This window comes from Zwartia sp. (genome assembly GCF_049655405.1).
GTDB lineage: Bacteria > Pseudomonadota > Gammaproteobacteria > Burkholderiales > Burkholderiaceae_B > Zwartia.
In genome coordinates, this window is the sequence record NZ_JBASJR010000016.1 from 57,672 (window position 1) to 114,405 (window position 56,734).

Annotated in this window: 55 protein-coding genes and 1 pseudogene (1 of these 56 running past the window's edge); 29 read left to right on the top strand and 27 right to left on the bottom strand. The window is 50.5% G+C overall.

The window, feature by feature from the left end; all coding sequences use genetic code 11:
- Positions 1-157: 157 nt before the first annotated feature.
- The 3 genes from WBJ47_RS14545 to WBJ47_RS14555 are packed head-to-tail and all read left to right on the top strand — an operon-like array spanning position 158 to position 3,161.
- Positions 158-424, top strand: a complete 267-nt coding sequence (locus WBJ47_RS14545; protein WP_422246184.1) for a DUF1488 family protein — start codon at positions 158-160, stop codon at positions 422-424.
- 19 nt (positions 425-443) lie between these two features.
- Entirely contained in the window at positions 444-1,238 is a 795-nt protein-coding gene (locus tag WBJ47_RS14550) for a substrate-binding periplasmic protein (protein ID WP_422246182.1), read from the top strand.
- A 3-nt stretch (positions 1,239-1,241) separates the two neighbouring features.
- On the top strand, positions 1,242-3,161 hold the full coding sequence (locus tag WBJ47_RS14555) for a diguanylate cyclase (RefSeq protein ID WP_422246181.1): 1,920 nt from the start codon (positions 1,242-1,244) through the stop codon (positions 3,159-3,161).
- A gap of 35 nt (positions 3,162-3,196) precedes the next feature.
- Here the strand turns inward: WBJ47_RS14555 and WBJ47_RS14560 are convergent, their stop codons facing one another.
- The 3 genes from WBJ47_RS14560 to WBJ47_RS14570 are packed head-to-tail and all read right to left on the bottom strand — an operon-like array spanning position 3,197 to position 7,099.
- Entirely contained in the window at positions 3,197-5,869 is a 2,673-nt protein-coding gene (locus WBJ47_RS14560) for a putative bifunctional diguanylate cyclase/phosphodiesterase (protein WP_422246179.1), read from the bottom strand.
- A 1-nt stretch (position 5,870) separates the two neighbouring features.
- Positions 5,871-6,728, bottom strand: coding sequence for an ABC transporter substrate-binding protein (locus WBJ47_RS14565; protein WP_424585399.1), 858 nt, complete (start codon positions 6,726-6,728; stop codon positions 5,871-5,873).
- Positions 6,710-7,099 (bottom strand): hypothetical protein, encoded by a 390-nt coding sequence (locus WBJ47_RS14570; RefSeq protein ID WP_422246177.1) that lies wholly within the window; start codon positions 7,097-7,099, stop codon positions 6,710-6,712. Before WBJ47_RS14570 ends, WBJ47_RS14565 begins: the two co-directional genes overlap by 19 nt.
- 119 nt (positions 7,100-7,218) lie before the next feature.
- Here WBJ47_RS14570 and WBJ47_RS14575 point away from each other — a divergent pair, with 119 nt between their 5' ends.
- Together WBJ47_RS14575 and WBJ47_RS14580 are read left to right on the top strand one after the other, a co-directional pair.
- A complete protein-coding gene (locus WBJ47_RS14575) occupies positions 7,219-8,502 on the top strand; it encodes a malonyl-CoA decarboxylase domain-containing protein (RefSeq protein WP_422246175.1) in 1,284 nt (427 codons plus the stop codon).
- A gap of 102 nt (positions 8,503-8,604) precedes the next feature.
- Positions 8,605-9,585 carry a tripartite tricarboxylate transporter substrate binding protein gene (locus WBJ47_RS14580; protein WP_422246173.1) on the top strand — a complete coding sequence of 327 codons (981 nt, stop codon included), beginning with the start codon at positions 8,605-8,607 and terminating at the stop codon, positions 9,583-9,585.
- Between the two features lie 79 nt (positions 9,586-9,664).
- On the opposite strand, the gene phnX is transcribed toward WBJ47_RS14580, so the two are convergent.
- The 8 genes and pseudogenes from phnX to WBJ47_RS14620 all read right to left on the bottom strand — a co-directional run bounded on the left by phnX (position 9,665) and on the right by WBJ47_RS14620 (position 17,396).
- On the bottom strand, positions 9,665-10,498 hold the full coding sequence (gene phnX / locus WBJ47_RS14585; RefSeq protein ID WP_422246171.1) for a phosphonoacetaldehyde hydrolase: 834 nt from the start codon (positions 10,496-10,498) through the stop codon (positions 9,665-9,667).
- 1 nt (position 10,499) lies between these two features.
- Positions 10,500-11,630 (bottom strand): TIGR03364 family FAD-dependent oxidoreductase, encoded by a 1,131-nt coding sequence (locus tag WBJ47_RS14590; RefSeq protein WP_424585387.1) that lies wholly within the window; start codon positions 11,628-11,630, stop codon positions 10,500-10,502.
- The gene (locus tag WBJ47_RS14595) at positions 11,617-12,699 is read right to left on the bottom strand and encodes an iron-containing alcohol dehydrogenase (RefSeq protein WP_424585388.1); all 1,083 of its coding nucleotides are present in this window, start codon (positions 12,697-12,699) and stop codon (positions 11,617-11,619) included. Before WBJ47_RS14595 ends, WBJ47_RS14590 begins: the two co-directional genes overlap by 14 nt.
- Positions 12,696-13,511, bottom strand: coding sequence for a phosphonate ABC transporter, permease protein PhnE (phnE, locus tag WBJ47_RS14600; protein ID WP_422243404.1), 816 nt, complete (start codon positions 13,509-13,511; stop codon positions 12,696-12,698). The genes WBJ47_RS14595 and phnE overlap by 4 nt, the downstream gene beginning before the upstream one ends.
- Entirely contained in the window at positions 13,508-14,455 is a 948-nt protein-coding gene (gene phnD / locus WBJ47_RS14605; RefSeq protein ID WP_422243403.1) for a phosphonate ABC transporter substrate-binding protein, read from the bottom strand. Before phnD ends, phnE begins: the two co-directional genes overlap by 4 nt.
- Positions 14,456-14,467: 12 nt before the next feature.
- Positions 14,468-15,325, bottom strand: a complete 858-nt coding sequence (locus WBJ47_RS14610) for a phosphonate ABC transporter ATP-binding protein (RefSeq protein ID WP_422243402.1) — start codon at positions 15,323-15,325, stop codon at positions 14,468-14,470.
- Positions 15,322-16,104, bottom strand: a pseudogene (locus WBJ47_RS14615) (UDP-2,3-diacylglucosamine diphosphatase); the annotation flags it as partial. The pseudogene WBJ47_RS14615 and the gene WBJ47_RS14610, both read right to left, overlap by 4 nt.
- 59 nt (positions 16,105-16,163) lie before the next feature.
- Positions 16,164-17,396 carry a glycosyltransferase family 4 protein gene (locus WBJ47_RS14620; RefSeq protein ID WP_422243401.1) on the bottom strand — a complete coding sequence of 411 codons (1,233 nt, stop codon included), beginning with the start codon at positions 17,394-17,396 and terminating at the stop codon, positions 16,164-16,166.
- 194 nt (positions 17,397-17,590) lie between these two features.
- Between WBJ47_RS14620 and WBJ47_RS14625 the strand changes: the two genes are divergently transcribed.
- Positions 17,591-18,199, top strand: a complete 609-nt coding sequence (locus WBJ47_RS14625) for a hypothetical protein (RefSeq protein ID WP_422243400.1) — start codon at positions 17,591-17,593, stop codon at positions 18,197-18,199.
- A 6-nt stretch (positions 18,200-18,205) separates the two neighbouring features.
- On the opposite strand, the gene WBJ47_RS14630 is transcribed toward WBJ47_RS14625, so the two are convergent.
- On the bottom strand, positions 18,206-19,876 hold the full coding sequence (locus WBJ47_RS14630) for an aminotransferase class III-fold pyridoxal phosphate-dependent enzyme (RefSeq protein WP_422243399.1): 1,671 nt from the start codon (positions 19,874-19,876) through the stop codon (positions 18,206-18,208).
- Positions 19,877-19,927: 51 nt separating this feature from the next.
- Here WBJ47_RS14630 and asd point away from each other — a divergent pair, with 51 nt between their 5' ends.
- Entirely contained in the window at positions 19,928-20,800 is an 873-nt protein-coding gene (asd, locus tag WBJ47_RS14635; protein ID WP_422243398.1) for an archaetidylserine decarboxylase, read from the top strand.
- Here the strand turns inward: asd and WBJ47_RS14640 are convergent.
- On the bottom strand, positions 20,763-21,599 hold the full coding sequence (locus WBJ47_RS14640) for a GNAT family N-acetyltransferase (protein ID WP_422243397.1): 837 nt from the start codon (positions 21,597-21,599) through the stop codon (positions 20,763-20,765). The genes asd and WBJ47_RS14640 overlap by 38 nt on opposite strands.
- A 169-nt stretch (positions 21,600-21,768) precedes the next feature.
- Between WBJ47_RS14640 and WBJ47_RS14645 the strand changes: the two genes are divergently transcribed.
- From WBJ47_RS14645 to phoR, 4 genes are all read left to right on the top strand, one after another.
- Positions 21,769-24,012: a PhoX family protein gene (locus WBJ47_RS14645; protein WP_422243396.1), complete on the top strand. Its 2,244-nt coding sequence runs from the start codon at positions 21,769-21,771 to the stop codon at positions 24,010-24,012.
- A gap of 108 nt (positions 24,013-24,120) precedes the next feature.
- A complete protein-coding gene (gene phoU, locus WBJ47_RS14650; protein WP_422243395.1) occupies positions 24,121-24,828 on the top strand; it encodes a phosphate signaling complex protein PhoU in 708 nt (235 codons plus the stop codon).
- Positions 24,829-24,835: 7 nt separating this feature from the next.
- Positions 24,836-25,573: a phosphate regulon transcriptional regulator PhoB gene (phoB, locus tag WBJ47_RS14655; protein WP_422243394.1), complete on the top strand. Its 738-nt coding sequence runs from the start codon at positions 24,836-24,838 to the stop codon at positions 25,571-25,573.
- Positions 25,574-25,600: 27 nt separating this feature from the next.
- Entirely contained in the window at positions 25,601-26,896 is a 1,296-nt protein-coding gene (phoR, locus tag WBJ47_RS14660) for a phosphate regulon sensor histidine kinase PhoR (protein WP_424585389.1), read from the top strand.
- A gap of 2 nt (positions 26,897-26,898) precedes the next feature.
- Here the strand turns inward: phoR and WBJ47_RS14665 are convergent, their stop codons facing one another.
- Positions 26,899-27,213, bottom strand: coding sequence for a hypothetical protein (locus WBJ47_RS14665; RefSeq protein ID WP_422244613.1), 315 nt, complete (start codon positions 27,211-27,213; stop codon positions 26,899-26,901).
- A gap of 97 nt (positions 27,214-27,310) precedes the next feature.
- Between WBJ47_RS14665 and WBJ47_RS14670 the strand changes: the two genes are divergently transcribed.
- Positions 27,311-28,756 carry a sensor histidine kinase gene (locus WBJ47_RS14670; protein WP_422244612.1) on the top strand — a complete coding sequence of 482 codons (1,446 nt, stop codon included), beginning with the start codon at positions 27,311-27,313 and terminating at the stop codon, positions 28,754-28,756.
- Here the strand turns inward: WBJ47_RS14670 and WBJ47_RS14675 are convergent.
- Positions 28,753-29,124, bottom strand: coding sequence for a winged helix-turn-helix domain-containing protein (locus WBJ47_RS14675; protein ID WP_422244610.1), 372 nt, complete (start codon positions 29,122-29,124; stop codon positions 28,753-28,755). The two genes, WBJ47_RS14670 and WBJ47_RS14675, sit on opposite strands and share 4 nt — an antisense overlap.
- Positions 29,125-29,131: 7 nt before the next feature.
- Complete coding sequence (locus WBJ47_RS14680) at positions 29,132-30,469, bottom strand: ferric reductase-like transmembrane domain-containing protein (RefSeq protein WP_422244609.1); 1,338 nt, start codon at positions 30,467-30,469, stop codon at positions 29,132-29,134.
- Positions 30,470-30,538: 69 nt separating this feature from the next.
- Between WBJ47_RS14680 and WBJ47_RS14685 the strand changes: the two genes are divergently transcribed.
- The 3 genes from WBJ47_RS14685 to WBJ47_RS14695 are packed head-to-tail and all read left to right on the top strand — an operon-like array spanning position 30,539 to position 33,694.
- Positions 30,539-31,519, top strand: a complete 981-nt coding sequence (locus WBJ47_RS14685) for a Bug family tripartite tricarboxylate transporter substrate binding protein (protein WP_422244608.1) — start codon at positions 30,539-30,541, stop codon at positions 31,517-31,519.
- Positions 31,520-31,555: 36 nt separating this feature from the next.
- Positions 31,556-32,443 carry an HpcH/HpaI aldolase/citrate lyase family protein gene (locus WBJ47_RS14690; RefSeq protein ID WP_422244607.1) on the top strand — a complete coding sequence of 296 codons (888 nt, stop codon included), beginning with the start codon at positions 31,556-31,558 and terminating at the stop codon, positions 32,441-32,443.
- Positions 32,444-33,694 (top strand): CaiB/BaiF CoA transferase family protein, encoded by a 1,251-nt coding sequence (locus tag WBJ47_RS14695; protein ID WP_422244605.1) that lies wholly within the window; start codon positions 32,444-32,446, stop codon positions 33,692-33,694.
- Here WBJ47_RS14695 and WBJ47_RS14700 read toward each other — a convergent pair.
- Entirely contained in the window at positions 33,691-34,959 is a 1,269-nt protein-coding gene (locus WBJ47_RS14700) for an MFS transporter (protein ID WP_422244603.1), read from the bottom strand. The two genes, WBJ47_RS14695 and WBJ47_RS14700, sit on opposite strands and share 4 nt — an antisense overlap.
- 25 nt (positions 34,960-34,984) lie before the next feature.
- On the opposite strand from WBJ47_RS14700, the gene WBJ47_RS14705 reads away from it, so the two are divergent.
- Complete coding sequence (locus WBJ47_RS14705; protein ID WP_422244601.1) at positions 34,985-36,253, top strand: Zn-dependent hydrolase; 1,269 nt, start codon at positions 34,985-34,987, stop codon at positions 36,251-36,253.
- Here the strand turns inward: WBJ47_RS14705 and WBJ47_RS14710 are convergent.
- The gene (locus WBJ47_RS14710; RefSeq protein ID WP_422244599.1) at positions 36,250-37,272 is read right to left on the bottom strand and encodes a succinylglutamate desuccinylase; all 1,023 of its coding nucleotides are present in this window, start codon (positions 37,270-37,272) and stop codon (positions 36,250-36,252) included. The two genes, WBJ47_RS14705 and WBJ47_RS14710, sit on opposite strands and share 4 nt — an antisense overlap.
- Before the next feature lie 134 nt (positions 37,273-37,406).
- On the opposite strand from WBJ47_RS14710, the gene WBJ47_RS14715 reads away from it, so the two are divergent.
- Positions 37,407-38,537, top strand: a complete 1,131-nt coding sequence (locus WBJ47_RS14715; protein ID WP_422244597.1) for a linear amide C-N hydrolase — start codon at positions 37,407-37,409, stop codon at positions 38,535-38,537.
- A 72-nt stretch (positions 38,538-38,609) separates the two neighbouring features.
- Here the strand turns inward: WBJ47_RS14715 and WBJ47_RS14720 are convergent, their stop codons facing one another.
- Together WBJ47_RS14720 and WBJ47_RS14725 are read right to left on the bottom strand one after the other, a co-directional pair.
- Positions 38,610-39,575: a Bug family tripartite tricarboxylate transporter substrate binding protein gene (locus tag WBJ47_RS14720; protein ID WP_422244595.1), complete on the bottom strand. Its 966-nt coding sequence runs from the start codon at positions 39,573-39,575 to the stop codon at positions 38,610-38,612.
- A 93-nt stretch (positions 39,576-39,668) separates the two neighbouring features.
- Positions 39,669-40,676, bottom strand: coding sequence for a quinone oxidoreductase family protein (locus tag WBJ47_RS14725; protein ID WP_422244593.1), 1,008 nt, complete (start codon positions 40,674-40,676; stop codon positions 39,669-39,671).
- A 229-nt stretch (positions 40,677-40,905) separates the two neighbouring features.
- Between WBJ47_RS14725 and WBJ47_RS14730 the strand changes: the two genes are divergently transcribed.
- The 8 genes from WBJ47_RS14730 (at position 40,906) to WBJ47_RS14765 (ending at position 48,963) form a co-directional block, all read left to right on the top strand.
- Positions 40,906-41,877: a TRAP transporter substrate-binding protein gene (locus tag WBJ47_RS14730; protein WP_422244591.1), complete on the top strand. Its 972-nt coding sequence runs from the start codon at positions 40,906-40,908 to the stop codon at positions 41,875-41,877.
- 3 nt (positions 41,878-41,880) lie between these two features.
- Positions 41,881-42,390: a TRAP transporter small permease gene (locus WBJ47_RS14735; RefSeq protein ID WP_422244589.1), complete on the top strand. Its 510-nt coding sequence runs from the start codon at positions 41,881-41,883 to the stop codon at positions 42,388-42,390.
- Positions 42,383-43,684, top strand: a complete 1,302-nt coding sequence (locus WBJ47_RS14740; RefSeq protein ID WP_422244588.1) for a TRAP transporter large permease — start codon at positions 42,383-42,385, stop codon at positions 43,682-43,684. Before WBJ47_RS14735 ends, WBJ47_RS14740 begins: the two co-directional genes overlap by 8 nt.
- An 81-nt stretch (positions 43,685-43,765) precedes the next feature.
- Positions 43,766-45,643: a DUF294 nucleotidyltransferase-like domain-containing protein gene (locus tag WBJ47_RS14745; RefSeq protein WP_422244586.1), complete on the top strand. Its 1,878-nt coding sequence runs from the start codon at positions 43,766-43,768 to the stop codon at positions 45,641-45,643.
- The gene (locus tag WBJ47_RS14750) at positions 45,633-46,292 is read left to right on the top strand and encodes a 3'-5' exonuclease (protein ID WP_422244584.1); all 660 of its coding nucleotides are present in this window, start codon (positions 45,633-45,635) and stop codon (positions 46,290-46,292) included. Before WBJ47_RS14745 ends, WBJ47_RS14750 begins: the two co-directional genes overlap by 11 nt.
- Positions 46,293-46,301: 9 nt before the next feature.
- A complete protein-coding gene (locus tag WBJ47_RS14755) occupies positions 46,302-46,661 on the top strand; it encodes a c-type cytochrome (RefSeq protein WP_422244582.1) in 360 nt (119 codons plus the stop codon).
- Positions 46,658-47,965: an NAD(P)/FAD-dependent oxidoreductase gene (locus tag WBJ47_RS14760; RefSeq protein ID WP_422244580.1), complete on the top strand. Its 1,308-nt coding sequence runs from the start codon at positions 46,658-46,660 to the stop codon at positions 47,963-47,965. The genes WBJ47_RS14755 and WBJ47_RS14760 overlap by 4 nt, the downstream gene beginning before the upstream one ends.
- Positions 47,962-48,963: a YeeE/YedE family protein gene (locus tag WBJ47_RS14765; RefSeq protein ID WP_422244578.1), complete on the top strand. Its 1,002-nt coding sequence runs from the start codon at positions 47,962-47,964 to the stop codon at positions 48,961-48,963. The genes WBJ47_RS14760 and WBJ47_RS14765 overlap by 4 nt, the downstream gene beginning before the upstream one ends.
- A gap of 43 nt (positions 48,964-49,006) precedes the next feature.
- Here the strand turns inward: WBJ47_RS14765 and WBJ47_RS14770 are convergent, their stop codons facing one another.
- From WBJ47_RS14770 to WBJ47_RS14790, 5 genes are read right to left on the bottom strand one after another with little or no spacing between them, the layout of a single operon-like run.
- Positions 49,007-50,209, bottom strand: a complete 1,203-nt coding sequence (locus WBJ47_RS14770) for an MFS transporter (RefSeq protein WP_422244576.1) — start codon at positions 50,207-50,209, stop codon at positions 49,007-49,009.
- A gap of 8 nt (positions 50,210-50,217) precedes the next feature.
- Entirely contained in the window at positions 50,218-51,948 is a 1,731-nt protein-coding gene (locus WBJ47_RS14775; protein ID WP_424585390.1) for a SulP family inorganic anion transporter, read from the bottom strand.
- Between the two features lie 10 nt (positions 51,949-51,958).
- Positions 51,959-52,387 (bottom strand): DUF6691 family protein, encoded by a 429-nt coding sequence (locus WBJ47_RS14780; RefSeq protein ID WP_424585391.1) that lies wholly within the window; start codon positions 52,385-52,387, stop codon positions 51,959-51,961.
- A gap of 13 nt (positions 52,388-52,400) precedes the next feature.
- A complete protein-coding gene (locus WBJ47_RS14785) occupies positions 52,401-52,838 on the bottom strand; it encodes a YeeE/YedE family protein (RefSeq protein ID WP_424585392.1) in 438 nt (145 codons plus the stop codon).
- A complete protein-coding gene (locus WBJ47_RS14790) occupies positions 52,835-53,170 on the bottom strand; it encodes an ArsR/SmtB family transcription factor (protein WP_422243925.1) in 336 nt (111 codons plus the stop codon). The genes WBJ47_RS14785 and WBJ47_RS14790 overlap by 4 nt, the downstream gene beginning before the upstream one ends.
- Before the next feature lie 110 nt (positions 53,171-53,280).
- Between WBJ47_RS14790 and WBJ47_RS14795 the strand changes: the two genes are divergently transcribed.
- Together WBJ47_RS14795 and WBJ47_RS14800 are read left to right on the top strand one after the other, a co-directional pair.
- Positions 53,281-54,156 (top strand): MBL fold metallo-hydrolase, encoded by an 876-nt coding sequence (locus WBJ47_RS14795; protein WP_422243926.1) that lies wholly within the window; start codon positions 53,281-53,283, stop codon positions 54,154-54,156.
- Between the two features lie 37 nt (positions 54,157-54,193).
- On the top strand, positions 54,194-54,409 hold the full coding sequence (locus tag WBJ47_RS14800; RefSeq protein WP_422243927.1) for a YgaP family membrane protein: 216 nt from the start codon (positions 54,194-54,196) through the stop codon (positions 54,407-54,409).
- A gap of 57 nt (positions 54,410-54,466) precedes the next feature.
- Here the strand turns inward: WBJ47_RS14800 and WBJ47_RS14805 are convergent, their stop codons facing one another.
- Entirely contained in the window at positions 54,467-55,345 is an 879-nt protein-coding gene (locus WBJ47_RS14805) for a TonB family protein (protein WP_422243928.1), read from the bottom strand.
- A gap of 143 nt (positions 55,346-55,488) precedes the next feature.
- On the opposite strand from WBJ47_RS14805, the gene WBJ47_RS14810 reads away from it, so the two are divergent.
- A complete protein-coding gene (locus tag WBJ47_RS14810; protein WP_422243929.1) occupies positions 55,489-56,004 on the top strand; it encodes a copper chaperone PCu(A)C in 516 nt (171 codons plus the stop codon).
- Positions 56,005-56,019: 15 nt separating this feature from the next.
- Complete coding sequence (locus WBJ47_RS14815; protein ID WP_422243930.1) at positions 56,020-56,634, top strand: LysE family transporter; 615 nt, start codon at positions 56,020-56,022, stop codon at positions 56,632-56,634.
- A 52-nt stretch (positions 56,635-56,686) separates the two neighbouring features.
- On the opposite strand, the gene WBJ47_RS14820 is transcribed toward WBJ47_RS14815, so the two are convergent.
- Positions 56,687-56,734: the final stretch of a ketopantoate reductase family protein gene (locus tag WBJ47_RS14820; protein WP_422243931.1), read on the bottom strand. The gene runs 864 nt beyond the window's last position; the window shows 48 of its 912 coding nt (coding positions 865-912); its start codon lies beyond the right edge, outside the window; its stop codon occupies positions 56,687-56,689.

Here is a 56,734-nt window from a genome sequence, read left to right on the forward strand (position 1 = left end):
ATTCAAAAGAATATAACTATTTTCATAAAATATTGTTAGGTATAACTTAGTTACAATTACTTTAGTTATGCTTAGTGCTGCGGGGTTTTATGGGTTGATGTGTCGGTTTGCCACGATTTTTGTATTTAACAATTGCTTGATTTAAGGGTGGTCGTGCATGAAAATCGAATTTATTGGGCCGGCTGCACGTGCGGAAGATGAGGGCGTTTTGTTTCCGGCCAGGGTGGATGGTCAGGTGATTCAGTGTCACTTCACTTTTGAGGCGTTGGAAGATATCGAGCCTGACAGTTTGCAAGAAGACCCGATTCAGCAGTTTGAGGCACATAAGCTCAAGCTTTTATCGATTGCCGAGGCCAAGCTTTTGAAAGGTTTGAGCGTTGGAGGACGATTAAGTATTTACACAAGCGATTTAATACTGGATTAATGCCCCCAAGATAGAAACAATGAAAACTAATCAAAAATATTGGGGTGCCTTACTGTTGGTATTCGTGTCGTTGGCTAGCACCGCTCGTGCGGATGTTTTGTCAGAGATTCAAAAGTCTGGCGAGCTAAAAGTATGCATCTGGCCTGAATACTTTGGCATTAGCTATCAAAACCCTAAAACTCGCAGCTTGCAGGGCATTGATATTGATATGTCTCAAGCGCTGGCGTTGTCACTCAATGTCAAAATCAAGTATGTATTAACCAATTTTTCCAAGGTCTTGGGAGACATTGAGTCGGATGTCTGTCAGATCGCAATGATGGGTGTAGGCGTGACGCCTGAGCGCCAAAAACGGGTTGATTTCTCTGCGCCTTATTTGCGCAGCGACATTATGTTTGTGACGACACGTGCGAACAAAGCACTCAATAAGACTGAAGATCTTGATCAGCGCGGGATCGTGATTGCGGTTCAAAAAGGCACGCTGATGGAAGGTTATCTTGCTCAGCATCTTAAACAGGCGACCTTGAAAGTCACGACCGCGCCAGGAGAGCGCGAAAAAGAAGTTGAGCTTGGACGTGCAGATGCCTTTGCAACAGACTTTCCTTACAGCCAACGGATGTTGCTCAATACCGATTGGGCGCGTGTGATTGCCCCATCTAAAACAATGCAACTGACTGATTATGCCTATGCTGTTAAAAAAGATGAGCCAAGATGGCTGGCTGAAGTCAATGCTTTCCTAGCAAAAGCCAAGGCGGATGGTCGGCTTGAAGCCGCTGCAAAAAATAACAATCTTCTGCCTATTCTCGTCAGGGATTAAGCCTTGGAGCCTAATCAGACGCTGGCACTTCGGCCGCGAGTCGCCAGAAATTTATTTCTGCTGGGTTGGGTCACTCTGCTGATATTGATTTGGAGCTTTTATTTATACGCGAGCTTTAAGGCTGAGACGACATTTGAACGAAATCTCATACATGCTGCACAAACAGAAGCGATTGTTTTAGAAGACCACATTGATCGTTCTCTCGCGGGTGTGTTTAACAAGCTTGTCACTGTACAAAAATTATCTGAACTTTTGCCGAGCAGTCCAGCGCAAATCGACCCGGCAGAAATCACTAAATTGATCGATGACGATCGTTCGGTGAGGAGCCTTTCGCTGGTGGATGACAGCAGCATCGTTTTAACAAGCTCAAACCCTGAAAATATTGGTTTGAAGTTAAATGAAAACCTTTTCGAGATGAGTGTGACCGAAGCGGCTGCGACCGAGATGTCACTGCCACAATTGGGTGCGGTTCAGCCATACCGCGATTTATCGGATCTGGTGACACAACAAGCTTCAAAGACGCAAAAGCTCATGTTGGCATCGCTCGCGTTTAAAAAAAATAATGTTTCGTTGATGTGGGTAGCAACCATCAATCTCAGTTTGTTTGAAAATTTGTGGCAACGGATTAGCCATAATGATGACACCGAGATTGTTTTGTTTGACGATAGGGGCAAGGTCTTGCTGTCCTATCATCCGCAAGAGATTGATCACCGTCAATTAAGCGCTGAGTTGCTTAAACGCATAGAAAGCAGACAAATCGGTCATTTTTATTTTGGGAAAAATAATCAGTTTCTGGTGGTGTATCGAACTTCCAGTCAACAGCCCAAGATCTTTGTCACGATCTCGAATCGTGAAATACAGAGTGCCCCTTTAAAAGAAGAAAAAAATGAGATGCGCGAACTTGCGCTGGGTTTGATGCTGGTCTTTTCAATACTGTTTTGGTTGGTTTACGGCTGGTATGGACGTTATGAAAAGGCAGTGACTTATTCAAGTAATTTGCTCAGAGGTATCACTGCACATGTCATGATGACGCGTACGGATTTAGATGGGTTGATCGTTGAGGCCAACGTGCCATTCTTGGATATGACCGGTTATTCACTCAAAGAGGTGATCGGTCAAAATCATCGAATGTTCAACAGTGGTATGCAGTCTGCCGAGTTTTATCAGGTGCTCTGGGAAACGATTGTGCGCGGTGATATCTGGAAGGGGACCTTTCGCAATAAAACAAAAGGTGGTCACTTGATTTGGGTCAATGCGACCATTATTCCTTATCGCGATCAGTGGGGAAAAGTACTCCATTACACGGCGTTATTTAGTGATATCACCCGGGCCATTGAGATTTCCGAACGTTTTGAGCGTGAGCGTAAACAGCGAGAGTCTCTTGAACATATGAACAATGCGTTGCGCACGGATTTGAATCTGGATCACCTGACGCACGTTGCGAACCGACGTGCACTTGATCAGTTTCTCGAGGAACTGCAGCGACAGCATGATGTGCTTGACGCACCTATTTCTGTGCTAATGATGGATCTTGATCACTTTAAAGTTGTTAACGATACCTGGGGCCATGAGATTGGTGATGAGGTGCTTAAAAACTTGACGCGTCGTTGGTCTGCACAAATCCGTTCTTCGGATATGCTGGCGCGTCTCGGGGGTGAGGAGTTCACTGCAGTGTTAGTCAGAACACAAGCTAAAAATGCAAGTTTGGTTGCTGAGAAAATTCGTATCGCGACGGAAAGTGAACCTGTTGTGGTTGTCAGAGAGGGTAAAGTCTTGACCGTTCCGATCACCGTGAGTATTGGCATTGCGACAGTCAGGCAGTTGAAAGGGGCTGATCTTAAGCAGTTGTATCGCGCAGCGGACGAGGCGTTATACGAGGCCAAGCACTCAGGTCGCAACTGTATCCGTCAGCGCATCTTGTAAGCTTTTGCACGCATACATGTTGCACTGCCATGCACTTAATCCGGTTGGTGCGACGCAATGATGTGCTCGAGTTTTAAAATATCGACCAAAGGCAAGGCTTTTGAAAACAGATAGCCTTGTGCAAGACGACAGCCATTACTGATCAGCTCTTCGCGTTGCAATTCTGTCTCGACGCCCTCTGCGATAATTTCCAGGCCGAGCGAGGTTCCGAGCGCAATAATGCTTTTAACGATTTTTTGATTGGCTTGATCTTCGATATCCCGCACGAAATCACGATCGATTTTAAGCTTATGAAAGGGCAGGCTGCCTAGTCGCGAGAGGGAGGAGTAGCCTTTTCCAAAATCATCGATTGCAAGTTTTAATCCCATGCCAATCAGCATTTGCAGCTGCATATGCAGCTGAATGGATTGAGGGCTCTGTGAAAGCTCAGACTCTGTCAATTCCAACACAATACCATCTAGACAATCGACATCTCTCTCCAAATGGTTTGCAAAAAATGTCGTAATTTCTTGTTTGACAAAAAAGTGCGGAGAAATGTTGACCGCAATCGTTGCGTCTTTAAAGCGTGCGTTGATAAAGGGCTTGTCCGCCATCACTTTATTCAAAATTGTGACAGTCACTGCGTTGATCAGGTTTGTTTGTTCTGCAATGGCAATGAACTCTTCGGGTGACATTGCCCCGAGCTCTGCGTCCGTCCAGCGCGCCAAGGCTTCAAAACCAATAATTCGACCCGTGGCGAGCTCGACGCAGGGCTGATAGTAGGGAACAATCAGCCCGTGCTTAAGCGCATGCATGAGCTTTTCATGGATCGTATTCAGACGTTGTGCACGTGCCTGGATGTTCTTGCTATACCAAACCAGCTGTGAGCGCCCAGTTTCTTTGGCGACGCGCAACGCCATATCTGCCGCAGTGAGCAGACCGTTTAACTCTTGAGCATCGCCTGGATATGTCGCGGCACCCGCACTGAAGCTTGTATGAATCAAGCGTGGTTCGCTGATACCTGCATCCAAGGTAAAGGTATGGACAAGTTGACGCAAATTTCGCACCAGATTCGGTATGTGTTGTGTGTCTTGAATCAGCGCGATAAATTCATCGCCTGAGCGACGGCATAAAAAGGTACCTGCAGGCAAACATGCTGTCAGGTGTTCGCTCAGCTTGGTGATCGCCAGGTCACCTTCTTCGTGTCCGTACTTGTCGTTGATCATCTTGAGATTATCAAGGTCGATAAAAATCAACGCACAAGAAAAGTCCTTATCTGGATGTGTGAACAATGGGGTAATGTGATCGACAAATGCCCGGTAGTTCGGCAATCCGGTCAACTGATCGTTATAGCTCAGCTCTCGTAGTTGGATTTCTGCTTTTTTCAGTGGACTGATATCCGAAAACAGTGCGACATTTCCTAAGTTCTGACCATTTTCTGAACGTAACCTTGACGCCGACAGCATGACGGGTATGAGACGACCTTGTACGTCTTTAAAGTAAGTTTCGCCACGCCACTCGCCAACACGATCGACAGTTTGTGAAATGAGACTTTGAGAAATCGTTTCTCCCGCGGGCGATTGATGAATATCCCTGTACAACATGCCCGACTGCTGTCCAAGCAGGTGGGATTTCGTATGGCCCGTCATTTTGAGCAGGGCTGGATTGACATCAAGGATGTGTCCGTTCATGTCCGTGACCATGATGGCCTCGGCGGCATTGTCAAAAATTCTTGAAAAGGTCGACAGCTGCTTATTTAAAAGTTGTTGCGCACTCAAAATTTGTTGTAGCGAGAGGAAAAGCAAAGAAATTTCATCTTGTTGACTATCTTTGGCAATCGTGACTTCTTTGCCTGCTACGATATCTCTTGCCTGCTCAAGCAGTGCGTTTAGTCGAGCGGTGGTGGTGCGCGCAAAGGCAAGTGACCATTTTCTGAGCTTGTGTAGTAACACTCCGCCGGCTAACAACATCAGCACAAAACAAGAAGTAATTACGAAAAGAGAATACAGCGCAGATTGTCTGACCGAGATTTGTAGCGCCAGAGACTGGCTTCGGCCTGAGACTAGAAAGTCCGCTTTGGTTTGCTGGATCCAAAGGCCTTGCTTTGGGGAACTCGACAGCTTTTCTTGGGTGCTAAGATCAACGGTCACATCTTGCGGCAGGCCCATCGTCTCAATGAGTTTATTTAAATCAAAACTAATCAGAAGAAAGCCAAGCGGGGTGTCGACAAAAGGCGCATTCACAACGAGAGTTGTCAATAGTGTGCTTTGACCACTCTCAGTCGTTTCGATTGCGTATCTTGACTGGCTGGTCTGGACTGACTGAGTAATCAGTTGTTGCACCTTAGGGTTATTCATATCAACACTATGGCTATGGATGACAGGTCGTCCTCGGTAGTCCAACAATTCAATTTTATGAATGGTACTTTGATTGATTTTTTTCAATAACGGCTCGAGGTAGGCTTCGCGTCCGCTAGAGTCTGTGAGTGCTGTCCAGAGTAAAGAGGACTCTGCTAGCGCGGTCGTATCGCGAATCGTCCCCGAGACTTCAGTGCCCACTTTGGTGATCACGAGTTCTTGCACATGTTCGAGTTTGTTGACACGGTAGATATAGAGGCTCACTATGGCAATGATGAGTACGGCAAGCGCCATCAACGAGAGAGACCACCCGACGATTGAAATCAGTTTCTTTTCTATCTGATACTGAAGTGAGTTTGTCGATCGTGTCATTTCACTCTATCGGGACCAGTGCCCCGTCTGGGGTGATATTGACAAAAATCACGGAAGACGCATCGAGCGCGTCATGACGGGTGGGGGTAAAGGCTGGCGCATATTTTTTGATGACACCATCATAGGTGGGGAGTTTTTCAAGTGCCGCACGGACATCCTCGCCGCGCGTACTTTGGGCGAGATCAATCGCCATGGCGACGAGTCGCGCGGCATCGTAGGCTTGGGCCACGCCGACAGGACTCGGAATGTCAGCGACATTGCTCAAGCCATTTTCTTTGAGTGCTGCACGGGCGAGCCTGAGGGCGAGCGGGCGTTGATTGCCTACAAAAGTAAAGGTCTGGATGACTTCGAAGCGAACAGCTTTGAGGTCCTCGCGGACGAGTTCATGCAAAATGCCCCCGGCAGTCCCCCAATGGGCCACCACTGGAAGCCTTTCGGGCGCTGGTCTACGCGCAATTTCTTTAATCAGTATGGCGGCCTCTTGCTCGTTACCGACAAATAAAATGGCGCGACCCTCGTTGACTAAACATTTCGAATAGGCTGCTTCGAAACTGCGATCACCCCAGTTGTACCAGTGCGTCACTGGAACACTGAGCCCGAGATCGGAGGCCTGACTCTTGATTACAGCGTCCGAGGAGCGACCCCATGCCGTGTTGGGTAGCATGGCACAGGCTGTCTGCACCTTCAGTTGCGTGGTGATTCTTTTGAGCATCGCAGTCACACCCCAGCTGTCTTTAAGTGACACCCTGAAGGCATAAGAGCGGTGATCTCCACTTTCGGTAATTTGATCGGCTGAGCCCCAAACACTGATGAGGGGGACGCGCAGTCGCTGTGCTTCGGTTAATGACTCAACAATGATGGGGCTGTATTTTCCGCCAAATACTGTGACGAGATCTTTTTTTGCGCTAAGTCGATGAAGTTATCTTTGCCGCGCGCGGTGACGCCTTTATTATCAGTCGTCAACAGTTCAAGTGGGCGTCCACCAAGTACGCCACCTGCTGCATTGATATCCTCAATCGCGCTGCGGAGTCCAAATTCAATGGCGGCTGCGGCCGTACTGGTTTTTTGACCATAGGCTCCATCAAAGCCGAGATAGACGGGCGCGGCGTTTTTTTGAATGGTGTGCTGAGCCCAGAGCGCTTGGCTCCAGACAAGCGTACTCAGGGATCCCAGGACAATCAGCATCCAAAATGAAAATAACTGAAGCCTGTTTCTGATCCTTGATTTCATGTCATGCCTGATCCACGCGGATAGCGGTCGGAGAATTGTCTGCAAACGAGTCCAAAATAAACAGAGAACAAAAAAATCATGTTAACTTGAATTCAATCGCAACATAGGAGAAATGCTATATGTTTGAACGGTTTATCAAAGGTCGGTCGCTTGAGACGGCTAAAAAAACTGCCTTGAACTTACTCTCTGAAAAGGGCGAAACCAATGCCCAGAGCATGGCGTCCAAGCTCTTGGAAACCTTTCACGGTCTTGATCGGGCGGAACAACTCAGTTTTTTTGAGTTTATGGCGGTTAGTTTCAACCCTGATCCTACTGCGGTGCTCGCAGCGGCACAGCGTTACTCAGACCGCCCTGACCATGCAAGCTTGAGCAATCTGTTTCACACGGTTGAACCCGCACGCCAAGAATTACTGAGGCGCTTAAATCGCGCCATCGGTGGTACGCACTCTATCGTTCAAATGCGCGAAAGATTACTGGGGCACTTAAAAGCGCATCCAGGACTGAAATCGGTCGATACTGACATACAACATGTCTTTAGCTCTTGGTTTAATCCCGGGTTCTTAGAGCTTCATGAGATTACCTGGTCTTCACCAGCGATCTTGCTGGAAAAAATCATCAAGCACGAATCCGTGCATGCGATCGATGGTTGGGACGATTTACGCAGACGTTTACAGCCGGATCGCCGATGTTTTGCATTTTTCCATCCCCAGCTGCCTGGCGAGCCTCTTATTTTTGTCGAGGTGGCGCTGGTACCCACGATCGCACGTGAGGTCGGCACCTTGCTCGACAAAAAGGCCGAGACTCTTGAGGCCAAGAAATTTAAGACAGCCATCTTTTATTCGATTAGTAATTGCCAGCCCGGTCTCAAGGGTGTCTCGCTCGGCAACTTTTTGATTAAACGCGTCGCTGAAAGAATTCAGCAAGAAATTCCGTCGGTGAAAACTTTTTGTACTTTGTCGCCGATTCCTGGCTTTACAAAATGGTTGGACTCAGGTGTTCAAGCTGAGCAGTTTGATTTGACGCCAGCCAAACGTGCCAAGGTCGAGGAGGCCTTTAAACTTTTACGCGGCAAAGGTCAGCCATGGGCCAAGACCCTCGCGGCAGGTTGGACAAGCCTCAATGTTAGTGAAGAAGAAAAAGTGGCGTTGATGCGCTTGTGTTTTGTGTATCTGACGCAGGTGACTTGCACAAAAGAGGGAGATGCGGTCGCGAAATTCCATCTTTCAAATGGCGCGCAGCTCTTTAACATTAATTGGGCCGCTGACCTGTCTAAAAAGGGCGTCGCGCAATCCAGTAGCTTGATGGTGAATTATTTGTACGAGTTGGATGCAGTCGAAAATAATCACGAAGCGTTTGTGAACAAGACAGTGGTCTATGCAAAGAGTCTAGAAAAGTTGGTGTGAAACCTAGGGTTTATCGGGAGTCGTCATACTGTCTTATGGGTATAAACTAACAAATCAAGAAAGCTGATAGCGTTTTCAAATTAAATTAGCAAGGAATTAAAAATGTTAAACAAACTGATACGTCACGCAGGATTCGCTCTCGGAGTGCTGGCAGTCGCCGCGTCCCCCATCGCTTCCGCACAACAGTGGCCGACCAAGCCCGTTACTTTTGTTTCCCCATTTCCTCCAGGCGGTTCTGTTGATCCACTAGCCCGCATGTTTGCGGCCAAGCTCAGCGAAGCCCTGGGTCAGCAGTTCATCGTTGAAAACCGTACAGGCGCCTCGGGCTCAATCGGAACAGGGTACGTTGCGAAAGCGCCTGCTGATGGTTATACGTTTGTGTTTGTCTTTGATACGCATGCAACAAACCCTTATCTGTTGCCAAAGATGACCTATGACACCATCAAGGATTTGACGCCTGTGATGTTGGTGGGTACGGCACCGATGGCCTTTGCCACTTCGCCCAACAAACCATACAAAAACTTTACAGACTACGTAAAAGCGGCACAAGCTAAGCCCGACACATTGAGCTACGGTTCAGTGGGTAGCGGTAGCTTGGGTCACCTAGCGATGACATTGCTTGAGAAAGACGGCAAATTTAAAGTCGTGCACGTGCCCTACAAGGGTGGTGGTCCAATGTCCGTCGACATTATGGGCAGCCAGATTGATGGTGGTATTGGTTCAATCGCAGTGTTGGGCAATCACATCCGTAGCGGAAAAATGCGTGCCTTGGCTGTGACCAGCGAAACGCGTGCACCATCACTGCCAGATGTGCCAACGATGGCCGAGCAGGGCTTTAAGGGCTTTTCAGCCGAAGCCTGGTGGGCCGTCTATGCGCCAGCCGGTACACCTAAGGCGATCATTGACAAGCTGAATGCTGAAATGGTCAAAATTACCAAGCAGCCTGACGTCAATAAACAACTGACGGAAGTGCAAGGCATGAACCTCAAGGCCAGCACGCCTGAGGCACTCGCCAAGTTCACGCAATCCGAAATGGATCGCTGGTCCAAGGTCATCAAAGAAAACAACATCAAACCTGATTAATTGTCAGCGTTTGAGTTGGATGTAAAAACGCCCCTTCGGGGGCGTTTGTTTTGGTCACTAAAAAGACATTCAATTTGTTTCATTCAGCTGAAGCGTAATGAGATTTTAAGCGTAGCGCATCAATCTTGGTCAGGATATCGGGCAAGTCAGCGACGGTATCGATTAAAAAGTTAGGCTTGCCTGAAGCAAGCTTTTCAGAAACCTGCGAACGAATCAATTCTTTTTCCTTTTCGCACAGGCTCATCCACTCCTCATGTGTCATGCCAACTTCATTGCCGCTTGCGATCACGCCGACGGTCCAGCAGCCGCTGTGATAGCCCTCAAGCAAGCCGGGTACCGTATCATCGACTTTGATCACTGACGTTGCAGGCCAAACATTCAAATCAAGGAAACATTTATACATCCCCAACGGGCTTGGGCGGGACTCATGCAGATCGTCAGCGCATACGAGGTTGTCTGGCGTGAAGCCTTGTTTCTTGGCAAGCGGTAACACGACATTCATGATCTCGCGGTTATAGCCCGTCGTGCTGCCAACTTTGATTCCTTGGGCTCTCAGCAGGCTAAGGGTATCCAGGAATCCGGGGATGAGTTCTGAATGATGCGCGACAGAAGCTGCATTCATCGGTGTAAAAATGGCATAGAGTTCGTCTGTATCGGAATCAGAAAATGGACGATTGAATTTCTGTTCCCATTGACGGCTGATATGAGGTAAGTTGCCAAGCGTATGGATATGTTTCCATTTGGGTAAACCCATCGGACCGCGGGCATCTTCAATCGTGAGCTCAATTCCGTATTGTTCAAACAGACGAACGAAGGCTTGCATGGGCGCATGGCTGCCAAAATCAATAATCGTTCCGGCCCAGTCGAATACCACCGCACTGATGCTGGCATGTTTGTAGATATGATTGCTCATTTTAAAATCCCCATTGCTGCATAACTTCTTCGGCAAGACCAAAGGCGGTACTCGCACCCGTTCCGCTAATGACACTCACAACGCGGATGTTTGGATCCGGAGACAAAATGAGTGCATCTTGATCAGCATGTCCAACTGGGTATTTTCCTGTCCAGCGGTGCGTGATTTGATAATCGTCGAGTTTGAGTGTGCGGCGGAGCTGCTCAATAATGAGTGCATCGACAGCGTCTTGAGCAAAGGGTTCGACATCTCCTACTGGATGATGCGAGTCACCTACGACTAGGCTGCCATCTTCGCTTTGCACTACGATGAGATGAATGCCCGCCTCGAGACAGGGCAACTCTTCTTTTTTGAGCCTTGCTAAAAGAGCCTGATGACAATTTAGACCGGTATAGCCGGCATAGCGAACCAAGCTCAAATCTGACATGACCGCAGCTTGCAAAAGCAGGGGCTGAGTAGGTTGAATGCGCAGCATTTGGAGTTGAGTATGGGTGAGTTGATATTCAGCCAGATAGGGCTGAGCGACTCCGTTGAGTTCTGTGCCAGGACATAAAATCAGGCGTTCTGTATGAAAAACTTTGCTGGCTGTGCGTAGTTTCGGAAGATTGATCTCTAGCAACTCGTGATCGAAAAAGAACTCAACGCCCATTTCCTTGCTAAGCCATGTTGTCAGTTGGCCAATGGCGTCTTTGGACTCCACTCTTAGCTCGTGAGGGCTATACAGCCCGCCCTGTACATCTTCGCCTCTAATTTCTGGAAAGCGACCACGTATGGCGTCTGCACTGAGTAAGACGCAAGCCTCACCCATTTCGGTATGCTTAAAGGTGTCCAACAGGTCTAATGCTTCTAGTCGCTGTGCAACGACCAAAAGACCTTGATGGCAAATCGGAATGCCAGCTTTGGGAGCCACGTCTGCCCAGAATTCTTTCGATCTGAGCGCGCGTCGCCAAGTTTTTCCTTCGCGTTGACCCGTGATAGTAATAAAACCAAAGTTGCGAACAGAGGCCCCAGTGCAGCGGGAATTTTTTTCGAGTACGGCCACACGCAAGCCTTGCTTGGCACACATCCAAGCATGCGCTAAACCAACAATTCCAGCACCCGCAATCACGACATCGTATTTAATGGAAGGCATAGATGTGCTCCGCAGTCACAAAGTTCTTGCCACGACGTGAAAGGAGGGCTGCTTTAATGCGTGCGTCAATGCCTGGATCTTTATCCGTCAGTGAAACAGGTTTGTAGCCTAGATTGATCAGCCAATCTTGTAGCTCCCACTCATCACTAATGATGGGTTCCATTGCGGCGCGAAGATAAATGCTGAGTTCCTCGGATGATTCACGTGCGAGTTTATAGACACGCGGCAACCATCTCGCACATGCTTCGCCGTGTGACAGCCCCTCTGAAAGGGTGTCTTCGTAAGAAAGGGCATGCACTAAAGCTGTCTCAGTCAAGGCCATTGCTTGACCGGCCCAAAGTGCTGCCTGACTCATTTCCGCTCTCAGCGCAATATCGTGGGGGTGATCAATGAGTCCGGGAAGCGCACGTGTGATTTGTTGAGCGGCCGACATGGCAAATGCAAATGCCTTTGGGACGCGTTGTCGATTCCATATTGCTTCTAGCGCGTGTGCCAGCGCATCGACACCGCTGTCACGTGTGACGACCCAAGGTGCGGTGAGGCAAAGTTCAGGATCAATCACTGCCCAATCGGCAGTCGCGGCTGAACCATAAAAGGAATGCTTTGAACCGTGTTGAACATCCCAAAGCGTCGCGGTAGAGGAGACTTCGCTTCCAGTGCCGGCAGTCGTGGGCATCAGCAAAAGTGGACAGCTAATAAAGTGATCGATATCACAAGGACGATCTAGCACGCTCATGATTGAAGTGTTGGGCGCGAGCGCGATTCTCATTGACTTGGCGAGATCAAGCGTACTGCCGCCACCAATCGCGATGAGTGTCGGTATCGCTCGTCCTGCATGACGGGACCAAAAGTGAAGTCGCATCTGATCGGCCAGCTCTATAGTCATGAGGCCATCTGGACAATATAGAATTTCTTTTAAACGCGAGCCAAACATCACTCGCACCTCTTCGATGAGTGTTCGGCTGGCATTAGAGTGCATCAAAAGAACAACCGGTTGATCGCCTGTCAGGCGAGGTAAGTGGTGTCGTGCGCCGACACTAAAGGAGATCTCAGGTTTAAGCTCGCTCATGTCACACGACTCCTCAGAAAGGCTGAAACGACATCAATCAACGTGACTGTGCCCACCAAAATGATGAGGACTGCACATGTTTCTGCGTATTGAAAGCCTCGAATCACTTCGTACAAAATCACACCAATTCCACCTGCACCCACCATGCCGACAACAGAGGCGGAGCGAACATTGGATTCAAAGCGGTACAAACAAAAGGAAATCCACATGGGTAGAACTTGAGGCAAGACGCCAAAAACGATCTCTGCAAGTTTTGAGCCGCCAGCAGCGCGAATACCCTCTACCGGCCTGGGGTCAATTGCCTCCACGGCCTCGGAAAATAGTTTGGTGAGTGTTCCCGTCGTGTGCACAAAAAGGGCTAACACACCAGCAAAGGGACCTAATCCCACTGCGACGATAAACAGTAAGGCAAAGACCATTTCATTGACAGCGCGTAACGCATCCATGAGGCGGCGCATCGGTTGGTAGATCCAAGGTTTCACCACGTTGGAGGCACATAGAAATCCCAAAGGAATTGAAGCCAATACGGCTAGTAATGTTCCCCAAAGCGCGATGTGGATCGTGACAATCATTTCCTTGAAATAAATCCGCCAATCAAGAAAATTGGGAGGAAAAAAATCCTTTGCGAGTGTGACGATATTGCCGGAGTCACGCACAAGATCGACCGGACGAATCTCGGCGCCTTTCCAGGCCCAGGCGAGTATCAAAAACGCGACAAACCAGCCTAAGTAATAACTTAGGCCGGGTTTTCCAGCTAAGGCGCGGGCTTTCACCCGCTCCAGTGCACTCATATTTGTTGAATCTTGGTTCATTGAAGTTTGGCGAGAGCCTGATCAATTTCTTTAAGTTTTGCTGTCTTTTCAGCGTCGTTCAGTCCGGGTGAGGACATCACTTTCTGGCGATCTTTAAACAACTCAAGTTGACGAATAGGTTTGAGCTGGTCGTTGTTAGATGCTCTAAAGCCACCGTAGTTATAGATATTTTTTAGAATTGTTTTTTCCTGCTCATCGGTTTTGGCATAGCCCAACACAAAGGTGCGGATTTTTTCTTTGATGGCGGGATCTAAATCTTTGCGCCAAACAAAGGGATCACTTGGAATGAGCGGGCTGGTCCAGATCACACGGAGTTGTTCAAATAGCTCAGGCTTAGTCGCTTTGAGGCGGCCCATGTCCTCAGTGTTATTGGTGGCAACATCGAGTTGCTTGGCGAGGACGGCCTGGATGTTCGAGCCGTGGCTGCCGTTGCGGACTGTTTTGAAAATCGCGCGGGGTTCTACTTTGCGTTCTGAAAATACATAATAAGTAGGAACCAAGAATCCTGAGGTTGAGTTTGGATCACCAATGCCAAAGTTGACGTTCTTGGCATTTTTGAATACATCGTCGAGGTTCTTGTAAGGAGAGTCCTTATGTGTGATCAGTAAGGCTTCGTAACCGAAGCTGCCGTCTGCATACATCAGCTGGGCAAAAATTTCACCATTGGCACGATCAACAGCTTCCATGGCGGCTTTGTTGCCGTACCAAGCGACTTGCACTTTATTAAAACGCATCGCCTCGATCACGCCAGCATAGTCAGTCGCGTAGAAAGATTTCACGGTTAAGCCAGTCTTCTTTTCCATGTCTTTGAAAAAGGGTTCCCACTTTTCGCGCTGCGCAGAGGCGGAATCGGTTGCGATAATGCCAAAAGACACTTCTTGGGCAAGCGCCACAGTGCTGGACAAGGCCAGACACGCGGACACAATAAGGTTACGAAATTTCATACAAACTCCTAATTAAGCACCAATAAGGGTGGAAAACTGCTGGGTAGAAGACTGGGGACTATTAAAGGTGTCTGTCACAATTTCCTGCGCATCTGCGCCATAAAGGGCTTGCAGACGCTGGACACTGAGCTCAGAAGCCAAACCGTCATAAATCAGGCGACCTTTGCGCATACCGAGTGCACGGTGACAGTAGGTTTGGGCAATAGAGATTTGATGCAAGCTCACGATCAAGGTCATACCAAGGTCTTGTGTCAGCCCAAACAGTACATCCATGACTTTTTTTGCAGAGGTGGGATCCAGTGAGGCGACAGGTTCGTCGGCGAGTAACAATTCTGCACCGCGCAAAAGTGCCCGCGCCACGGCCACCCGTTGCTGCTGGCCTCCCGACAAGGTCGATGCGCGCTGATAGGCTTGTGGACCAAGACCAACTTTATCCAGACATTCGAGTGCCGCCACGCGTTCAGCTTCTGTAAAACGTCTCAGCAGCACATCGATTGCGGATTTGTTTGCAAGACAGCCAATCAACACATTTGTGATGACATCTAACTGTCCGACTAAATTAAACTGCTGAAACACGACGCCGATGGATTTGCGAGTTTCTCGTATATCCGGCGCAAAGCTTGTTCCTTGGTAAAAGGAGTGCGTGTCGACTGAAATGGAGCCATTTCCCGCATCAATTTTTTCAAGCCCACATAGCAAACGAATCAATGTTGACTTTCCAGATCCAGAGGCACCTAGCAACGCGACCGATTCGCCTCGATTGACAGAAAAACTGACCTCGTCGACGGCTTTAAAGCTTGCAGGCCGTCCAAAACTATGGCTTTTAAAAGTCTTTGAGACACTCTTCACATCAAGCAGGGGGGTGTTCATGCAATGAGCTCTTCTTCTAGGTGTTTGCTGACGGCTGCGCGATAGGGCCAGTGAACGATTTTTAATTCGCCAGAGTAGGTCTCAACGATGGCGGAAAGACTTTCAACCCAGTCGCCATCGTTGCAATACAACACGCCATTAATGAGTCTGATTTCAGGTCGATGAATATGTCCGCACAACACGCCATCAAAACCTCGACGTTTCGCTTCTTCGGTCAATATCGTTTCAAACTGCGTGATGAAGGAAACAGCATTTTTTACCCGATGCTTGAGATACTGTGATAGCGACCAATAGGACAGACCGAATTTGTGTCGCAAGTGATTAAAGGTGTTATTCAGTTTTAGGATAAAGGTGTAGAGCGAGTCGCCAAGGTAAGCGAGCCACTTGGCATGTTTGATGATTCCATCAAACAAATCACCGTGCGTGATCCAAATCTTTCGGCCGTCTATCAGTTCATGAACCGCTTCGTCCACGATTTCTATTTCACCAAATGCCATCCCCGCAAAAGGCCGTAGCGCTTCATCGTGGTTGCCAGCTATATAAACGACTTTTGTACCTTTTCTGGACTTACGCAATATTTTTTGAACAACATCATTGTGACTTTGTCGCCAATACCAGCCGCGTTTGAGTTGCCAGCCGTCAATGATGTCACCGACTAAATACAAATGTTCAGAATCATTAAACTTAAGAAAATCAACCAGGTACTCTGCTTTGCAACCTGGCGTACCTAGGTGAACATCCGAAATCCAGATCGCTCGGTATCGTTCATGACGTTGTTCAGGAATTGAAAATTCGGTTGAAATCATGACAAGTATTATGTCCAGGCAACATGACGGTTTTATGTCGGAATGATGAAGCTATCGTGACAGGGTTCTTTTTTGTTCCGTGCACGCATCAGGTCATGCAAAACATGTTCTGTTTTTCGGACAATGGCTTCCCAGGAATGTAGACGTGCGGTGTCGACTGCCGCTCGTCCCAGTCCATGAATCAGGGGTTGATTCATCGTTGTTTCCACGACGGCCTCTATAAAGGCTTGTTCGTCCCCAGGCGCGACAGTCATCCCGTTGACACCTGATTCGATTAAATCGCCTGCCGCAGCATGTCGATAAGCCACCACGGCCAAGCTGCTCGCCATCGCTTCAATCGTGACATTGCCGAATGTTTCCGTCAGACTAGGAAAGACAAAGACATCAGCACTTGCATAATATTGAGCAAGCTCAGTCCCTCGCTGCGTCCCGGCAAAGATGGCGTGAGGGCATTGTTTTTCTAAGCTCACTCTAAGCGGTCCATCTCCCACAATCACAAGTTTTGTTCTCGGGGAGATGGCTTGTACTGCTTCGTAGCTGCGAAGCAGTAGTTCCAGGTTTTTTTCAACGGCTAATCTGCCGACTGAAAGTAAAACGATATCGGAAGGATGGGCACCCCATGAAGCACGCAGGGATTCTGATCTTAAGTGTGATGAAAAGTGTGAAGTGTCGACACCACGCGGCATGACCTCTAGATTTATCAGGCCGAGTGTTTGAAGTTCATTTTTAAGTTTTGCCGTCGGAACCATGGTTTTGTCTGTCGCATTATGAAACCAGCGCAGATAAGCGATGATGAGTGGCTCTAAACAGCCAATTTTGTACATCGCACTGTATGCATGAAAATTAGTTCTAAAGTCTGAGGATATTGGAATGTTGAGTTCTTGCGCTGCTCGGACGGCAGACCATCCCAATGGTCCTTCAGTAGCGATATGGACGACATCTGGTCGTTTAGTCTTCCAGCGTTTCATCAGGATTTTTTTACTTGGCAGACCCATTCGCAATTCTCGATAGAAAGGAATTGGAAGTGATTTAACAAGAAAATCGCTTTGAGTCACATTGCGGCGCTCATCTTGTCGGTCTGCATCTTGTTCTGGTCTGATGACAAAGACATGATGTTGATTTTTCCTCAAACCATTCACCAGCATAGAGATGGTGTGGGCCACGCCATTGACTTCGGGAGGATAAGTTTCTGTGACAACATCGATATGAAGCTTTCTGCTATGTGCAATGTCATCAATCACTATTTGTTGAGTGTTCTCTGTCATGAGTGTCCTTATGCATACATGCACAATCACTCTAATGGAGCTCTATAACTGTTTGATGACAGTGGATTCAATTGAATTGGCCGTTTGTCATCACAAATTAATATCCCGCGTGCACGCTACGGCCTGAAGTCTGAGTATTAAGCTTTTTCATTCATGCCTTTATTGCCAATTGGCCTTACTTCGTGGAGCCGTATATGCGAGTACTTTTGGGACAACTCTCTGAGCAACGCTGGGACGATCATCGTTTGTATCACCACAGCCGAATCAATCAAAGCTTGCACTTAATCAGTGCCTTGTCGTTTATATTTTCGTATGTCATGTTGTTTATTAACCCAGTGGTCGCTTCGCTAGTCGCATGGATGGTTTCCATGACTACACGTCAGGCAGGCCATTTTTTCTTTGAGCCACGAGGCTATGATCATGTCAACAAGATGACAGACGCTCACAAAGAAGACATCAAAGTGGGTTACAACATTCAGCGCAAAATTGTGTTGATGAGTGTTTGGGCATCAGTTCCGTTCATTGCCCATTTTTATCCTCAAGCGCTTATTTGGGCAGTACCCACAGAGAAGTATCAGGATTTTGTTGGCTTGACAGCCATATGGTGGTTGTATTTAGGCGTGGGTGGGTTGTTGTTTCGTATGCTGCAATTGTGGATCCAGGACAACTATGTCAGCGCGCTGGCGTGGGGTCTTAAAATCATCACAGATCCCTTTCATGATGTGAAGTTGTATTACAAAGCGCCCTTGCGTTTGATGCAAGGGGAGTTGATCGATCCAATGCAGCACGTTCATTCAAAGTAAAGATGTTTAATTCAGTCGCGCATTGAAGATTGTTTTGATTAATTCACGCGCGACTGAACGCTTGATGTCTTTGTTGGTTTGTCCCTCAGGTGTCCACCACCATCCACCTCGTTGCATGTCCTGCGCCGCAGTGATCAAGCGGCGTGAGAATTCATCAAAATCTGCATCGGTAAAGCCCAGATTAAAAATAAGCCGTCCCGTACCGACCCAGCTGAGTGCGATGCCATGTTTTCTGAGGTAATACTGAAGCATCCAATTGAAGCGGCCAGGGACGTCGTACAGCACAGTCCACACCGTAGACATTGACTCCATACGCAGAGGAAGCTTGTGTTCTTTCAACTGTTTGTTGAGCTGATCACGTCTCGCGATCCAGGTCTCGTCAATTTTTTTATACTGAGTGATGATTTCTGGTCGATCAAGTTGATGCAAGAAGCTGTTCATTGCACCCATCACATACGGATGGGCATTAAAGGTACCTCTTGCGAAGCAGAGATCCGCTGGACGATCATTTTTAAAACGTTTCATCAATTCTGCGCTGCCACATAGAACTCCAATCGGAAATCCACCTCCGAGGGTCTTGCCATATGTCACCATGTCTGCACGGATACCGAAGTACTCTTGAGCACCACCGCGCGCGAGTCGAAATCCCATAAAGACTTCATCAAAAATCAGCACGATCCCGCGTTCAGTGCAGATCTCTCTGAGGGATTTGAGCCATGTCGTATAGGCCTCTCGGTCGAAATGTGCGTGGCGTGAGCCATCCACAAGCATGGAGTCAGTTGGGGCTGCACGGTTGGGGTGCATGGCTTGAATTGGATTGATTAATACACAAGCAATATCCCGTCGTCGACGCAGCACCCGTAAGGTGTTGACGTGCATGTCGCGCAGGGTAAGTGTGTCTGGTGAAGGCGGCATTGGGTTGCCTGGACCGGGCTGAACATCATCCCACCATCCATGGTACGCACTCGTAAACCTGACGATCTTCTTGAGGCCGGTTTGATAGCGTGCCACTCTGACGGCCTGCATGACGGCTTCTGTGCCTGACATGTGAAAAGTCACTTCATCCATTCCGGATATTTCAGTGATGCGTCGCGCATTATCCAACACACACGGATGATAGCCTCCGAGATATGGACCAAGAGCGTGTACGGCGGCGGTTCCTTCTTCGATGCATTTTTTATAAAAGTCTTGACCAAATAAGTTCACGCCGTAGGAACCACTCACATCTATATATGCGTGTCCATCAAGGTCTTTAATCCAGACACCCTCTGTTGCACTGTAGAAACTGCCAAGCGTGAGGTTTTTTTCTACGATTTCACGATACTGAAAGGGTACGCGATATCGACTGGTCAGTTGAAGGTCTGACAACATGGTTTTAGCTTGAGCGCTGTAGGAGAGTGTCTTGGGGCTTCTGTCCCGCAGTGTTTGACTTAATGTTTGAAAGGCAATCTTTCGCTGTGCGACGATTTGCGCAGGCGCACCATCTATTTCTAGCCAATTTTTATCGTCGTATGAATAACTGCGAATGACGCGTGCAAAGCGTTTAGCCCATCTTAAATGACCACCCAAGCCCGGTGATTTCGCGAGTGAAAGTTGAAGTCTTTGAAGTAATGCGGCACCTAAGTAAACAATACCGATTGTCACAATTATGTATTGCACAAGCTGCAGAATAGTCATGTTTGAAGTCCTGGCTGAGAGACTTCCTTTTTATACAAATAGAATGACTAAATGATGAAATTCACACAAAGTATTAGAAAGCTCTTTGCAAATGAGGATTTAAATTTTTTGTTGACCAACCGTATTCCAAGACATACGGCAACAGTATGGATGGGTTGGTTTAGTAAGATTGAAATTCCTTGGGTGAGAGATCTTTCTATTTATGTTTGGCGGATTTTTACGGATGTCGACCTTTCAGAGGCCAAAAAGCAGTCCTTTAAAAGTTTGCACGATTGTTTTGTGAGGGAGTTGCGCGAGGGAGTACGGTCGATTGATCCTCATGAATCTGTCGTCACGAGCCCCTCTGATGGCATTGTCGGCGAGTGCGGTTCCATTACCAATGGACAAGTGTTTCAGGCTAAAGGGTTCCCTTATAAGATCTCTGAGTTATTAGGTGCTTCTGTTGATCCGCAGTCCCTCGAAGGCGGGGTCTATGTCACATTGCGTCTGACTTCTGCGATGTATCATCGTTTTCATGCTCCCTATCAGGGCAAGATTGATCGCGTGGTGTATCACTCCGGCGATACTTGGAACGTCAATCCCATCGCATTGCGTCGTATAGAAAAATTGTTTTGTATGAATGAGCGGGCCATGATTTCGATGCGGATCGGTTCCGCGCAACATCAAATCTATCTGGTTCCGGTTGCGGCCATACTAGTGGCTAGTATTCGACTGCATGGGCTCAATATTTTGCTTAATAGCCGTTACAGAGGTGATCACAATATTGAGTGTGATTTAACGTGCACGAAGGGGCAGGAGTTGGGCTGGTTTGAGCATGGCTCAACCATCATTGTTTTTGCTCCCCGCGGTTTTGAACTTGCGCCAGGCATCAAGAGTGGTGAGCACATCAAAATGGGATGTTCTCTACTGACTCTGCCTGACTGAGCGCTTGTTCTTTAAGAGGTTGATCTTCAAAACCTAAACGTTGTTTGTAGCGAGCGTTCATTTCTGAGACCGTTAATAACATTGGAAAATCGACCGTATTAAAGTCGGGGTCCCAGGCGGGCTCTCCGCAGACTTTGACGCCCAGCTTGAGATAGCCGGCAATCAAAGCAGGAATGTTCGCAGGCAACTGAGGGTTGACATGATCGACAGGGTAGGGATGCAGAGGCGTGACTCGAAAGCCCTCCACTTGGTTGACGAGTCCGCGCACGCTGCGCCACACCTCGGCTGCAGTGACGCCATCATCTCTCAGGCTGACGCTAGCGCAACCGAGTACGTATTGATAGTTGTTCTGTCTGATGAGTGCGGATAGGCCTGACCACAGTAGCATCAATGTAGGACCACTGCGGTATTCAGGGTCGATACAGGCGCGGCCAAATTCGACGATTTCATGCCGAATTGAGCTTAAGCCAGAGAGGTCAAATTCGGATTCTGAATAAAATCCGCCCGCCTGGATGGCTTGCTCTGGCCTGAGAATTCTATATGTTCCAACGACACGCTTGGTAGATTGATCGTGGACGAGCAAGTGATCACACCACTGATCGAATTTGTCAGCATCGATACCTGGTGTCGCTGCATGAAAATTTGCTCCGTATTCTTGACTGAACACATCATGGCGCAGGCGTTGTGCGGCTTTGACTTCTTTGGGTTTCTTGGCGAGACTCACGCTCAGTTGCTGTTTTTTTTGTTTTTTCTTTTTAAAGCTGCAATATTCTGACTGTTCGGGGACTTGGATCAGCATTGTCTTGGATCTCCGTAGATTGCCGACATGATCAAAGACTGGGATGTCAGTTCTGTGACGATTCTATGAAGAATTGATGACGAAATCCTGTCACACGTGTGTCATGTTTCCTATGTGTACTGTCGCTATCTATGTCAAACGCGTTGCGGAACAGGGTTGGTATCAAAAGATGAAAAAAATGACGTCAAACGAAAGCTTTCAGTCGGTTGTTCAGCGTGCTTTAGCCAGTCCGTCGCGCCGTACAGTGTTGAGAGGTGGTCTTGGGTTAGGGTTGTTGGGTTTCGTGCCCGAGACTTTGCAATCCGCTTTCGCTACTTCTGTGACCTCGAGCGCATCGAGCGCCGGGGTGATGACGAATGCAGAGTCTCAACTAGGTTTTAAGGCCGTTGGGAAAAGTTTGCTGGATGATGTGCAGTTGCCACCAGGGTATCGCTACACAATTTTGCATGCAACAGGTGATCCGCTCAAGTCGGGCGTGTCAGCCTACTCCAATGAGGGTGCAGAAGTCGACGATTGGACGGGGCGCGTGGGAGACCATCATGATGGAATGGAGATTTTTTATTTAGATGCAAAAGGGCGCTATTCAGACGTGCCAACCGATCGGGCTGTGCTGTGTGTCAATCATGAAAGTTCTGCGGATGCGCATTTCCTGCATCCTCGGGGGCAAACTTCCTCAGGCATGCAAGGTAAAAAATTTACCCAATTCGGTGATTGGGATTTAGGTCATCGTCCAGAAACCGAAGTGGTCAAGGAAATGAATCTGCACGGGGTTTCTGTCGTTGAGCTTGTCCAAGATGGCCGAGGTTGGAAATATCTGGTGGATGCGCCCCTCAATCGACGCATCACACCAGAGACACCTATGCTCTTCGGCGGTTCTGCTGACCAATTGCCTCACATCAATACTTTGATGAAAACAGCGTTTGATCCAAGTGGCCGTTCAAGCCGCGGCACATTAAATAACTGTGGTCATGGAAAAACACCTTGGGGTACTTATCTGACGTGCGAGGAAAATTGGGCGAAGTATTTTCAGATCAGCGCAAACTCATCTCCCCTTGGCCCTAAACAGGTTGCGGGTTTAAAGCGTTATGGGGTGGCCTCACAGCCTCTCAATAAAGAGTTAAAAAAGGCGTTTAGTCAGGGATGGCATACGGTTTCGGCTCAGGACAACCGTTTTGCCCGCTGGAACCTGGCTTGGCTTGAGTCCGAGCCGGAAGGTGATTTCCGGCAAGAAGCCAACACTTTTGGTTTTAATGTCGAAATCGATCCCTTAGAACCTACGTCGGTAGCCGTTAAGCGAGTTTCAATGGGGCGATTTGCCCATGAAGCCGCTGTTTGCGGCACTCCAGTTGCTGGTGAACCCCTCGCTTTTTACATGGGCTGTGACTCCGTCAATGAATACATTTACAAGTATGTATCGGAGGCTAAATGGGACCCAAGTGATGTCGGTGGCGGCATTCGTGCGGGCGATAAATACCTGAATGAGGGTCGTTTGTATGCTGCACGATTTAATGCGGACGGAACAGGTGACTGGCTTGAGTTGAATATTCAAGATCCTAAGATACGCGGCTTTGAAGCGTTTCGCTTTGCGAATCAGGCCGATGTCTTGGTGCATGCGAGGTTTGCGGCCGATGCGGTAGGGGCGACTCGGATGGATCGGCCGGAATGGGGCGCGGTCAACCCTCGAAATGGGGATGTCTATTTCGCGCTGACAAATAATAGTGCTGCGAATCGGACGCCGGCAAAGGTCAATGCTTCGAATCCACGCGCTTACAACGACACAGACGGGAAAAAGAGATCCGGTAATCCGCATGGACATATTGTGCGTTTTCGCGATCAGGGCCTGCGTTCTGGCGCCCAGACGTTTAATTGGGACATTTTTTTGTTTGGTGCCGAAGAGGATGATCCTCGTTCAAATCTGTCTGGTTTGACGGCTGCCAATTCCTTTTCTTCGCCAGATGGCCTGTGGTTTAGTCGAGCGACCGGCATTTGCTGGATTCAGACGGATGATGGTGCAATGACTGACGAAACCAACTGCATGATGTTGGCCGCGATTCCTGGTGCCTTGGGCGATGGAGGCAAGATGACTGTTTCCAATGTCATGCAGGTTGGCGGCGAGATTCAGGAAGGGGTGCAAGAGACTTTTGTGGGAGCTGCGCTAGGCGAAGCACGCTTAAGGCGATTTTTGGTCGCTCCCAAGGGCGCTGAGGTAACGGGGGTCACTGAGTCGGCTGATGGAAAGATACTATTTGTCAATATTCAGCATCCGGGTGAAAAAACCCCAGCCCTCGGGACGTCGGAGCGGTATGCTTTAGAAAGCGCATGGCCAGGCAATCAGGGCTATGGACAGCCCGGCCGGCCTCGTTCCGCGACCATTATGATTCAGCGGGAGGATGGCGGGGTCATCGGACTATAGCCACCCTGCCGTCATCAAATTGAAATATTGAATGGTTACCGTGTCGTGTATATTGATTTAAGTGGGTTGATCGCCTGATACGGGCGGCTTTAGTTAACGGGAATTTTCATGGCTGACAAACACCTTTCGACGCAATTTGACACCGATCTCAAAGCTCTTTGCAGCAATTTGCTGGAGATGGGCGGGATGGTCGAGTCTCAGATCATGGACGCCACACGCGCGTTTTCAGAGATGAATATCGATTTGTGCAAAGAAGTGATTGATCGTGAAAAAACGATCAACACCAAAGAAATCGAGATTGACTTGGCGTGTACTGAGATCATCGCTCGCAGGCAACCAACCGCCAGAGACTTGCGTTTGGTGATGGCGATCTCCAAGGCGATCACCAACCTTGAGCGCGCAGGCGATGAGGCCGAAAAGGTTGCCAAACGTACACGCCGTATTATTCGCAGCGGTGCGGAGCACAAAATCAACGTTGCAGAGATCATTATTTCGGGTCAATTGGCGCTTAAACAGCTTCGCCAGAGCCTGGATGCCTTTGCGCGACTCGATCGTGAGGCCGCAGTTGAGATCGTGTTGGACGACCGTCAGATCGACGAAGAGTTCCGCGCGTTTGTGCGCAAACTGACCTCCTATATGACTGAAGATCCGCAAACGATCTCCACCGGGTTGGATATGCTGACGATCGCCAAGTCGATTGAGCGCATTGGTGATCATGCCAAAAATATCGCTGAATTTGTGATTTATGTGGTGGGTGGCGATGACATCCGACACTCCCCAAAAAGCGAGCTGCAAAAGCGCGCGTCTGAGGAATAAACAAGTTATGAGTCATCGAATTTTGATCGTGGAAGACGAACTCTCTATTTCAGAGCTGATTGCGATCAATCTGACCCATGCCGGTTATGAGGTTCAGCAAGCATTCCAGACAGAAGAAGCCAATCTAAAGATGCGGGAGTCGCTCCCCGACATGATGATCTTGGATTGGATGCTACCTGGTAAGTCTGGCGTGCATTACGCCAAAGAGTTGCGTGCCAATGAACGCACCGCAGGCATTCCAATTTTGATGTTGACGGCCAAAAGTGAAGAGGCTGACAAGGTTCAGGGTTTGGATGCCGGTGCGGACGACTATATGACCAAGCCTTTTTCCACCAAGGAATTGGTGGCTCGGGTCAATGCCTTATTGCGACGTCACAGCCGTGTGCCGACCAACGCTGACTTGATGGTGCTCGGTGCCTTGCGTTTGGATCCTGTCACCCATCGCGTTACCGCAGAGTGGCCTGGTTCAACTCGGCGCGAAATTATTGTTGGACCGACCGAGTTTCGCTTATTACAGTTTCTGATGGGTGCACCTGAGCGCGTTCACTCTCGCGCACAGTTGCTCGATCAGGTCTGGGGCAACGAAGTCTTTATCGAAGAGCGCACGGTCGATGTTCACATCCGAAGGCTGCGCGTCGCTCTGGCAGTCGCAAAGTGTGATGTGTATATTGAAACGGTGAGAGGCGTCGGTTATCGTTCTTCACGAAACCCAACCGCAGTGACTTCGGATCATGACCCTTCGTAGTTAATCATCACGTGACGGTATGCATGCATGAGGCTTTACCTTGGTCGGTTTTTAGCGCTAATCGCGCTTTCGTTCATACTGGGTTGGATCGTCAGTGAAATGGCTGCGCCAATTGCCGGTGTGTTGGTCGCCATCCTTGTGCTGGCCATCCCACTTGCCAAGGGCTATTTCTATCTCGAGCGTATGCAGCAATTGACGTTGCTAGACGCTGGCAAGGTCGCATCCAAAGCCTCTGGTGCCTGGGGTGACGCTTTTTCAAAAGTAGATCGCATTGTGATGGATGCGCGTGCGCAAATCCATGTGTTAGAGGCACGTCACAACCGTTTTATCCAAGGCTTCCAAGCGTCCCCTAACGGTGTGGTCATGTTGGACGATGACCTGCATATCGAGTGGTGCAATGCAAGCGCGGAAAATTTCTTCGGCATCAGCTTTCGTAAAGACAATCTACAAAATATCAGCTTTCTGGTGCGTAATCCAGACTTCGTCAATTACCTGACTCTTCGTCGTTTTGAACACCCCATCGTGATTCAGCGGATGGGTTTTGCGCATGAGTTGACGATTGCCATTCAGGTCTTTCCCTTTGGAGAAGACCAGTTACTCTTGCTCGCACAAGACGTGACAGATTTGCAAAAAACTGAGGCAATGCGTCGAGATTTTGTGGCGAATGTTTCGCATGAAATCCGAACACCACTGACGGTATTGATCGGTTTCCTCGAAACCATGCAGTCCATCGATCTCGCGCCTGACCAGCGCAACCGCTACATCGGTTTGATGATGACACAATCCTACAGGATGAAAAGTCTTGTCGAGGATTTGTTGACGCTCGCGAACCTTGAGGCCAACACTTCATTTGCGCCCATGCAGGAATTTGATGTGGTGGCAGAAATGGCGGCGCTTAAAATTGATGCAGAAGCACTTTCTGCAGGCCGTCACCGGATTGTGTTTGAAGTCACGACGCAGACGGGTTTGTACGGCGATCGACGCGAACTGCATTCGGCATTTAGCAATCTGATCTCAAATGCGATCCGCTATACCCCAGAAGGTGGGCAGATTACGGTGAGTTGGGGATTGAGTCCAAGTCGACACGGATTATTTTCTGTGACAGATACGGGGCCGGGTATTGAGGCGGTTCATTTGCCTCGTTTGACTGAACGATTTTACCGAGTGGATGGTAGCCGTTCGCGTGATACGGGTGGGACAGGTCTTGGCTTGGCGATCGTCAAGCATATCGCGACACGCCACAACGCTCAATTATTGATTTCAAGTGTTGTGGGTGAGGGGAGTACGTTTAAGTTACGTTTTGCGCCCGAACGTATTCTCTAGGTCTAGAGAAATTGCACGCGTTTAGTCAGACTAGCCAGGTCGTTGCTGACCGACTGGAGTACACCATCTGGCGACTCTGTGCCGCAAATTAAACCCGAACCAGAGACGGGTGCCAGGTTGTCAACTTTAAATCGCGCATCGCCTGGTTTGGCCTTGATGAAACAGTCTTCATCAAAGTACAAACGGTCACCGCCATCATCAATCTCATCAAAATCCACGCTCTTTGCGTTGAGCAAGCTTGCGATTTGTTTTGTGCCTTCAGTGAGTTCAACGTTACGAATTTCGCGCGTGGCGGGATTAATCAGGTAGGCATTCATTTGTGTTGTCCAATCAGTAATTTTTGCTGCGATTCAGCCGTTTTTCCATTACTGTACGAATATTACTTCACTTGATTCTCGCAACGAGGGCTTACGCTTGAATATCGATATCGCGTCGCTTTATCTGATTTTGGCACTTTTTTTCTTTCTGTTGCCCGTTGCCGTATTTGTGGCGACATCGGAGTTTCGCGACCGACAAGTTTATTGGTGGTGTGTCGGAGGCCTGGGTACTTGCTTGGCTTTTTTGCTGATAGGACTCAGGGATATAGTGCCAAATGTATTTAGCTTTTACATTGCGCATATTTTTATAGCGATTGGATTTTGCTTTCGCTCTTTATCTCTTCGCCTAGAAATATCGTCCAACATTTATCGCACTTCGCTCATTTATGCCGCAGTTGGCTCAATATATTTCCTTGTCTTTTCAGTGCTGGTTTATACAAATGCGAGTGAGTTTTATCGACTGAATTGGGTGCACGGCTTTCTTGTATTGATGTCTTTGGATTTGTTGCTTATTAGTCAATCAATTCACAGAGATCATAAAAATAAAGGCGGAAAGCTCATCGCCTGGATGGCGATTTTTATTCTGATCGGTTTGTTAGTAAGGATGCTGGGTTACACCACGGAGTTGGGTGGTTTTGGGGTATTTGAACAGGGGACTGATCAGTACATCGGCATCTTTTTTATCATGATTGGTTACGTACTTGGCAACTTTGGATTTATTCAGCTTCGACTTGAAAAGTTTCTTGAAAATAAAAAAGCAGTTGATCTTCAGTTGGCTGATACGCGGAATAAAAATAAATCCCTAGAAGAAATGCTAGAAGAAAAGAATGCCTTGATGCGCACACTCTCCTTGTCAGCCAAGGCTAACAGCATGGGAACGATGCTCGGTGCGATCGCGCATGAGATTAATCAGCCGCTTGGTGCGATTCGACTCAATACTGAATTATTGATGGCCCTGAATCGTCGTGCCGGAGATCGTGAGGGCTTTCAGACGTCACTCGAACATATTTTGCAGGATAACGAGCGCGCAGCGGTGGTGGTATCGAGCTTGCGTAAGTTTTTTGTCAAAGGCTCCAATGAGTTCGTGCCAATCGATATGAGTGAAATGGTGAGTGATGCGCATCGTATCCTCATGCCTGAGGCACGCTTGCACGGTGTCAGTTTAATTGCGGATATCGAGCCTGATTTATGGATCATGGGTGATCAAAATCAGCTCCAAATGGTGGCCCTTAACCTGATGAACAATGCGATGGACGCAGTGGCAGGAGTGTCAGGCGAAAAAAATGTTTTTATTCACCTCTTCCAACAGGAAAAAAGAGTGATGTTGGAGGTCAGTGATAATGGACCTGGTATAGCGGACGGCCGAGTGTCAACCATCTTTGAGTTGTTTAACACGACCAAAGAAAAAGGCATGGGGATGGGGCTTTGGCTGAGTCGTGCGATCATGGATTCGCATGAGGGAACCATTAAGCTTTTGAGAGGTCAGGCAAACGAAACTTTGTTTCAAGTGTCGTTGCCGACCTATCTGAATCCCGACCACTAATCAGTGCGAATCTTGTCAGCGAGTGCCTCTAACAATAAAGCTGAATGGGTTTGAGACTGTTGCTCAATAGTCCGATAGAGTCTGATCACCTCTGTACCCGTCGCTGTAAGCGCGGTGCCTCCTCCCTGGGCGCCCCCGGTCGCGGCGTGTACAACAGGGTCTTTAAAGTATTGATTCATTTGGTCGACTAACAGCCAGGCGCGACGATAAGACATTCCCAGTTTTCTGCCTGCGGCTGAAATGGAGCCTGTTTCAGCGATGGCTTCCAGTATGGCGATTTTGCCTGGTCCGATAGCGATCTCTTCACTGTATTTGATCCGCAGTCGAAATTGAGCCACGACTTTGTTTGATTCTTTTTCTTTCAGCATGTTTCGTTTAACGCATTTCAAACAGTTCTTGATGAAAGCGGCGACTTGGCAGTCCTTCTTTTGATAACCCTCGTTTGATCGCGGTACCAAATCCTGAGGAACCACAGAACCAGACTGTGCGATCGATCAAATCAGGCACGTTTTCACGGATCGTTTGCGCTGTGAGTGCGGAATGTCTTCCACTGATGGACAGGTGCAGTGGCACGCCTGCTTGTTGCGTGAGGTTTTTAACAGACTCAATGAGCGCATGATCTGAGTCGCGTGCACTATAAAAGAGTGTGATCGGTTGCGATGCTTGCTTGGGTGACTGTGCGAGCGCCTCTAGACGCGACAAGAACGGAGTGATGCCGATACCACCCGCGATCCAGATTTGGGGACCTGCATCTGCCGCAAAATCAAATTTTCCATAGGGTCCCTCCACGGTCACAGGGTCTCCGACATGTAGTGCGTGGCTCAGCGTGCGTGTGTAGTCGCCCAATTGCTTGATATGAAACGTGAGTCTGGCGTCATCTTTCCAACTCGAAGACAACGTAAAAGGATGGTGCCCCTCACGACGATCAAAGGTGACAAATGCGAACTGACCTTCCTTGTGTCCCTCCCAAGGGGTGGTCAGTGTGACCTCAATTTCAGTGACTTTACCGTCCTCATGCAAGCGAATCAGGCTAATCACACCACTGGCGCGGTGGCTGGCACCAATTTGTTTAAACAGTGAAACCAAGGCTGCAGGTATTCCAACGACCAGAAGCGCGCTCACCAGAATCCCGATCGGCGTGAGCCAAGCGATTTTGCCAAAGAGCACCAAGGTGTGAAACGCTAGGATCAAGTAGATCAAGGCAAGGACGCGATGCGTTTTGAAAAAGTAGCGATAGGGAAACTTTTTCCAAAGTGCGAGAACGGCCAGCAACAGGAGCGCGTAAAGTGCCCACTCTCCTAAATCCTCTGCCAGGTTTTCCAGAGGCTTGAAAAAATTATTGTGCTGAAAAAAGCCGACGGTCCCTTTTGGTGTCGAAAAATCTTGGCGGTCAAACAGGCCTAGTTCGATCAGCCATTTATATTTTTTGCTGAGCCAGTGAGCCAGCGCGAATAAAGCCGCTGAAATGCCCAGCCACTTATGCAGACGGTAGTGCTTGTCCAGCCCCCCAACCCAATGCTCAACCGTGCGCAGTCGCATGGCGAGGATCACGCCGACTGTCATTGCGACAAAAGACATGATGCCCGTGTAGTACAGCACCGATTTTCGCAGCGCCCAAGGCGTGAGTGTGCGCTCGATCTCGGTCAGACTCACCCAGTACAGCGCCGTCACAAGCGCCAATAAAAGCACGAAGATCCATTTGATTCTTTTCATCTTACCAGTATATTAGGGTTGCATTTCCAGAACCACATAAAAAAGACAAAAGACCTAATGGAGACAACCATGATCCGTCGTAAGCTTTTGGCCACAATGCTGGCCGTGTTAGGCACCTCATTTGCAGGTGTATCCGTTGCACAGGGCAACGTCAACTTCACCAAACCCATCAAGCTCGTTGTACCGTTTGCCCCGGGTGGGACTTCGGATATTTTGGCGCGCATGATTGCGCCTAAGTTATCACTCACGCTTAAACAGACAGTTGTGGTTGAAAATCGCCCCGGCGCCGCAGGAAATTTGGGCGCCTCGCTGGTCGCAAAATCCGATCCTGATGGGCACACACTTTTATTGATGGATCTTTCCTCACTGGCGGTTGCTCCGCATTTGTACACATCGTTGACTTACAACCCTGTCAAAGATTTGGCACCGGTATCGATGATCAGTTTTTCGCCTTATTTACTGGCCGTGAATCCTAAGTTAGGGGTAAAAACTGTGGCCGAACTCTTAGCGTTTGGTAAGAAAAATCCTGACAAACTGGTGTTTGCGCACGCGGGAGTCGGCTCGGGTAATCAAATTGTCGGACTTGAGCTGGCTAAGCATTGGGGCATCCAGTGGGTGACGGTGCCTTACAAGGGGGGCTCGGCTGCCATTAATGCGGTGTTGGCGGGCGAAGCCAATGTGATTGTGAATGGCTCAACGGCGACCTTGCCTTATGTCAAAAACAATCAGTTGGTCGCTCTCGCGGTCACGGGGGATAAGCGCTTTGAGTCGCTACCGGATGTGCCGACCTATGCTGAGCTTAAATTGCCAGCAGCAGACAGCGGCAGCTGGCAAGGGGTGCTAGTGGCCTCTGGGACGCCCGCGCCGGTGGTCGCTAAGCTCAATACAGAGATCAATGCGATTCTGAAAGATCCAGAAGTTGTTGCAAGGATTGCTGCGCAAGGTGCCAAACCTGTTCCGATGACACCTCAAGCCCTAGCCACGTGGATGCAAGCCTCTTCGGTGAATTTTGGCAAAGTCATTCGCGAAAACAACTTGAAGATCGAATAAAACGGTACATAATTGAGGGTTTTCTAGGAGCCGTACATGATGTCGTTGGTAAAGCCGATACGAACTTGGTTGTTTGCACCCGGAATGGATGCCCGCAAGTGCGAAAAAGCCGTGCAGTCTGCGGCTGATGCCTTGATTCTTGATCTTGAAGATGCTGTGGCCTTGTCAGAAAAGCCCAAAGCACGTCTGATGCTCAATCAGCTGGTCAAATCCGTGTCACCAGACCGCCAAGTGTATGTGCGTGTCAACGACTTCATGACCGGCATGACTGCCGAGGATTTGCGCGCCGTCTGTACGGGCGGTCTCGCAGGTATTGTCTTGCCCAAGGCGGAATCCGCCGAAATGGTACGCATAGCTAGCGCCATGATTGATGAGTTATCTCGCGCCGAAGGTTTGCCTCACGGCCAAATTACGATGTGCGGGATTTTAGAAACTGCACGCGGTGTCCTGCGCGCCGAAGAAATCGCAGCGGCGGGCGGGCGACTTTCCACGCTGATGTTTGGTGCGGGAGACTTTACAGGCGATTTGGGGATCCCAACGTCTAACGTTGGCCCGCATTTGGTGAACGGCAAAATTCAAACTGCCTTGGCTTGTCGCGCAGCGGGGATTCGTCCACCAGTGGACACGGTATTTTTTGACGTCACGGATGCCGAGGGTTTTGAGGCGGATTGTCGTCAGGCAAAGGGCTTGGGTTTTCAGGGTAAGGCCGTTATTCATCCTAATCAAATCGCAATGGCCAATGGCGTGTTTTCTCCTTCGTCCGACGAGATTGCCTATGCGCGACTGGTCGTGGAGAGCTTTGCCAAGGCCGAGTCTGAGGGGGTGGGTGCGATTCGCGTCGAGGGCAAGCTGATCGACTATGCGATGGTTAAAAACTCCCAGAAGCTGCTGGACCTTGCGCGCACCTTAAAAATTTCTGAATAAATGATGACGATGTCTGCTGCTGATCAACCTTCACAAACCACCCAAGCACCTTCCACTCCTGGTTCGCAACCTTTGCCCCTCGAGGGTATCCGGGTACTCGACTTAGCCAGACTCGTGGCGGGTGGCTGCATCGGAACTTTGCTTGGCGACTTCGGTGCCGAGGTCGTCAAGATCGAGGCGCCTGGCAAGGGCGATCCACTGCGCGGCTGGGCGGTTGAGAAAAAAGAGTTTTGGTGGAAGGTTTACGCACGCAATAAAAAGAGCATGACGCTGAACCTCGCGGTACAGGAGGGACGAGACATTTTGCTTGAGATGATCCCGCATTTCGATGTGATGATCGAGGGTTTTGTGCCCGGCAAGCTCGAAAGCTGGGGGCTATCACCTGAGGTCTTGCTCAAGATCAATCCTGGTCTAGTGTTGGTGCGAGCCTCGGGTTGGGGGCAAACAGGTCCTTATAGTTCGCGTCCAGGGTTTGGCACGCTGATTGAGTCGATGAGCGGTTTTGCCCATATGACGGGTATGCCTGACGGTCCACCGACCTTGCCGCCGCTTCCGCTTGCGGACATGACAACTGCGCTGTATGGCACGTCCGCGACGATGTTTGCGCTGTTTCATCGCGAGCGTCACGGTGGCCGAGGGCAGGTGATTGATCTATCGATTTATGAATCGATGATTGCTATTCTCGGACCCGCTGCGGCCGAGTATCAGCATTGTGGTGTGATTCAACAGCGACGGGGCAATCGTGCGCCGACCAATGCACCTCGTAACACCTATCAGAGCGCGGATGGCAAGTGGATTGCGATGTCGGCTGCGACGCAGTCGATGACGGAAAAAACCATGCGGGCGATTGGGCGTCCTGACATGATTGAGGATCCACGGTTTAAAACGAATGAACAGCGCATCATCAACGTTGAGGCGTTAGATGAGGCGATTCAAGGTGAAATCAGTAAGTTTAGCCAAGCTGATATGTTGGCGCGTTTTCATCAGGCGGGTGTCACTGCTGCACCTGTCTATGACATCGAGCAACTCCTTGCCGACGAGCATGTGCAAAAGCGTGAGGTGATCGTGGAAGTTCCGGATCAGGAGATGGGGACAATCAAAATGCATAACGTCATTCCCCGCTTATCCGGCACACCCGGGCAAATCCGTTCGACTGGGCCAACACTCAACCAGCATGGCGACGAAGTGTTGCGTTCAATCGGATTTACCGAGGAGCGGATTGCAGCAGCCAAAGCCAAAGGTTTGTTTTAGCGCGTGCGGACAAAGCTGCTGGCAAGTAGAGCAATACTGATTAGGGCGGCTGATAGCCAGCAGATCCAATGAAAGCCGCTTAAAAAGGCTGCGCTGGCCGAGAGTCCTTGTTCAAGCGCAGCCAAGCGAAATTGCTCGAGTAGCCAGAGCCACGCTAGTGCCGCGCTGACTACGCCGATGGTGCGCGTCAAGACGGTGAGGCCACCCGCCACGCCACGTGCCTGGACAGGCAAGGTTCTCACCACCCAGTCCGAGTAAGCCACTTGGAACAGTCCTAAGCCAGCGCCGTGAACAAAAACCGCCATAAAGGTGAGCGGTAGGGACATATCGAGTGACCACAAGCCTGTCAGGCACAAGCCTGCCACACATAGCCAGCCTGCGCAGAAGGCGCTGTATCGCGTCCCAAGGCGACCTGCCACCTGAGCGGTGAGGGCAGAGCCTGTCAGCATACCTAAAGCCCAAACCGCTAACACCAGTCCTGATTGAGCAGGCCCCCACTGCGCCACCTGAGAGAGGTAGTAGGGCGCGAGCAGCGGGATTGTAAAGCTCCCCATCTGCACGAGGATACTCAGCACATTGATCGCAACGAATTGCGGCGAGGATTTAAAGACATCGACAAGCAAAAATACCGTAGAGGCTTTTTGATGGGTGATGCCACGGTCTGAGTGATGGATTTGATTTGTCTGACCTGTCACACTCGCATGTAAAGTCGGACGATGACGCAGACGTCTTTGAATGAGGGGCAGTGCCGCGAGTGCGAGTAACGCGAGCGGCACACGAAACCAATACACGCCTGGCCATCCCATCAGCGCGATACTCAGTCCACCTGCAAGCGGGGCAATCAGGCTAGCGATCGAGGTCATCGTGCCATACGCTGACAAGGCACGCGTACGCGCGTGCTCAGCGTATAAAAAAGTCACGAGTGCCGGAGCGCATGACAGAGTGAGGGCCATGCTGATCCCTTGCAAAACCCGTGCCGCGATCAGCCACAAATAGCTCGGCGCGAGGGCGCAAAGCGACAAGGCCACGACGCCCATCATCAGGCCTAGTCTAAAGACACGCAGATGTCCAATACGGTCTCCCAGCGCGCCAAAGCCGATGACAAGCACCCCATACGTCAGCACATAGCTCAGCGGTATCCATCGAATCGCTTGCGTGTCGAGCGCAAACGCCTGTGTAATGGCAGGGAACGCAACATTGACTGAAAAATCGAGTGGCGCAATCGAAGCGCCAAGTCCGATAATCAAAAGTGCGAGAATATTCAAATCAATTTATTCCTAGGGTGGATACATGAGGATAATCGATCGACGCCATGAACAAGCGCAAGCGCTGTTTGATGCGCTGCGAACAGGTAGTCTAGATCATGTCCGAGGCGGCGTCACACGGGATACCTACGGAGCCGGTGAGGCCTATGCGCACGCGCTACTAGCCAAGTACGCAACCGAGATCGGCCTAGAGGTCAAGCAAGACTTTATGTGCAACACCTATATGGTGCTGCCCGGTCTGGACCGTAGTTTGCCGGCCATTGTGATCGGTTCGCACCTTGATTCGGTGGCGGGTGGTGGAAATTTTGATGGAGCCGCGGGCGTCGTGTCTGGGTTAATCGCCGTTCAGGCACTCAAAGAAGCCGGTATCCAGCTTCCTTGTGATGTCGTGGTCATGGGCGTGCGTGCCGAGGAAAGTATTTGGTTTCAAGTCTCCTACATTGGGAGTCGTGGCGCCTTAGGCCGTCTGCAGCCGGAAGCCTTGGATGCGCGCAGGATTGATACGCAGCGCAGCTTAGCGGACCATCTGGCTGAGGCCGGCGGCGATCCCGAGGCCGTCAAGCGGGGCGATGCATACTTATCGACTAAAAATGTTCGGGCCTTTATGGAGGTGCATATCGAACAAGCACCTAGCCTCGCGCTGACGGGTTTTCCGATTGCCATCGGTACAGGTGTGCCGGGTAATTTTCGCTATCCAAAAATCAGGATTAAAGGTGAGTATGGCCATGTCGGCCTAGGTCGTCGCTTTCGTCATGATGCCTCGCTTGCAGGTGCGGATCTGACACTTGGCCTCGATGCGATGTGGGCTGAATGGGAGCGACAGGGGCGTTTGATGGCTTGTACAGTCGGGGAGTTTCATACCAATGCAGAACGCCATGGGCTGACAGTAGTGCCGGGTGAGTTCAGCATGAGCCTGGACGTGCGCGCATATGTGCAGCCTGACCTGATGGAGTTGGAGTCAGCCTTTCTCGCGCTTGTCAAAGAGGTGGAGAAAAAGCGGGGGGTGACGATTGACTTAGGGCCCCGCGCCAGTGCAGAGGTGGCTCAGGCCGATCCAGAGTTAACGCAACAACTAAGAGATTGCGCGCGGGCGTTGTCCCTACCGCATTGTGATTTACCCAGTCCTGCATCGCACGATGCGGCTGCGTTTTGCGCCGCAGGTATTCCGTTTGGCTTTCTCTTTATTCGAAATCCAAACGGTAGCCATCACCCCGAAGAAGCAATGGCCACCGAAGACTTCATGTTAGCGACAGAAGTACTCACGCAATGGTTGGTGAATCAGTGCCAAAACTAGCGTCCCAAGCGGCCACCTGCGCGCGCTAAATAGAACCATTCCTGACCGGGCTGGGATTTGATGTTGGGAAACACGATGAAGCAGTCTTGCTCCGCACGCAATACTGTGCCGTCGGCACGCGTCCCGATAACTTCGCCTTGCGTGATGGGATCAAAGCTTTTCCAGGTTTTTGCAAAAGTATCGTTCATGTCAAAGCGATCGTACACATCGTAGAGTCCCAACACCTGAAAATCCTGGGCAGGTGTTGGCGCGGGTCCCTCAAGGAGCCCAAGAAAAATCAAGGTGTTGAGAATGGCTTGATACGCGACCTCGCGGCCACCGGCGTCGTCATGCTGACTACATTCGAGGGTGATGGACCAACCACCGGTTGAACGCATGTATTCGGTTGTGCCGATGCCATACCGGGTATCGATATCGACATCTTTTGCATTGAAGCGTCCTGCTTTCACTTCGGTAGCACGTCTGCCGATGCCCTTGGCGTAGGTATCTAACCAGCCATACACGAAGCGAGAGCAGCCGAGTCTTTGTACCAATGCTTCTTCGATCTCAGCGTGTGCAAAAGGCTCGAGACTTTCTTGATTGTTTTTAGGACCAAATAGCGCAAAAGGCTGTGAGCCACTTTGAAAGGAATGCAGATCGAGCAGGCCATCATGCTCGGCCAAAAGTGGGCAAAGCCAGTTGGCAATATGGTCTTCGTATTGCGCTGGGGTATCGGTCGGAATGAGTCGACGATTCAGGTTGCGATCGCCGTTACGGCGTTGCAAGCGATATGCTTTTGGATTGGTCACGGGGACAAAGGTGACGGCGCCGCATTTAAGCTTGAGCTCGCCCAGTTCAAATTGTTTGACGAGTCTTTCGATGGCAAAGGTGCCACAGGTTTCGTTGCCATGCACTGCCGCAGTGACGATCAGACGCGGTCCTTTGAGAGGGCTCTGTAGACGGATCGCTTGAAAAGGACGCTCTTGGTCGAGCGAAAGTTGTTCGGGCAGATTTGTCAGCAAAGAGGAGGGCAGAGACATCGTCGAGACCTTAAGGAACGAAAGTGAGCGGATTAAATACTAAAGCTTTTATGATTTTAGAGGCATAATGAAAATGTTAAAAAAGAGCGGTGTCATGTCTCTTTTTGCATATTGTTGTCCAAAGGATTCTCTCAATGAAGCAATTTTCAGTTTCTAAAATTTCTCGTGCGATCGCAGGCCTCTGTTTGGTCGCCTTTGCGCATCATGCGAGTGCTTGCACTGCGGTCAATTTCTCCGCCAAGGACGGGGCAGTCATCGCCGGACGCACCATGGAGTGGGCCTACGATATGCAATGGACGCTCAAGTCTGTGCCTGCTGGTTCGGCCGTGCCCTTGACCGCACCTGCCAAGATGAAACTAGCTGGGACTGAGTTGAAATCAAAATACGCGTTTATCGCGGTGATGCCAGCTATTCTCAAGGGCGCCGAGGCCTATTTAGAGGGTCAAAACAGCGCCGGTTTAGGTATGAGTGGTAATTTCTTGCCCGGTTTTACTGAGTACCAGACGGTTGCGACTGGCGACAAAGACTACGTGTCTATCTTGAACCTCGGTCGCTTTGCCCTGGGAATGTTTGACAGCGTCAAAGCACTCCGCGCCGAGCTGCCCAAGTACAAGGTCTGGTTTGATCCTTCAGAGGTCAGTGGCTTGCCCACTCCTCCGTGGCTGCATTTTGTCTTTACCGATCGCACGGGCGACAGCATTGTTATCGAGTTTGTCAAAGGTCAGATGGTGATCAGCGATAACGTTGCCCAGGTGTTGACCAATTCACCCACTTACGACTGGCATGTTCTCAATTTGCGAAACTACCTGTCACTCACCAACGATGGCAAAGCTTCAGTGCCTTATCGGGGTGGTAGTGTGACTGCGCTCGGTCAGGGTGGGGCATTGCTTGGCTTGCCAGGCGACTATCAACCTTCCTCACGTTTCGTGCGCGCAGCTTACCTGCGTCATTTAGCCACGACACCTGCCAATGCGAGTGAGGCGAGTCAGTTGGCCGTGCATGTATTGAATAACGTTGATATTCCTGTCGGTGTCGTGTCAAGCACCGAAGGTGGTCAGACGGTCTCGGATTACACACAGTGGGTGATGATCAAGGATCTCACCAACAACCGTGTCATGATCGCGAACGACAAAAATCGTGCGAACTATGTCACATTGGATTTAAAGCAGATTTTCAGTGCCAAGGACTCTTTCTCGTCGCTGATCGATGCGTTGCCTTATCAACCCAACGATGCCACAGCGAAATTTAAAGCTGCGACAAAGTAATAAAACAGACGCATTAAGCGTCTGCCTTTAAGTTTTGTGATGAACCGCTCTCAACTGAGAGCGGTTTTTTTATTATTCAGCCTTGATGTTCGCGTCTTTGACGGTCTTGCCCCATTTGGAAAAGTCAGACTTGATGCGGTCAGCGGACTGTTGTGGCGTAAAGTCCATCGGCTCGTAACCCTCGCGTTTGATCGCAGCAATCACAGCTGGATCTTTCATGATCTTGTTGAGGGCTGGGACGAGAGTATCCATGACGTTTTTTGGCAGACCTGCAGGTCCGACAATGCCAAACCAGATCGTGGCGTCAAAGCCTGGAAAGCCTGATTCAGCCATGGTGGGGACATTGGGGAACATTGAGCTGCGCTTACTCGCGGTATCGGCGAGCGCCACAATCTTGCCAGATTGAATTTGTGATGCTGCGGCGCCAAGCGATGAGAACAAGAAGGGCACGTGGCCACCCAAGAGTTCTGTCATGGCAGGATTGCCACCTTTGTAAGGAATGTGCGAGATATCAAGTTTGGCGGCAGCCTTGAATTGTTCGCCAGCCAAATGACCGACACCCCCTACGCCTGACGTGCCGTAGCTCCAGTTTTTAGGATCTTTTTTGGCGAGTGCGACCAGTGACTTGATGTCTTTGGCTGGAGAAGTTGGCAAGACGACGACTACAACGCCACCTTCACCCACCATGGAGATAGGAGTGAAGTTTTTGAGTGGGTCGTAACCCATTTTTTTCATGTGCGGCAGGATCGTCATTGGACCGGAGTCAGTGATGTGCAAGGTGTAGCCATCGGGTGCTGCTTTGGAGGTGTAGTCAGCGGCAACCGATGCGCCTGCGCCCGGCTTGTATTCGATGATGAACGGCTGCTTAAGCGTCTTTGATAGTTGATCTGTGATGGGACGGATCAGCTTGTCAGCGGCGCCGCCTGGTGCATAGCCCACCACCATGCGAATAGGTTTATCGGGGTATTGGGCCATTGCCATCGGGCTAAATACCGACAGGGCAATCGCACCCGCCAATACTGATTTGATTAAACGCATATTGTTCTCCTAATTGTTATAAAAATTCCAGGTGGATGGCTAGGCTATTTCCCTGGTTGCTGCTGGGGGTGTCAATATAAAAAATGAATGAAATTACTTTGTATTAAAAAGCGCATCTGGAATCAAGACAATCGCACCCTGAGTAGTTCGACTTTCAAGCAAGCGATGTGATTCGCTCGCCTGGCTCAAGGGCAGCACAGTGTCGATATCTAGGCGAATCGAAGGGTCACCCAAGATCTCAAACGCCTCTTTGCTCATCGCCAACATTTCGGCGCGATCGGCCACGTAAGTTTTCAAAGTCGGACGGCAGACCCACAAAGACTTGCTGTGCAGGTCTTGTAATTTAAAACCTTCGACTTGACCTGAGGCGGTGCCGTAGTTCACGACTAGACCACGTGACTCGAGGCATTTGACTGAGCCGTCAAAGGTGTCTTTGCCGACCGAGTCAAACACCACGCTGACGCCTTTCCCGTCGGTGATGCGGCTGACTTCGGCGACGAAGTCTTGAGTACGATAGTTGATTGCAAAATCTGCCCCAAGCGCCAGCGCGGTCTTGATTTTGGCCTCGCTGCCCGCAGTGGCGATCACCACCAAACCCAGGCGCTTGGCCCACTGCACCAAAATCTGACCCACGCCACCGGCTGCCGCATGCACCAAAATGCGGGTGCCGGGCTTGAGTGGTCGCATTTTCTTGAGCAAGTATTGCGAGGTGAGTGTACGCACCAGTCCCGCAGCGACGCGGACGTCGTCGAGCGACTCTGGCACAGGGATGACCCGCTCTGCCGGAAGCGCCACGTGCGTGCAGTAGCTGCCGACGCCGGCATTGGTATAGGTGGCTTTATCGCCCACTTTTAGGTCGCGCACATTGCTACCAATCGCTTGGATACGTCCGATGCCACTCACGCCAGGAATGAAGGGTGGGGTGGGATTATGTGAGTGTGGCTGTCCGGCACGCAGGTAAATATCAACAAAATTGACCGCGACAGCCGTTTGTTCGATGACGACTTCGTCTGCACCAGGAATGGGCATGGGAATCGGTTGGGCTTTTAAAACCTCGGGGCCGCCGATGGCGGTCACAAACACTGCGAAGGGTGCTGACATAAAAACTGTTCCTGAATGGATGTTGATGCAAGATCCACTCACTTTACAGACACTGCGCCCATCGCGTCAAAAAGTGTTAGTCCCTAGGTATTTACCCTCAATTGGGTGATACCATGATTGTGACAATTCGTTGTCACGCATACACTCGCTGTGCTTTGACGGAGTTAGGCTGCGTCAAATATAAACCGTGGTCGATTTTCGACTGATTCATTCGCTCAAGGATATCCTCATGCGTAAAACTGTATCTTGGCTCGCTGGCGCACTGATTGCGACAGCTGGTTTTTCGGCTCAAGCCCAAACTAAGTGGGATCTGCCTTCGGCTTATTCGCCTTCCAACTTCCACGTTGAAAACTTGGTTGAGTTTTCCAAAGACGTGTCACAAGCTTCCAAGGGCAAACTGAACATCACTGTTCATGCCAACGCCTCGCTTTACAAAGCGCCTGAAATCAAGCGTGCGGTGCAGGGCAATCAAGCTCAGCTCGGCGAAGTATTGCTGGTCAACTTTGCAAACGAAGACTCAATTTATGAGCTCGACGGTGTGCCTTTCTTGGTGTCAAGCTACGCTGGCGCCCGCAAATTGGCCAACATTCAAAAAGCCTACCTCGAAAAGAAACTCGCCTCACAAGGCATGATGCTGTTGTTTACAGTGCCATGGCCACCACAGGGCATTTTCACCAATCGTGATTTGAAGTCTGTCGCAGACATGAAGGGTCTGAAGTGGCGCGCCTATAGCCCAGCGACTTCCAAGATCGCTGAGTTAGTCGGTGCTCAACCTGTGACGATTCAGGCCGCTGAGTTGTCACAAGCCATGGCGACTGGCGTGATCGATTCGTACATGTCTTCTAGCGCGACTGGTGTCGACACCAAGACGTACGAGTACATCAAAAAGTTTTATGACACACAAGCTTGGATTCCCAAGAACGCCATCTTGATGAACAAGAAAGCTTTTGATGCCCTCGATGCAGACACTAAAAAAGCTGTGCTTGAAGCCGGTGCCCGTGCTGAAGATCGTGGCTGGAAAATTTCCGAAGCCAAAACCAAAGAATACTTGGCAGCTTGGACAAAGAACGGTGGACAGATCATTGCTCCTAGCCCAGAGTTGACCAAGGGTTTGAACGAGCTTGGTCAAAAAATGTTGGCTGACTACTTGAAAAAGTCAGGCAAAGATGGCCAAGCTATTGTTGACGCTTTGAAAAAGTAATCGATGCGACGCCTTCTTGATAGGTTGTACGCCGCCGCCGAATTTCTGGCGGCGGTTTCGTTGATCGGTGTTCTGTTGACGGTGCTCTTGAGCATTGTCAGCAGGCAGCTTTCGTTTCATGTTTCAGGCTTGGATGCCTATGCTGGCTATCTCATGGCCTCAGCAGGCTTTTTCGCGCTTGCTTCAACTTTGCGTCATGGTGAACATATCCGCGTGACGTTGGTGCTCAATGCCTTATCGCCCAACGCTCAGCGAAAGCTCGACATCGGTGCGATGACTGTCGGTTTAGCTGTTGCACTATCACTTGCAATTTTTAGCTCCAAGCTGGTGATGGATTCTTGGATGTTTAACGACATTTCCACCAGCAATGATGCAACCCCTCTTTGGATTCCGCAGCTCACGATGGCTGCTGGAAATATTTTGTTTGTGGTCGCCTTTATTGATTTGCTAGTGGCACGTATTCGTGGACAAGCGATGATGGTTGATTCACAGGAGCCACAGCGTAATGAATGATATTTTGATTGTCGCGCTGTTAATTGTGTCGCTCTTTGGCTTTTTGGCCGGCGGCGTATGGGTGGGTTTGACGCTCGCGGGGACTGCCTGGATTGGGATGGAGTTGTTTTCTACCCGACCCGCTGGCGATGCCATGGCGATTACCATTTGGGGCGCATCGTCGAGTTGGACGCTCACTGCCTTGCCTTTGTTTTTGTGGATGGGCGAAATCCTCTTTCGCACCCGACTGTCACAAGACTTGTTTACGGGTCTTGCCCCTTGGCTCAACAAGCTGCCCGGTCGCTTGCTCCACACCAACGTGATTGGTTGTGCGATCTTCGCAGCAGTCTCTGGTTCGTCTGCGGCTACGTGCGCCACAATTGGCAAGATGACTTTGCCTGAGCTCAAAAAGCGCGGCTATCCCGATGACATGGTGATCGGTACGCTGGCTGGTGCCGGGACACTTGGACTGCTGATTCCTCCTTCGATCATTATGATTGTGTATGGGGTGGCGGCTGAAGTCTCGATTGCCAAGCTCTTTATTGCAGGCATTCTCCCCGGCATCTTCCTTGCGGTGTTGTTCATGGGCTACATCATGGTCTGGGCTTGGCGCAATCCTTCCCAAGTACCCAAGGCCGACGAGGAAATGTCTTTTCGGCAAAAGGTCTATCAGTCACGAAGCCTGATTCCGGTTCTGCTGTTGATTGCCAGCGTATTGGGTTCGATCTACAGCGGTATCGCAACGGCAACGGAAGCGGCTGCGATCGGTGTGCTGGGTTCCTTGGTTATCTCTGCATTTCAGGGTTCCTTGAATTGGACCACCTTTAAAGGTTCTCTCTCGGGCGCGACCAGACTCTACTGCATGATCGCGTTGATTCTTGCCGGTGCGCAGTTCCTGACGCTCTCAATGGGCTATATCGGCTTGCCACGTGCATTGGCCGAATGGATTGGCAGTTTGGGCCTGTCGCAGTTTTGGCTTGTGATCGTGTTGATGGTGTTCTTCGTGATCTTGGGCTGTTTCCTAGATGGCATTTCGATGGTTGTGCTGACCATGGGCGTGCTCTTGCCAACCGTGCAAGCTGCAGGGATCGATCTGATCTGGTTTGGCATTTTTATCGTGTTTGTCGTTGAAATGGCACAGCTCACTCCGCCAGTGGGTTTCAACTTATTCGTGCTAGCGGGTATGACAAAACGCGATTTGCCTTATATTGCACGTGTGTCTTCACCATTATTTTTCTTAATGGTCTTTGCAGTGCTGGTACTTTATTTTGTACCCGAACTCGCAACCTTGCTACCGCAACACATGAAGTTGTAAGATGTTTTAAACGCCGTCAGTCCTCCTTCGAGGCTGACGGCCCAGTGCTTTGGACGCTATAGACTTCAACGGAGGTTTGTGATGAGTTCACCTAGCCTGGTTCAAAATCTTCGCCAACAATTAATGCAACGTCTGCCATTTTCTGAAATGGCAATCGAAGACGTTGATTTTTTTCTGACATCCTCTGGCGAGGCCTATTTCGCTCCGAGCGAAGTCATCTTGGCGCCAGCGGACGGTCCCCCCAGTTTTCTCTATCTGATTCGCCAAGGTCGTGTCTCCGGCAAACGTGTCAACCCTGGTTTGGTCGAAACAGTCTTTGAGATGGAGGCGGGTGATCTTTTTTCTGTCAGTGCGAGTTTGGCCGCGCGTCCGGTCGCGGCCACCTACACTGCGGTGACGGATTGCTTTTGTTTAATGCTACCGGCGGCGGCACTTCAAACACTCTCCGCGCGCTCTCAGGCGTTTCGAGATTTTGCCAACAATCGAGTCTGGATGCTGCTCGAACAATCCAGGCAGGCGATGCGGAACAGTGTGGCCTCCAAGGCCTTGCACGAGCAATCTCTCGAGAGCCGTTTAGGCGATTTGATTCGACGCGTCCCGATTGTGACGGCTCCACAGACCTCTCTGCGTGAGGCCCTCACACTGGTTCATGAAAAAAAAGTGGGTTCGGTACTGATCACTGAGGACGGATGCGAGATTTTAGGTATCTTGACTCGCGATGATGTGCTGAGTCGTGTCACGCTAGCTGGCATTAGTTTGGACACCCCGATCAGCGAGGTGATGTCTAAAAACGTCAAAACCCTGACGGTCGACGACACGGCCGAAGAAGCGGCTGTCATGATGTCTCAGTTCCGTATTCGTCACGTACCCGTGCTGGAGCAGGGACGGATTGTGGGATGTATCTCTGAGCGCGATCTTTTTTCCCTGCAGCGTTTATCTTTTGACACGATTAGCTCAGCCGTGCGCATGGCTGAAGATGTCTCGGCCTTGCAAGAGTGTGCCGCCAACATCCGAAAATTTGCTCGTAGCCTGCTGGGACAAGGGGTCAAAGCGCGTCAACTGACTTTTTTAATCAGTCATCTTAACGATGTGCTAACTGCACGACTGGTGGTGTTGCTGGCGCATCAGCACGGGCTGGATCTGGATGATTTTGCCTGGATCGCGTTAGGGTCTGAAGGTCGAAGCGAACAGACGATTGCAACGGATCAAGATAATGCTTTGATTTATGTTGAGCGCGGCGACGCCACCCTCAAGGATCGTTATATCGCTTTTGCGCGAGAGGTCAATGAGGCGCTGGATGCTTGCGGCTACCCGCTGTGTAAAGGCAACATTATGGCCAGTAATCCCTCGCTGTGCCTGACCCAGCAAGAGTGGCGCAATCGTTTTGCCCACTGGGTAGAACATGGTCATCCGGAAGACTTGTTGAATGCTGGTATCTTTTTTGATTTTAGATCGCTGGTCGGCAACGATCAGCTTTTAAAAGAGTTGCGCACTGAGGTGACTGATATGACGGCGGCCACGCCACGGTTTCTTAAGCTGATGGCCGAAGCATCGTTACGAAATACTGTGCCGTTAAACTGGTTAGGTAGTCTGGATACTAAGAAAATCAATAATAAACAGGTGATTGACCTGAAGCTTCAGGGCACGGCGATTGTGGTGGAGATCGCGCGCATTTATGCACTGGCACACCGCATCGAGGCGCTCAATACGCAAGAGCGCCTGGCGGCACTTGGCAGAGTCGCGGGTGTGCCGAAAAAAGAAAGCTCTGCCTGGATTGCGGCGTTTCAATATCTACAGACCTTGAGACTGGCGATTCAGCTGGATGGCGGCATGATTGGAGACAATCCGAATGCGTTGGACGTGGAGTCGCTCAATGCCGTTGATCGGACAATTTTAAAAGGATCGTTGTCGCGGATTCGTTCCTTGCAACAACGTCTTGAGCTTGATTATGTTCGCTGAGCTGAGTCGTTGGTTAAGAGGGTTTGGCGGCCGAAGCGTTGACGCGCGCACTCAGGTCCAGCGCTGGATCATGCTCGATGTTGAAACAACCGGTCTTGATCCCCGAGCCGATCAGCTGCTGGCGATCGCAGCGGTGGCGTTACGCTTTACGCCTGCAACGGGCCGGTTAGAGGTAGCAGTCGGCGATAGTTTTGAAATCGTACTGCGACAGGATAAACCGTCTGGCAAGGACAATATTCTGATCCATCATATCGGTGTGCAGGCACAGTCCGATGGTCATGCACCGGAAAAGGCACTTGAACAGTTCAGGGTTTGGGCGGGTAACGCGCCTCTGTTGGCGTTTCACGCTGCGTTTGATCAAGCCATGATTGAGCGTGCCTTTAGACGTTTTCATTTAGCACCGCTCAGCAATGAGTGGCTCGATATCGAGCCCATCGCGCGTTTGGTGGGTGGTAATACCAAAGCGCGCGCACTCGATGATTGGCTGGAGCACTTCGGCATCGAATGTGCCGTGCGTCACCAGGCCGCCTCGGATGCCTTTGCGACCGCGGAGTTATTACTGCGGTTGTGGCCGGCGACACGTAAAGAAGCGAACTCATGGCCGCAACTACGTAAGCTTGCTCGCAACGCCGCGTGGATTCCTCACTGAGACCCATACATGATGAAGTTTTTTTCTTCAGTTCTATTGTTGAGTACAAGTACGTTCTTGTGCGCGTTGGCGCCTACAGGCGCGGCGCAGGCTCAAACGACCTTTGATGTCACGATTCTGGCAGGTGCCTGTGCAAACTGTCATGGCACGGACGGTCGTTCGCCGGGAGGGATTCCTTCGTTGGCTGGTCGGCCTGCCAGTGTGCTTCAGGCGCAAATGCTAGCCTACAAGTCCGAGTCGCCTCCACCGGGAACAACCATCATGAATCGATTGGCAAAAGGCTATAGCGATACTGAAATCGAGGCCCTTGCACAGCATTTTTCCAAGCTCAGTTCTGTTGTGACGCCGCTTAAGCTGGAGAGACGATGATGAGTGGAATACCGATCCTAACGCGTCGCCAAATGCTCAAGACGATCGGGCATCTTGCAGGTGCCTGCGCACTCGGTGTGTCGACACCTCTTTTGGCCTCAGGCAACGCGGGGCGTGTCGTGGTGGTGGGAGGTGGCTTCGGTGGCGCGACGGCGGCCAAGTACCTCAAACGCCGCAACCCCTTAATCGAAGTCACGCTGATCGAACCTTCCCCGCAGTTTTACACGTGTCCTTTCAGCAATTTATATCTTGGTGGCTTGCGTGATTTTGATGCACAGACGCATGGTTTTGACGAGTTGCGTCGCCTCGGCGTGAGGGTGATTCAAGACTATGCTCAGGATGTCGATGCCGTGGGAAAAAAACTCAAGCTCGCGACTGGAGCTCAGATTGGTTATGACAAGCTGGTGTTGTCGCCCGGGATTGATATCCGATGGAATGCCTTGTCTGGCTACGATGAGGCCGCAGCGCAGCTGGCGCCGCATGCTTGGAAGGCGGGCCAACAAACGCTCATACTCAAGCGTCAGCTCGATGCGATGCCTGATGGTGGGGTGTTTTTAATGGTCGCACCGGCCAATCCCTTTCGATGCCCACCCGGACCGTATGAACGTGCCAGCATGGTGGCTCATTACCTCAAGACACACAAGCCAAAATCTAAAATTTTGATCTTGGATGCGAAGAACAACTTTTCCAAGCAAACTTTGTTCATGGATGGCTGGAAGCGTTTGTATGGCGACATGATCGAATGGGTGCCTGCCAATAAAGATGGCAATGTGATTCGCGTGGATGCTGAAAATCTGATAGTTGAGACCGAATTTAACGTCAAACATAAGGCCTCAGTGCTAAACGTGATTCCGCCGCAATCTGCAGGCGTGATTGCCCAGCGCGCAGGGGTGACCAATAAAAGCGGCTGGGTGCCCGTTCAAGCCCAGTCCTTTGAATCAAGCCAAGTGCCGGATATTTATGTTGTGGGGGATGCCACGATTGCCGCTCCAATGCCAAAGTCTGGCTTTTGTGCCAATGCCCAGGCCAAGGTCGCCGCGGCTGCAATTGTCAGTGCGCTAGCGGGTAAAGAGGCAGCGACAGCCTCTTGGGCGAATACGTGCTACAGCCTGATCGGACCGGATTACGGCATTTCTGTTGCCGGTGTGTACGGGGTGTCTGAAGGTAAAATTGTGGAAATCAAAGGCTCTGGCGGTGTAAGCCCCAGGGATGCAAGCGATGACATCCGCAAACGCGAGGCCGATTACGGTGTGGCGTGGTACAACGCAATCGCTCAAGACACCTGGGGAACAAAAGTTTCATGAATGTACAAGACACACTGGTTTGGTCAGGCCTCGTGATCGGGCTGCTGTTTGGCGCGACGGGACAATTATCTGGCTTTTGTTTGAATCGTGCTCTCAAAGAGTACTGGCAGTCGGGCGCGCTTCATAAAGCGCAATCTTTCGTTCTGGCTTTAGCTGTCGCGGTGATCGGGACACAAGCCTTAGCGCAATTTGAATGGATTGATCTGAGCAAATCCATTTACCGGGGACCGACCTTTTCCTGGTTGTTAGTACCTGTCGGTGGCATGTTGTTTGGCTTTGGCATGATGCTCGCCAACGGCTGCGGCGCGCGTACTTTGGTGCTGTGCGCACAGGGCAATCTACGCTCCTTCGTGGTCTTGTTGTGTCTGGGCATTTCCGCTTATATGACGCTGACGGGTGTGCTGGGTCCCTTGCGTCAAACACTCAATCAAATGACCGCAGTCTCTGGAGGCAGCATCGCAGACCTGCCTGTCGTGGCGCAAGGTTGGGTTGTCAGCCTCATCTTGCTCTGTTTGTTTGTATTTAGTTTCTGGAAACTTAACCTGTTCAAACATAAAAAGGATTTGTTTGCCGGTTTCATGGTGGGGCTATTGATTGTGGCGGGTTGGTTTTCCACGGGCTGGTTGGCATTTGACGAGTTTGAGCCAGTGAATCTCGTTTCTTTGACTTTTATTGCGCCTATTGGCGAGACGATTCAGTATTCAATGATCGCGACGGGTGCCAAGCTGAGTTTTGGTGTGACAGCGGTGTTGGGTGTGTTGCTAGGCTCTTTTTTAATGGCCTGGTTGCGTAAAGGCCTGCATCTGCAGGGTTTTAGTTCGCCCAAGGAAATGCTGCGCTACATCGCGGGCGGAATTGCGATGGGTGTGGGCGGTTCTTTGGCATTGGGATGTTCGATTGGTCAAGGACTGACTGGACTGTCTACACTGGCCTTGAGCGCAGTGGTCGCCGTGGCGGGCATCCTGGTGGGCGCCCGCCTGGGCTTTCATCGCAACTGATTTTTAAAGCACTTTTTTAAAGCGCTTTTTTAAAGCGCTGTTATTAATGCGCTGCGAGTTTCTTTTCTTGATTCTGTTTGTGCCGCAGCCAGAGCAGGGCGACTCCCATGAGGACAACGGGAAAGAGTGAGGCGAAGTTCAAAATGTCCCAGCCTGAGGTTGTGACCAACGCGCCCGAGCTGAACGAGGTGATGGCCATTGTCGCGAACACAAAGAAGTTAATAATGCCTTGTGCTTTGTCTTTTTCCTCGGGACGATAGGCTGTCATCGCCAAGCTTGTCGCGCCCGTAAAGAGGAAGTTCCAGCCTACGCCTAGGATAAACGACGAGAGCAAGAAGTGGTGAACCTCTATTCCACCAAGGGCGATCAAAATACACACGAAATTCAGGACAATACCCAAAATCATAATGCGATATGTACCAAACTTTTTAATCAGAGAACCTGTAAAAAAGCCGGGCGCAAACATGCCGATGACGTGCCACTGGAGGACGAGTGCCGCATCTGAAAAGGGTAGACCACAGACTTTCATGGCCAGCGGTGTGGCTGCCATGAGCAAGTTCATGACGCCATAGCCAAGCGCAGAGCTGATGGCCGCTACCATAAACACAGGTTGACGTAGCAGTTGCATTGCACTGCGTCCTGGCGGTAAAACTTTTTTAACCGCCACTTCGTCAGGAAAGTGAATGAAGTTCATCACGATCAGACCTAGGATGCCTGCGACGGTAAGCGTTAAATAGGCCCCAAGAAAGGGGGTATCAAAGGTGTCTTTTGTCAGCGCAGCGAGGTTGGGACCCGCAACAGCTCCCAGAATGCCGCCAGCCAAGACCCAGGAGATCGCTTTGTCACGCAAACTGACATGTGTCAGTTCAGCAGCGGCAAAACGATAGAGCTGACCGTTTGCGCTGTAGTAACCGGCGACAAAGGTGCCAAAGGTCAATAACCAGAAGTTCTTGGAATAGGCGGCATATCCACAAATAAGCGAGGAGATAATCGCGACAAGCAGTCCAAGCTGGAATGATTTTTGACGACCGTATTTTTTTTGTGTGCGCGCCACCAGACCAGTAGAAAGTGCACCGCCGACGACATAGCCCATGATCGGCAATGTGGCCATCCAGGTGATATTGGTGAGGCTTAAGCCGACTAGACCATTGATGGCAACGAACGTAATGTTGTTGGTGAGAAAGATGCCCTGACACAAAATCAGCAACACCAGATTCTTATTAAATAAACGCGGCGAATTTTCCATGAAGCTGATTAAAGCACAGACTGAGTGTGGATAATGGAAGGAGAAAGTTGCTGCACTGCACGATAATTTGTCAAGAAGACTTGACCACTGAGGTGCTTGAGAAAGTCTGATTTTTCCAGACGATCCATGACGGGACCTTTGACCTCTGAGAGGTGCAAACAAATACCCGATTCACGTAAGCGCTTCTCGATGGCCTCCAGACTGTCAAGCGCGCTGGCATCGATGTCGTTGATCGCGGAGCACTGGAGCACTACATGTTTGAGCAGCGGGTTGTCCGCGACTTCGGCATTCAGACGGTCTTCGATGTTACGGGCATTGGCAAAATAAAGGCTTTCGTCAATGCGCAAGCACAAGACCTCAGGACAGGTGAGCACCTCGTGCCGTAAGACGTTACGAAAATGTTCTGTTCCTGGTACGAGACCAATCGTCGCGATGTGGGGTTGACTGCTGCGGTACAAGTGCATGGCGAGGGATACAGCGACGCCTGCCACCAAGCCTATTTCTACGCCAAGACTCAAGGTGGCAAGCAGCGTGACGGAGACTGCTGCGAAATCGGTTTTGGAAAAACGCCAAGTATGTTTAAAGATACTGAAATCCACCAGAGACAAGACCGCCACGATGATCGTTGCGGCCAATGTGGCTTGAGGCAAGAAAAATAGAGCAGGCGTGAGAAGTAGCGATGCCAGTGTGATGCCGACCGCGGTATATAGTCCCGCAGCAGGTGTGCGGGCACCGCTATCCGCATTGACGACTGAGCGCGCAAAGCCACCGGTGACGGGAAAACCACCCGTCAGCGAGGCGGAAACGTTACAGGCGCCAAGAGCCACCAACTCTTGGTTGGGTTCAATGCGTTCCCGACGTCTGGCCGCAAGCGTTTGGCCGACTGAGACGGACTCGACGAAGCCGACAATACTAATGAGCAGGGCAGGGACGAAGAGGTCTTTCCACAAGGCCAAGTCCCACAAGGGGGCGGTCAGTGGCGGGAGCCCTTGAGGCACGGTACCCACGACTTTTAGGCCTGCCTCAGGCCAAGATAGTTGCCAGGCCAGTGTGGTGGTCACAATAATTGCCAGCACGGGACCGGCCTTGGTGACAATGTCGGCTGCGAGCTTGTTGAAACCAAGCTTCATGAGGAGGGGTTTGAGTTGCCGCCTCACCCAGAACAAAAATGCTGTGGCGATCAGGCCGACAGCGAGGGTCAGGAGATGGGTGTTTGGTATTTGCTGAATCAGCGACCAGACAAGCGCAAAGAAGTTGTCGCCTGAGGCTTGAACACCCATCAGTGTTTTGAGTTGACTCGCGGCAATCAACAAGCCAGAGGCAGAGATAAAGCCGGATACCACTGAGTGACTGAGAAAGTTGGCCAGAAAGCCGAGCCGCAGAAAACCCATGAGCAAAAGCAAACCGCCAGAGATAAAGGCAAGCGTCAGTGCGATCTGCCAGTAACTATGGACGCCCAGCGCAGCTTGTTCAGCCACTGCCGCCGCAGTCATGAGTGACACGACAGCAACAGGTCCGACTGCCAACACTCTGCTCGTGCCGAGCAAGGTGTACATCACTAAGGGCGCTACACTGGCGTAGAGGCCGACCTCGGGTGGCAAGCCCGCGAGCATCGCATAGGCGAGACTCTGCGGGATGAGCATAATGGTCACAATCAGTGCCGCGACCAGGTCACTGACGAGCAGTTCGCGGCTGTACTGTGCGCCCCATTGCAATACTGGCAAGGTCGGCAATTTCATGGCGGTTCTCTTAAGCTTTTTTCTTGAGCGTGGCGCGCTCGGCCATTTCAAAGCCAATCATGCCGATGAGCATCGCGATGACAAAAATCAAGGCTTTTTCGTGGCCTGCTGCCATCGATACCAAGACTGGACCTGGACAGAAACCAGCGAGTCCCCAGCCCACGCCAAACATCAGGCTACCGATGACGAGACGTTTATCGATGTGGCTGGCTTTTGGAAGGTGCAAGGCCCCGCCAAAAAAGTTGGTCGTACGTTTTTTCGCCAGTGCAAAGGCAAAGATGCCGACCAGGATTGCGCCACCCATCACAAATGCCAAGGATGGATCCCATTGACCAAAGAGGTCAAGAAAACCGAGGACTTTCGCGGGGTTGGTCATGCCTGACAGAATCAGACCCAAACCAAAAAGGAGACCTGCAAGAAATTCGAAAAAACGAAGCATGTTGTGTGCTCCTTTAAAAGAGGTGACGTGCGAGGTACACGGTCAGAAAGCCTGCCGCCATAAAGGAAACTGTCGCGACGAGCGAGCGTGGTGACATGCGGGAGAGCCCACAGACTCCGTGGCCTGACGTGCAGCCCGAACCATAGCGTGTGCCGACGCCGACCAACAGTCCGGCGATGACCAGCAGGATCGTATCCGCATCAATCTGCGGTGTCGTGATGAACTCGGAGGGAGCCAAGGCCTTAAATACCCAGGGCGCCGCAAACATACCTGCCAAAAAAGCGATGCGCCAAAAAGTGTCGCCGGCCTTGGGTGGCAGAAGCCCTCCCAAAATGCCGCTGATACCTAGTACACGGCCGTTGATCAAAATAAAGAGCGCTGAGGCAACGCCCAAAATAATGCCGCCAGACAGAGAGCTCCAAGGCGTAAAGTGTGTCCAGTCTATGTTCATATGTTGACCTCTTCATTGATACAAAATTGTGAATAGAGCACTTCCATCACAGCAAGCGCTTGTGGGCTTGAAAATTGGTAATAGATATTTTTTCCTTCGCGCCGGGTCTTGACCAATTGTTCGTTACGTAGGACAGTCAGTTGTTGCGAGAGCGTCGGTTGCAGGATCCCAAGCGACGTTTCGAGTTCGCTCACGCAACGCTCCCCTTGGGCGAGTTGACAGAGGATCATCAGTCGGTCGGGATTCGTGAGTACCTTCATGAGTCGGCAGGCGTTCGCAGCGGACGCCTTCATGGTGTCGAGTTCAAACGGGGCAATGTCTTCAGTGATCATGTTCGCGGACGAAGTGTGAATTTAAGATAACGAATTATAATATATTTACAAACAAATTGTTTATATATATAATATTTATAAGTTATTTAAATATTTCACTTGGAGTCCGTATGCGTACCACTTCCAGTCAGCCGATGGTCCATGGCATTTTCGATCCTGCAACATGGACGGTGACATATATCGTCTACGAAAAGCCCGGTTCAGCGTGTGCCATTATCGACTCAGTGTTGGACTATGACCCTAAATCGGGTCGGACCAGGCATACCTCCGCGGATAAAGTCATTGACTTCGTTCGAGGCCAAAACTTGACCGTTGAGTGGATTCTTGAAACGCATGCCCATGCGGATCACTTATCGGCAGCCCCTTACCTCAAACAACATCTAGGTGGCAAGATTGCGATTGGTGATCACATCACCACGGTGCAAAAGGTGTTTGCGGGTGTGTTTAATCTCGAACCCGAATTCCGTCAGGACGGTTCTCAGTTTGATGTCTTGATCAAAGAAGGCGAGTCCTTCATGGTGGGTGCGCTTGAGGGCAATGCGCTTTATGTCCCAGGTCATACTCCTGCGTGTATGGCCTATCAGTTTGGTGATGCGGTCTTTGTCGGCGACACCTTATTTATGCCCGATGTTGGCACTGCGCGTTGCGACTTTCCTGGAGGGGACGCCAAAACTTTGTATGCCTCGACGCGTCGTTTGTTGAGTCTGCCTTCCGATACACGTCTGTTCATGTGCCACGATTATCCGCCGGCAGGCCGTGAGGTTTCCTTTGAAACAACGGTGGCTGAGCAGCGAGCAAAAAATATTCACGTTCATGATGGCATTACGGAGGCTCAGTTTGTAGAAATGCGAACCAAGCGTGATGCCACGCTTGAAATGCCGGTGCTGATCCTGCCAGCAGTCCAGATCAATATTCGTGCAGGGGAGTTACCACCTAAGGAATCAAACGGGATTTCATATGTGAAGATTCCTTTGAACGCTTTGTAGTTTTTTAAGAAGTTCAACGATTTAAAGGATATCAATCATGAAATGCAATGTTGGCACTATTGACCGTACACTGCGCATCGCCGCAGGCTTGATTTTGATTGCGTTGGCCGCAACGGGTACCGTAGGTATCTGGGGTTGGATCGGCGTAGTTCCTCTGTTGACGGGAATCTTCCGCTTTTGTCCTGCTTACCCATTGTTGGGGATTAATTCTTGCTCTAAAGAAAGCGCAGGCGCGAGCTGTTGCAAAAAATAAGTATGAGCCAGAAAGGGGCTGCGACGGGTAGTTTAGCTTTGTCGCGGCGTCTCACCCTCACTGATGTTTAAACTCGATAGGTACCAGTACCGTCGAGGCAACAGGCTGTTGTCCTCTTGAGGCCGGAATAAAGCGCCATTGGCGGACGGCTTGGACAGCAGCTTGATCGAGTCTTTGATAGGTGCTCGTGGTTTGCACCGCGACATCGAGAACTGCGCCAGTGGTGTCGAGGCTGACACGCAATAAAACCGTTCCTTCTTCGCGGAGTCGTTTTGAGACGGCTGGATAGGCTGGGTTGGGGCGATGCAGATAGTTGGGGTCGACTTGCGCTGGGATGGTGGGTAGTGAGTCGTCGACGGTATTCGTCAGTGCAGAATTGTTTGAACCACTGTTTGATCTACTGTTTGAACCACTGTTTGAACCACTGTTTGAATGGCTGCGCGATCCGCTTCTCAATGTCTCGTTTGTGATGGGCTTCGCCGGTGGCGCAACGGTTGGTTTTGCCTCAGCCTCAGCCTCAGCCTCAGCCTCAGCCTCAGCTGCGAGTGGAATCTCTTTGTTGATTTCAGACGTTGACTGGGACGGTGTTTCCGCAGGCTGCTCAACTGATGGGGATGTTTCAGGTAATGGGGATGTTTCAGGTAATGGGGATGTTTCAGGTAATGGGGGGGCTTGTTCCGGCGTTGACTCTTCGCTTGGCTCGACTTTTTCCTCGGGACGATTCTCTTTATCCCCCGCAGTTTCAAGGGTCACGGGAATCACAATGCCGGATTGACCAACATTGTCATCTGTCTCTGTGCCGACGCCATTGAGCCACCCAAAATGCGCCAGGATCAAAACAATCACCAATACATGCGCCAATGCGACGAGCATCAACAGCGTGACGAATCTCATGCCTGGCTTGGGTTGAAAGGCTGGCACTGTGGAGCTTGTCATGATGTGGGTCTGGCGCTTGAGGTCATGGGTGGAGCAAAGCGAGTAGGGGCAGCGTAGTGGCGAGTCGCCGGAGTCTGATCAGTCCTGCAGTGTAGAGGTTTTCAGCTAAAATTTACGATTCATATTTAACAACTGCGTACTCAATGAACAATATGACCAAAAAACACCTTTCAGCCTTGGCCTTTACCTTAGTGACGGGCCTCACGTCTTTTGGCATGTCCTCGGTCGCGATGGCCACCGAGCTGGTCGCGGGTGATTTAAAGCTGTCCGCACCTTGGATTCGTGCCTCCGTACCGGGTCAGGTGAATGGTGCCGGCTACGTCCAGATTAATAATCAGGCTGCTCAGGCTGATCGGCTCATTTCTGCCACGACTAATGGCGTCAATCGCGTCGAGTTGCACACGATTATTAATGAAAACGGCGTGGCAAAAATGCGCGAAGTTCCTGGAATTGACGTGCCTGCCAGTGGCATGGTCAAACTGATGCCAGGCGGCTTTCACATCATGTTTCTTGGCTTAAGTGCCCCTTTTAAGGCAGACACGACAGTACCGGTGACCCTCAAGTTTGAAAAGGCGGGCGAGGTTAAAGTTGATTTTGAAATCAAACCTCCGACCTACAATCCTGGTGCCATGTCAGGTCATGACAGCCACAAACACTGATCGCTAGGGTCGCCGATGCTTGGTGTGACAGACTATCCCGCCTTTGTGGTGGCCTTTATCATATTTTTGTTGATACCGGGGCCGGGTAATCTCGTCATCATCACTTCAACGACCAAGGGCGGCATGCGCGGCGGTTTTGCTGCGGCTCTGGGAGTGATTCTTGGAGATCAAGTTCTCTCGTGGATGGCGGTGGCTGGTTTGGCGGCCGTACTCGCTGCTTCACCGGTCGCGTTCGAGGCTGTGCAATGGGTGGGGGCGGTCTACCTTGTTTGGTTAGGCGCAAAAATGGTCTTGGCCAAACCGGGCTCCGCGCCCGTGCTCAACATCAAACCCTACCATTATTTGCGACAAGCGATGGTGATTACACTCTTGAACCCCAAAGCCATTGTCTTTTATATGGCGTTCTTCCCGCTGTTTGTAGACCCTGTGCAGCACAGAGGGTTGGTGACGTTTGGCTTTCTCGCCGTCACGATCGCGGTGCTGACCTTTTTATATTGCTTCGTCGCGATTTTATTGACGCATTTTTTGACAGAGCGACTGCGCAGCAATCGCCTGATCTCCATCGCGCTGGAAAAAATAGCGGGTCTCTGTCTGATTGGATTTGGACTCAGACTCGCATTTTCACGCTGAGTCGGTCGTCCAAACGCATTTTCACGATTGACCCGCAAGCTGTTTTGCTGACTCAGCCTTTGTTTTGCTCCACTACCATATGCGTATGAGCAGCCTTAAG

Bases quoted from the DNA above. Each gene is read 5' to 3' on its own strand.
- WBJ47_RS14545 (WP_422246184.1), top strand. From the start codon at position 158: ATGAAAATCGAATTTATTGGGCCGGCTGCACGTGCGGAAGATGAGGGC.
- WBJ47_RS14550 (WP_422246182.1), top strand. From the start codon at position 444: ATGAAAACTAATCAAAAATATTGGGGTGCCTTACTGTTGGTATTCGTG.
- WBJ47_RS14560 (WP_422246179.1), bottom strand. From the start codon at position 5,869: ATGACACGATCGACAAACTCACTTCAGTATCAGATAGAAAAGAAACTG.
- WBJ47_RS14570 (WP_422246177.1), bottom strand. From the start codon at position 7,099: ATGAAATCAAGGATCAGAAACAGGCTTCAGTTATTTTCATTTTGGATG.
- WBJ47_RS14575 (WP_422246175.1), top strand. From the start codon at position 7,219: ATGTTTGAACGGTTTATCAAAGGTCGGTCGCTTGAGACGGCTAAAAAA.
- WBJ47_RS14580 (WP_422246173.1), top strand. From the start codon at position 8,605: ATGTTAAACAAACTGATACGTCACGCAGGATTCGCTCTCGGAGTGCTG.
- phnX (WP_422246171.1), bottom strand. From the start codon at position 10,498: ATGAGCAATCATATCTACAAACATGCCAGCATCAGTGCGGTGGTATTC.
- WBJ47_RS14590 (WP_424585387.1), bottom strand. From the start codon at position 11,630: ATGCCTTCCATTAAATACGATGTCGTGATTGCGGGTGCTGGAATTGTT.
- WBJ47_RS14595 (WP_424585388.1), bottom strand. From the start codon at position 12,699: ATGAGCGAGCTTAAACCTGAGATCTCCTTTAGTGTCGGCGCACGACAC.
- phnE (WP_422243404.1), bottom strand. From the start codon at position 13,511: ATGAACCAAGATTCAACAAATATGAGTGCACTGGAGCGGGTGAAAGCC.
- phnD (WP_422243403.1), bottom strand. From the start codon at position 14,455: ATGAAATTTCGTAACCTTATTGTGTCCGCGTGTCTGGCCTTGTCCAGC.
- WBJ47_RS14610 (WP_422243402.1), bottom strand. From the start codon at position 15,325: ATGAACACCCCCCTGCTTGATGTGAAGAGTGTCTCAAAGACTTTTAAA.
- WBJ47_RS14620 (WP_422243401.1), bottom strand. From the start codon at position 17,396: ATGACAGAGAACACTCAACAAATAGTGATTGATGACATTGCACATAGC.
- WBJ47_RS14625 (WP_422243400.1), top strand. From the start codon at position 17,591: ATGCGAGTACTTTTGGGACAACTCTCTGAGCAACGCTGGGACGATCAT.
- WBJ47_RS14630 (WP_422243399.1), bottom strand. From the start codon at position 19,876: ATGACTATTCTGCAGCTTGTGCAATACATAATTGTGACAATCGGTATT.
- asd (WP_422243398.1), top strand. From the start codon at position 19,928: ATGATGAAATTCACACAAAGTATTAGAAAGCTCTTTGCAAATGAGGAT.
- WBJ47_RS14640 (WP_422243397.1), bottom strand. From the start codon at position 21,599: ATGCTGATCCAAGTCCCCGAACAGTCAGAATATTGCAGCTTTAAAAAG.
- WBJ47_RS14645 (WP_422243396.1), top strand. From the start codon at position 21,769: ATGAAAAAAATGACGTCAAACGAAAGCTTTCAGTCGGTTGTTCAGCGT.
- phoU (WP_422243395.1), top strand. From the start codon at position 24,121: ATGGCTGACAAACACCTTTCGACGCAATTTGACACCGATCTCAAAGCT.
- phoB (WP_422243394.1), top strand. From the start codon at position 24,836: ATGAGTCATCGAATTTTGATCGTGGAAGACGAACTCTCTATTTCAGAG.
- phoR (WP_424585389.1), top strand. From the start codon at position 25,601: ATGAGGCTTTACCTTGGTCGGTTTTTAGCGCTAATCGCGCTTTCGTTC.
- WBJ47_RS14665 (WP_422244613.1), bottom strand. From the start codon at position 27,213: ATGAATGCCTACCTGATTAATCCCGCCACGCGCGAAATTCGTAACGTT.
- WBJ47_RS14675 (WP_422244610.1), bottom strand. From the start codon at position 29,124: ATGCTGAAAGAAAAAGAATCAAACAAAGTCGTGGCTCAATTTCGACTG.
- WBJ47_RS14680 (WP_422244609.1), bottom strand. From the start codon at position 30,469: ATGAAAAGAATCAAATGGATCTTCGTGCTTTTATTGGCGCTTGTGACG.
- WBJ47_RS14685 (WP_422244608.1), top strand. From the start codon at position 30,539: ATGATCCGTCGTAAGCTTTTGGCCACAATGCTGGCCGTGTTAGGCACC.
- WBJ47_RS14690 (WP_422244607.1), top strand. From the start codon at position 31,556: ATGATGTCGTTGGTAAAGCCGATACGAACTTGGTTGTTTGCACCCGGA.
- WBJ47_RS14695 (WP_422244605.1), top strand. From the start codon at position 32,444: ATGATGACGATGTCTGCTGCTGATCAACCTTCACAAACCACCCAAGCA.
- WBJ47_RS14705 (WP_422244601.1), top strand. From the start codon at position 34,985: ATGAGGATAATCGATCGACGCCATGAACAAGCGCAAGCGCTGTTTGAT.
- WBJ47_RS14710 (WP_422244599.1), bottom strand. From the start codon at position 37,272: ATGTCTCTGCCCTCCTCTTTGCTGACAAATCTGCCCGAACAACTTTCG.
- WBJ47_RS14715 (WP_422244597.1), top strand. From the start codon at position 37,407: ATGAAGCAATTTTCAGTTTCTAAAATTTCTCGTGCGATCGCAGGCCTC.
- WBJ47_RS14720 (WP_422244595.1), bottom strand. From the start codon at position 39,575: ATGCGTTTAATCAAATCAGTATTGGCGGGTGCGATTGCCCTGTCGGTA.
- WBJ47_RS14725 (WP_422244593.1), bottom strand. From the start codon at position 40,676: ATGTCAGCACCCTTCGCAGTGTTTGTGACCGCCATCGGCGGCCCCGAG.
- WBJ47_RS14730 (WP_422244591.1), top strand. From the start codon at position 40,906: ATGCGTAAAACTGTATCTTGGCTCGCTGGCGCACTGATTGCGACAGCT.
- WBJ47_RS14735 (WP_422244589.1), top strand. From the start codon at position 41,881: ATGCGACGCCTTCTTGATAGGTTGTACGCCGCCGCCGAATTTCTGGCG.
- WBJ47_RS14740 (WP_422244588.1), top strand. From the start codon at position 42,383: ATGAATGATATTTTGATTGTCGCGCTGTTAATTGTGTCGCTCTTTGGC.
- WBJ47_RS14745 (WP_422244586.1), top strand. From the start codon at position 43,766: ATGAGTTCACCTAGCCTGGTTCAAAATCTTCGCCAACAATTAATGCAA.
- WBJ47_RS14750 (WP_422244584.1), top strand. From the start codon at position 45,633: ATGTTCGCTGAGCTGAGTCGTTGGTTAAGAGGGTTTGGCGGCCGAAGC.
- WBJ47_RS14755 (WP_422244582.1), top strand. From the start codon at position 46,302: ATGATGAAGTTTTTTTCTTCAGTTCTATTGTTGAGTACAAGTACGTTC.
- WBJ47_RS14760 (WP_422244580.1), top strand. From the start codon at position 46,658: ATGATGAGTGGAATACCGATCCTAACGCGTCGCCAAATGCTCAAGACG.
- WBJ47_RS14765 (WP_422244578.1), top strand. From the start codon at position 47,962: ATGAATGTACAAGACACACTGGTTTGGTCAGGCCTCGTGATCGGGCTG.
- WBJ47_RS14770 (WP_422244576.1), bottom strand. From the start codon at position 50,209: ATGGAAAATTCGCCGCGTTTATTTAATAAGAATCTGGTGTTGCTGATT.
- WBJ47_RS14775 (WP_424585390.1), bottom strand. From the start codon at position 51,948: ATGAAATTGCCGACCTTGCCAGTATTGCAATGGGGCGCACAGTACAGC.
- WBJ47_RS14780 (WP_424585391.1), bottom strand. From the start codon at position 52,387: ATGCTTCGTTTTTTCGAATTTCTTGCAGGTCTCCTTTTTGGTTTGGGT.
- WBJ47_RS14785 (WP_424585392.1), bottom strand. From the start codon at position 52,838: ATGAACATAGACTGGACACACTTTACGCCTTGGAGCTCTCTGTCTGGC.
- WBJ47_RS14790 (WP_422243925.1), bottom strand. From the start codon at position 53,170: ATGATCACTGAAGACATTGCCCCGTTTGAACTCGACACCATGAAGGCG.
- WBJ47_RS14795 (WP_422243926.1), top strand. From the start codon at position 53,281: ATGCGTACCACTTCCAGTCAGCCGATGGTCCATGGCATTTTCGATCCT.
- WBJ47_RS14800 (WP_422243927.1), top strand. From the start codon at position 54,194: ATGAAATGCAATGTTGGCACTATTGACCGTACACTGCGCATCGCCGCA.
- WBJ47_RS14805 (WP_422243928.1), bottom strand. From the start codon at position 55,345: ATGACAAGCTCCACAGTGCCAGCCTTTCAACCCAAGCCAGGCATGAGA.
- WBJ47_RS14810 (WP_422243929.1), top strand. From the start codon at position 55,489: ATGAACAATATGACCAAAAAACACCTTTCAGCCTTGGCCTTTACCTTA.
- WBJ47_RS14815 (WP_422243930.1), top strand. From the start codon at position 56,020: ATGCTTGGTGTGACAGACTATCCCGCCTTTGTGGTGGCCTTTATCATA.